Source organism: Anaerolinea thermolimosa (genome assembly GCF_001050195.2).
GTDB lineage: Bacteria > Chloroflexota > Anaerolineae > Anaerolineales > Anaerolineaceae > Anaerolinea > Anaerolinea thermolimosa.
Window position 1 is genome coordinate 2933082 of record NZ_DF967965.1, and the last position, 57671, is coordinate 2990752.

General features: G+C 58.4%; 42 protein-coding genes and 1 other RNA gene (2 of these 43 cut by a window edge). 29 read left to right on the forward strand and 14 right to left on the reverse strand.

The genetic code is table 11. The features are described from left to right. Nucleotides 1-214: the beginning of a L,D-transpeptidase gene (locus ATHL_RS13195; RefSeq protein WP_062194666.1), read on the reverse strand. 953 nt of this gene lie to the left of the window's left edge; only the first 214 of its 1167 coding nucleotides appear in the window; it begins with the start codon at nucleotides 212-214; its stop codon lies beyond the left edge, outside the window. Between the two features lie 219 nt (nucleotides 215-433). On the opposite strand from ATHL_RS13195, the gene ATHL_RS13200 reads away from it, so the two are divergent. Then, nucleotides 434-853: an MCP four helix bundle domain-containing protein gene (locus ATHL_RS13200; protein ID WP_162787714.1), complete on the forward strand. Its 420-nt coding sequence runs from the start codon at nucleotides 434-436 to the stop codon at nucleotides 851-853. A 128-nt stretch (nucleotides 854-981) separates the two neighbouring features. Then, nucleotides 982-3120 (forward strand): HAMP domain-containing methyl-accepting chemotaxis protein, encoded by a 2139-nt coding sequence (locus ATHL_RS13205; protein WP_201797980.1) that lies wholly within the window; start codon nucleotides 982-984, stop codon nucleotides 3118-3120. Nucleotides 3121-3233: 113 nt separating this feature from the next. Here ATHL_RS13205 and ATHL_RS13210 read toward each other — a convergent pair whose 3' ends face one another. From ATHL_RS13210 to rnpB, 5 genes are all read right to left on the reverse strand, one after another. Continuing rightward, entirely contained in the window at nucleotides 3234-5642 is a 2409-nt protein-coding gene (locus ATHL_RS13210) for an HD domain-containing phosphohydrolase (protein ID WP_062194675.1), read from the reverse strand. Between the two features lie 11 nt (nucleotides 5643-5653). After that, nucleotides 5654-6088, reverse strand: a complete 435-nt coding sequence (locus tag ATHL_RS13215) for a response regulator (RefSeq protein WP_062194683.1) — start codon at nucleotides 6086-6088, stop codon at nucleotides 5654-5656. Then, the gene (locus tag ATHL_RS13220) at nucleotides 6085-8400 is read right to left on the reverse strand and encodes a LytS/YhcK type 5TM receptor domain-containing protein (protein WP_062194686.1); all 2316 of its coding nucleotides are present in this window, start codon (nucleotides 8398-8400) and stop codon (nucleotides 6085-6087) included. Before ATHL_RS13220 ends, ATHL_RS13215 begins: the two co-directional genes overlap by 4 nt. Continuing rightward, nucleotides 8397-11105 (reverse strand): PAS domain S-box protein, encoded by a 2709-nt coding sequence (locus ATHL_RS13225; RefSeq protein ID WP_062194689.1) that lies wholly within the window; start codon nucleotides 11103-11105, stop codon nucleotides 8397-8399. The genes ATHL_RS13220 and ATHL_RS13225 overlap by 4 nt, the downstream gene beginning before the upstream one ends. Before the next feature lie 373 nt (nucleotides 11106-11478). Then, nucleotides 11479-11843, reverse strand: an RNA gene (gene rnpB / locus ATHL_RS13230) — RNase P RNA component class A. A 173-nt stretch (nucleotides 11844-12016) separates the two neighbouring features. Here rnpB and ATHL_RS13235 point away from each other — a divergent pair. The 6 genes from ATHL_RS13235 to ATHL_RS13260 all read left to right on the forward strand — a co-directional run bounded on the left by ATHL_RS13235 (nucleotide 12017) and on the right by ATHL_RS13260 (nucleotide 19014). Continuing rightward, on the forward strand, nucleotides 12017-13162 hold the full coding sequence (locus ATHL_RS13235) for an ROK family transcriptional regulator (protein WP_062194692.1): 1146 nt from the start codon (nucleotides 12017-12019) through the stop codon (nucleotides 13160-13162). After that, a complete protein-coding gene (locus ATHL_RS13240; protein WP_174233928.1) occupies nucleotides 13152-14567 on the forward strand; it encodes an ROK family protein in 1416 nt (471 codons plus the stop codon). The genes ATHL_RS13235 and ATHL_RS13240 overlap by 11 nt, the downstream gene beginning before the upstream one ends. Next, a complete protein-coding gene (locus ATHL_RS13245; RefSeq protein WP_062194695.1) occupies nucleotides 14564-15424 on the forward strand; it encodes a PIG-L deacetylase family protein in 861 nt (286 codons plus the stop codon). Before ATHL_RS13240 ends, ATHL_RS13245 begins: the two co-directional genes overlap by 4 nt. A 95-nt stretch (nucleotides 15425-15519) precedes the next feature. Continuing rightward, entirely contained in the window at nucleotides 15520-16923 is a 1404-nt protein-coding gene (locus ATHL_RS13250; protein WP_162787715.1) for an ABC transporter substrate-binding protein, read from the forward strand. Between the two features lie 84 nt (nucleotides 16924-17007). Next, nucleotides 17008-18162, forward strand: a complete 1155-nt coding sequence (locus ATHL_RS13255) for a carbohydrate ABC transporter permease (protein WP_162787716.1) — start codon at nucleotides 17008-17010, stop codon at nucleotides 18160-18162. Nucleotides 18163-18171: 9 nt separating this feature from the next. Continuing rightward, a complete protein-coding gene (locus ATHL_RS13260) occupies nucleotides 18172-19014 on the forward strand; it encodes a carbohydrate ABC transporter permease (protein ID WP_062194703.1) in 843 nt (280 codons plus the stop codon). Nucleotides 19015-19027: 13 nt separating this feature from the next. Here the strand turns inward: ATHL_RS13260 and ATHL_RS13265 are convergent, their stop codons facing one another. Both ATHL_RS13265 and dnaK read right to left on the reverse strand, forming a co-directional pair. Then, a complete protein-coding gene (locus ATHL_RS13265) occupies nucleotides 19028-21103 on the reverse strand; it encodes an SH3 domain-containing protein (RefSeq protein WP_062194705.1) in 2076 nt (691 codons plus the stop codon). Between the two features lie 226 nt (nucleotides 21104-21329). Next, nucleotides 21330-23210, reverse strand: a complete 1881-nt coding sequence (dnaK, locus tag ATHL_RS13270) for a molecular chaperone DnaK (protein ID WP_062194806.1) — start codon at nucleotides 23208-23210, stop codon at nucleotides 21330-21332. 127 nt (nucleotides 23211-23337) lie between these two features. On the opposite strand from dnaK, the gene ATHL_RS13275 reads away from it, so the two are divergent. The 21 genes from ATHL_RS13275 to ATHL_RS13375 all read left to right on the forward strand — a co-directional run bounded on the left by ATHL_RS13275 (nucleotide 23338) and on the right by ATHL_RS13375 (nucleotide 47940). Then, nucleotides 23338-23892 (forward strand): HD domain-containing protein, encoded by a 555-nt coding sequence (locus ATHL_RS13275; protein ID WP_062194708.1) that lies wholly within the window; start codon nucleotides 23338-23340, stop codon nucleotides 23890-23892. Nucleotides 23893-23978: 86 nt separating this feature from the next. Continuing rightward, on the forward strand, nucleotides 23979-24806 hold the full coding sequence (gene larE / locus ATHL_RS13280) for an ATP-dependent sacrificial sulfur transferase LarE (protein WP_062194710.1): 828 nt from the start codon (nucleotides 23979-23981) through the stop codon (nucleotides 24804-24806). Nucleotides 24807-24937: 131 nt separating this feature from the next. After that, complete coding sequence (folD, locus tag ATHL_RS13285; protein WP_062194713.1) at nucleotides 24938-25816, forward strand: bifunctional methylenetetrahydrofolate dehydrogenase/methenyltetrahydrofolate cyclohydrolase FolD; 879 nt, start codon at nucleotides 24938-24940, stop codon at nucleotides 25814-25816. A gap of 214 nt (nucleotides 25817-26030) precedes the next feature. After that, nucleotides 26031-27428, forward strand: a complete 1398-nt coding sequence (locus ATHL_RS13290; RefSeq protein ID WP_062194716.1) for an 8-oxoguanine deaminase — start codon at nucleotides 26031-26033, stop codon at nucleotides 27426-27428. Between the two features lie 33 nt (nucleotides 27429-27461). Continuing rightward, a complete protein-coding gene (gene ade / locus ATHL_RS13295) occupies nucleotides 27462-29246 on the forward strand; it encodes an adenine deaminase (RefSeq protein ID WP_062194720.1) in 1785 nt (594 codons plus the stop codon). Nucleotides 29247-29259: 13 nt separating this feature from the next. Further along, nucleotides 29260-30006: a GntR family transcriptional regulator gene (locus tag ATHL_RS13300; protein WP_062194729.1), complete on the forward strand. Its 747-nt coding sequence runs from the start codon at nucleotides 29260-29262 to the stop codon at nucleotides 30004-30006. Between the two features lie 32 nt (nucleotides 30007-30038). Further along, a complete protein-coding gene (locus ATHL_RS13305; protein WP_062194731.1) occupies nucleotides 30039-31247 on the forward strand; it encodes a YgeY family selenium metabolism-linked hydrolase in 1209 nt (402 codons plus the stop codon). A gap of 69 nt (nucleotides 31248-31316) precedes the next feature. Then, nucleotides 31317-32297, forward strand: a complete 981-nt coding sequence (locus ATHL_RS13310) for an ornithine carbamoyltransferase (protein WP_062194734.1) — start codon at nucleotides 31317-31319, stop codon at nucleotides 32295-32297. A 43-nt stretch (nucleotides 32298-32340) separates the two neighbouring features. Continuing rightward, nucleotides 32341-33294, forward strand: a complete 954-nt coding sequence (gene arcC, locus ATHL_RS13315) for a carbamate kinase (protein WP_062194737.1) — start codon at nucleotides 32341-32343, stop codon at nucleotides 33292-33294. A gap of 316 nt (nucleotides 33295-33610) precedes the next feature. Further along, entirely contained in the window at nucleotides 33611-34846 is a 1236-nt protein-coding gene (locus ATHL_RS13320; RefSeq protein ID WP_062194739.1) for a BMP family ABC transporter substrate-binding protein, read from the forward strand. A 109-nt stretch (nucleotides 34847-34955) separates the two neighbouring features. Then, complete coding sequence (locus tag ATHL_RS13325) at nucleotides 34956-36521, forward strand: ABC transporter ATP-binding protein (protein WP_062194742.1); 1566 nt, start codon at nucleotides 34956-34958, stop codon at nucleotides 36519-36521. Continuing rightward, entirely contained in the window at nucleotides 36511-37647 is a 1137-nt protein-coding gene (locus ATHL_RS13330) for an ABC transporter permease (RefSeq protein WP_062194745.1), read from the forward strand. The genes ATHL_RS13325 and ATHL_RS13330 overlap by 11 nt, the downstream gene beginning before the upstream one ends. A gap of 3 nt (nucleotides 37648-37650) precedes the next feature. Next, nucleotides 37651-38619 carry an ABC transporter permease gene (locus ATHL_RS13335; RefSeq protein ID WP_062194747.1) on the forward strand — a complete coding sequence of 323 codons (969 nt, stop codon included), beginning with the start codon at nucleotides 37651-37653 and terminating at the stop codon, nucleotides 38617-38619. A 43-nt stretch (nucleotides 38620-38662) separates the two neighbouring features. After that, nucleotides 38663-39064, forward strand: a complete 402-nt coding sequence (locus ATHL_RS13340) for a PPOX class F420-dependent oxidoreductase (protein ID WP_062194809.1) — start codon at nucleotides 38663-38665, stop codon at nucleotides 39062-39064. 41 nt (nucleotides 39065-39105) lie between these two features. Beyond that, nucleotides 39106-40359, forward strand: coding sequence for a threonine synthase (thrC, locus tag ATHL_RS13345; protein ID WP_062194756.1), 1254 nt, complete (start codon nucleotides 39106-39108; stop codon nucleotides 40357-40359). Nucleotides 40360-40585: 226 nt separating this feature from the next. Further along, nucleotides 40586-41521, forward strand: coding sequence for a glycosyltransferase family 2 protein (locus tag ATHL_RS13350; protein WP_062194758.1), 936 nt, complete (start codon nucleotides 40586-40588; stop codon nucleotides 41519-41521). Between the two features lie 48 nt (nucleotides 41522-41569). After that, nucleotides 41570-43033: a pyridoxal-phosphate dependent enzyme gene (locus ATHL_RS13355; RefSeq protein ID WP_062194760.1), complete on the forward strand. Its 1464-nt coding sequence runs from the start codon at nucleotides 41570-41572 to the stop codon at nucleotides 43031-43033. A gap of 4 nt (nucleotides 43034-43037) precedes the next feature. After that, complete coding sequence (locus ATHL_RS13360) at nucleotides 43038-43580, forward strand: hypothetical protein (RefSeq protein ID WP_062194762.1); 543 nt, start codon at nucleotides 43038-43040, stop codon at nucleotides 43578-43580. A gap of 194 nt (nucleotides 43581-43774) precedes the next feature. Continuing rightward, nucleotides 43775-45709, forward strand: coding sequence for an APC family permease (locus ATHL_RS13365; RefSeq protein ID WP_062194765.1), 1935 nt, complete (start codon nucleotides 43775-43777; stop codon nucleotides 45707-45709). A gap of 81 nt (nucleotides 45710-45790) precedes the next feature. After that, nucleotides 45791-47251 (forward strand): sensor histidine kinase, encoded by a 1461-nt coding sequence (locus ATHL_RS13370; protein WP_062194767.1) that lies wholly within the window; start codon nucleotides 45791-45793, stop codon nucleotides 47249-47251. Continuing rightward, the gene (locus ATHL_RS13375; RefSeq protein WP_062194770.1) at nucleotides 47248-47940 is read left to right on the forward strand and encodes a response regulator; all 693 of its coding nucleotides are present in this window, start codon (nucleotides 47248-47250) and stop codon (nucleotides 47938-47940) included. Before ATHL_RS13370 ends, ATHL_RS13375 begins: the two co-directional genes overlap by 4 nt. 239 nt (nucleotides 47941-48179) lie before the next feature. Here ATHL_RS13375 and ATHL_RS13380 read toward each other — a convergent pair whose 3' ends face one another. From ATHL_RS13380 to pyrF, 6 genes are all read right to left on the reverse strand, one after another. Beyond that, complete coding sequence (locus ATHL_RS13380; protein WP_062194772.1) at nucleotides 48180-48878, reverse strand: metal-dependent transcriptional regulator; 699 nt, start codon at nucleotides 48876-48878, stop codon at nucleotides 48180-48182. A 119-nt stretch (nucleotides 48879-48997) separates the two neighbouring features. Then, nucleotides 48998-51355, reverse strand: coding sequence for a beta-galactosidase (locus ATHL_RS13385; protein ID WP_062194779.1), 2358 nt, complete (start codon nucleotides 51353-51355; stop codon nucleotides 48998-49000). 16 nt (nucleotides 51356-51371) lie between these two features. Continuing rightward, nucleotides 51372-54629 (reverse strand): carbamoyl-phosphate synthase large subunit, encoded by a 3258-nt coding sequence (gene carB, locus ATHL_RS13390; protein WP_062194783.1) that lies wholly within the window; start codon nucleotides 54627-54629, stop codon nucleotides 51372-51374. After that, nucleotides 54616-55776, reverse strand: a complete 1161-nt coding sequence (carA, locus tag ATHL_RS13395; protein ID WP_062194785.1) for a glutamine-hydrolyzing carbamoyl-phosphate synthase small subunit — start codon at nucleotides 55774-55776, stop codon at nucleotides 54616-54618. Before carA ends, carB begins: the two co-directional genes overlap by 14 nt. Nucleotides 55777-55853: 77 nt before the next feature. Beyond that, the gene (locus ATHL_RS13400; RefSeq protein ID WP_062194788.1) at nucleotides 55854-56906 is read right to left on the reverse strand and encodes a quinone-dependent dihydroorotate dehydrogenase; all 1053 of its coding nucleotides are present in this window, start codon (nucleotides 56904-56906) and stop codon (nucleotides 55854-55856) included. Then, nucleotides 56899-57671, reverse strand: partial view of an orotidine-5'-phosphate decarboxylase gene (gene pyrF, locus ATHL_RS13405; RefSeq protein ID WP_062194790.1) — the 3' portion only. 649 nt of this gene lie beyond the right edge of the window; only the last 773 of its 1422 coding nucleotides appear in the window; the start codon falls outside the window, past its right edge; it ends in the stop codon at nucleotides 56899-56901. The genes ATHL_RS13400 and pyrF overlap by 8 nt, the downstream gene beginning before the upstream one ends.

Sequence of the window (57671 nt, forward strand, 5' to 3'; positions counted from 1 at the left end):
GGTAGGTAAGCCCGACTTTCGCCCATTCATTCAACTGTGCCGCAGGCCCATAGGGAAGGCATCCGTTCACCTGCAACGGATAAGCCTCGGGCAAACACAGCGGCGCCCCGGTGTACGGCTCAGCGCTCTGTGCGTGAACAGGCACTACCGCGGTAAACCACCCCATGACCGCTAAAGCCACAGGTAAAAACCATCGCCAGAATATACGATCCATAGCCTGTATTCTACCAAACTCCGGGGGGAATTTCCGCAGGTTTCTTGAGCGGGTTCCATGGACCTTTCACGGCCTTTTTATGCCTTTTTAACTCTCTTTTTATCGGAGCTTCATGGAACGCCTTCGTCCTCTGCCGGATAATGATACCGGAGATTATCTGTGTATCCTTTCTCCGAGAGAATTTCAGCATTTTATGAAAAAGAAAAGGGGAGCCAGGGAATGAAATGGATCGATAACCTGAAAACAGGCGCTAAATTGCTGGGGGGCTTTGGTGCGCTCATCCTCATGATGGTGGTTATTGCCGGCCTCAGCCTGGTGGGGATGAATAAAATCAACCAGAATGTGCACAACCTCTATTACAACCGCACCCTGCCCATCGCCTACGTGGGAAAAGCCAGCACCGCACTCTACACCCTGCGGGGAGACCTCTTTAAATACATTCTCCTGCCTGAGGAACGAGCGAAAACCAAAGAAGCCATCCAGGCCAGCCAGCAGACCATCCGCGGGCAGATCGACCATTACCGGGCGACGGAGAATATACGATCCATAGCCTGTATTCTACCAAACTCCGGGGGGAATTTCCGCAGGTTTCTTGAGCGGGTTCCATGGACCTTTCACGGCCTTTTTATGCCTTTTTAACTCTCTTTTTATCGGAGCTTCATGGAACGCCTTCGTCCTCTGCCGGATAATGATACCGGAGATTATCTGTGTATCCTTTCTCCGAGAGAATTTCAGCATTTTATGAAAAAGAAAAGGGGAGCCAGGGAATGAAATGGATCGATAACCTGAAAACAGGCGCTAAATTGCTGGGGGGCTTTGGTGCGCTCATCCTCATGATGGTGGTTATTGCCGGCCTCAGCCTGGTGGGGATGAATAAAATCAACCAGAATGTGCACAACCTCTATTACAACCGCACCCTGCCCATCGCCTACGTGGGAAAAGCCAGCACCGCACTCTACACCCTGCGGGGAGACCTCTTTAAATACATTCTCCTGCCTGAGGAACGAGCGAAAACCAAAGAAGCCATCCAGGCCAGCCAGCAGACCATCCGCGGGCAGATCGACCATTACCGGGCGACGGAGTTGACCGGAGAAGAAACCGCCGTACTGGAGGAATTCGACCAGACCTACGCCGCCTACCTGAAAGCGGTAGACGCCGCCCTCGCCAGCGTCGATGCGGGCAACACCTCGCTCGCCATCCTCAGCATCACCGATGGGGGCGAGGTGGCCAATGCCCGCAAAGCCATAGACTCCGCGATGCAAAAGCTGGTTGACCTCAACGAGAACCTCGCCGAACAGGACCGTCTCCAAAGCGCTCAGGTGTTCACGGCCACCCGCAACTTGCTCATCGGCGTGGCCCTGCTTGCTTTAATTGCGGCGGTGGTCTTCACCCTGTTGATCACCCGCAGCATCACCCTCCCGCTGGGGCTGACCGTTGCAGAACTGCGCCTCATCGCCAACGGCGACCTCTTACGCACCTTCAGCGAAGCCGATAAAGACAAAGTGCGCAAGCGCGCAGATGAATTCGGTTCCCTGGGCAAAGCCATGGACGGCCTGGTCGAATACCTGCAGGAAACCAGTGAAGTGGCCAGCGCCATCGCCAGCAATGACCTCACCGTGAAGGTACAGCCGCGAAGCGAGAAAGATGAACTGCGCCTCGCTTTTGCACGCATGGTCGAGTCCTTACGTCAGTCGCTGATCGAGGTGGCTGAGAACGCCAATGGTCTGGGAGCGGCATCCACCCAGCTCGCCACCGCCGCCAACCAGGCCGGTCAGGCCACCGGACAAATCGCCGCCACCATTCAACAGGTATCCAAAGGCATCACCCAGCAAAGTGAATCTGCAAGTCGAACCTCTGCCTCCATTGAACAAATGTCACGCGCCATCGATGGGGTAGCCCGCGGCGCTCAGGAACAGGCGCGCGCCGTGCAGAAAGCCTCGGCCATCACCACCCAGATGCACACCGCCATTCAGCAGGTGGCCCAGAACGCCCAGTCGGTGACCCGGGAAGCCGGTAAAGCCGTAAACGCCGCCCAGAATGGCGCCGGGAAGGTGCGGCTCACGCTGAAGGGCATGGAAGAGATTCGCTCCCGCGTGGGCCTCTCTGCCGAAAAGGTCGCCGAGATGGGCCGGCACTCTGAAAAGATCACCCTGATCGTCGAGACCATCGAAGACATCGCTTCCCAGACCAACCTTCTGGCGCTCAACGCCGCTATCGAGGCCGCCCGTGCCGGTGAGCACGGCAAAGGCTTCGCCGTGGTGGCCGACGAAGTGCGCAAGCTGGCCGAGCGCTCGGGCGCCTCGACCCGTGAGATCGCTGAGCTGGTCAAGGGCATCCAGAAAACTGTCCAGGAGGCCGTGCAGGCCATGCAGGAAGGTACACATGAGGTGGAAAATGGCGTCATTCAGGCCAGTGAAGCCGGTTCAGCCCTGGAGATGATCATTCAATCCATCGAGCAGGTCACCCGCCAGGCTGAGGAGGCCGCCGCTGCTGCCGAACAGATGAACGCCTCGGCCAGTGAACTGGTCGCCGCCATGGATTCCGTCTCGGCCATCGTGGAAGAAAACACCGCCGCTACCGAAGAAATGGCCGCCGGTTCGAGCGAGGTGACCCAGGCCGTCGAGAACATCGCCAGCGTCAGCGAAGAGAACAGCGCGGCTGTGGAGGAAGTCTCGGCCTCGACCGAAGAGATGAGCGCCCAGGTGGAAGAAGTTTCGGCCTCAGCCAGGGCCCTGGAAGAGATGGCGCAGTCTCTGAAGGAGCTGGTGGCGCGCTTCCGGCTCACCGCGGAGAGTGTTGCCCCTTCCATCGCTCAGCCTGGCGTGAGTTTCGGAAGCAACCCAGAGAAATCCAACGGCTCTTCTCGCGCGGGGGTAAAGCGCCTGGCACAGGTATCTCTCGAATAAATCAGCCAAGCCATTTTTCGCCCACGGCCCGCCTGAAAAGAGGCCGGAGAGAGGGTTCTCTCTCCGGCCTTCTGAATTTTCACCCTGGCTATTCTTTTCTGCGCCTTGCACGATTATTCCAGTTCGCCCGTCTGCAGAAGAGAGAAGAACACCTCAACCAGCCGCGGATCAAAGTGTTTTCCGGCCTGCTCGCGGAGGTAATTCAACGCCCGTGGCCGGCTCCAGGCCTTGCGGTAAGGGCGGTCTGAGGTGAGGGCATCGTAAACGTCGGCCAGGGTAAACATACGCGCCGCCAGCGGGATTTCCTCGCCTTTCAATCCGCTCGGGTAACCGCTACCGTCCCATTTTTCATGATGACAGTAGGGGATATCCAGCGCAGGGCGCAGGTATTCAATGGGGTAAAGCATCTCATAAGCCATTTGGGGATGACGCCGCATAACTTCCCATTCTTCTGCGGTCAGCGCATCCACCTTGGAGAGGATAGCATCTGGCACGCCGAGTTTGCCTATGTCATGGAGCAGCGCTCCGCGGCGCACATGCTGAATTTGCTCTTCACTCATCCCCAGCTCCCGCGCCAGGCGTACCGTCAGCTCCGTCACCCGGCGGGTGTGGTTCTCGGTTTCTTTATCGCGCAGATCCATGGCCTGCGACCAGCCGGCGATGGTGTCATCATAGGCTTTCAGCAGATCAGCATTGAGGCGTTGGAGGTCCTGGAAGATCTGAAGGTGCTCCACCACCAGCGCGGCCTGGCCGGCCAGTGTTTCCAGCATACGCAACCAGTCAGCATCGGCATGAAAGCTCTCGCGGTGATACAACTCACACACCCCGATCAACCGTGCACCCGAGACCAGGGGTACTGCCAAGTAATTATTGAACCCCTCGCCAGCCCATACACCCTGCTTGAAGAAATCCGTTCCCCCGCGCAATTCCCGCCCGTGCAAAATTCTTCTCCTCAGCACGGTCTGCATGACCTGCTCACTCTGGAGCGGCAGACACGTGGTTTCGATGACGGGGGTGCGGAACCCGCGCCCGTGGGCGTACTCCAACGCCTGGCTTACCGGGTTGTAACGCAAAATCGCCGCCGCATCGACCCGTAAGGTGCCCACCACCTGATCCAGCAAAATTTCCAGCGTCTGTTGCGGAGAAAGGTGCGCCACCACCGCCGAGTCGATTTTTTGCAGGGCCATTAATTCCGAAACTCGCTGCTGTTCCCGGGCGAAGAGGATGGCGTTTTGAATGCTCAACCCCACCTGATTAACCGCTACACTCAACCATTCCAGGTCTTCAGGCTGATACTCTTCCTCTTTCGGGCTTTGCAACTCCACCAGCCCGATCACCCGATCTTCAGCCATCATGGGCAGGCAGCAAGCCGAGCGCATTTCCTCACCCTGGCTGTTGAGCAGGCCCACCAACCCGTTCTGAATCGAAAGCGGATCGGTAAAAATGAGCGGCTTCCGCGCCTCGATCACCTGCGCACAGATCGACCCCGGCCGATTTTGATCCAGCTCCAGCAGGGGGTAAAGCCGCACATCCAGTTCCACACCCTCCAGCGCGGCGTAAAGGATCTGCAAAGCCCGTGGCTCGTGGTTGATCAGCGCCACGGCGAAGTACGCACAGCCAATCATCGGCTCCAGCGCCCTCAGAGCAGTTCGGGCAATCAGCGCCGGATCGCGCAGAGCCGCCAGCTCTCGTCCCAGCATGGCAAGAGCCTCCTGGCGGCGCAGGTGCCGTTTTCGTTCACTGATGTCTCGCGCCACCCAGATGACGCTCTCGGGGGTCATCGGTGAAACCGATGTTTCAAACCAGATGGAACGCCCCCCGATCTCCAATTCGTATTCGATGATCTCCGTCCTCCGGGTTTCCAGCACCCTCCGAATGGTCTGCAAAAAAGCCCCGGCCTGTTCCGGCGGGAAGAGTTCATCCAGCCGTTTTCCAAGCAGTTCATCCGCAGGCCGGTAAAGCAATTCGGGGTTGGTAGGGGCAATTTTCAGGTATACCCCTTCACGGTCGATCACCAGCACCACATCGCGCATGGAGGCAAAAAGTGCACGCAGCTCAGCTTCTGAAGCCTCCAGCGCCTTCGAAGCTTTCCGGTACTCTTCACGGGTGCGCTTCTGCTCCAGGGCGTTTTTCACCGCCTGCCCAAGGCGATCCAGCCGGTCTTTCAACAGATAATCATAGGCGCCCAGGCGCATGGCCGCCACCGCCGCTTCCTCGCCAATACTGCCCGAAACAAGGATGAACGGACGATCCATTCCACGCTCGCGCATGATCTGTAATGCTTTCAACCCGCTGAATTGTGGCAGAGACCAGTCCGAAAGGATGAGGTCATAGGGCTGTTCAAGCTCTCTGAGATATTCCAGCTCGGTCTCCACCCTCTGCCAGATCAGCCGAAAGCCTTCCTGCTTCAGGCGCAAAGCCATCAGCTCGGCATCGGCGGGGGTGTCTTCAACAATCAATACCCGCAAAAGAGAGTCACCGGCAGGTGAGGGCGATGGAGGAGGGGACAATGGAGAATTCATACCTCATCTTATCACAAAGCAGACCGATTGATCTTCAACCAGTAATGACCTAACTGACGCACTGCATCCGCAAAGCGCTGAAATTCCACCGGCTTGTGGACAAAACTGTTGGCCCCCAGCCGGTAACTGGAAAGAATATCGCTCTCTTCGGTGGAAGAGGTTAAAACGACCACCGGAAGGTAACGCGTGCGCGGATCAGACCGGATGCGCGCAAGCACCTCCAGCCCGCTCAACCCGGGCAGTTTGAGGTCGAGCAGCACCACCCTGGGTAACTCACGCTGAACCAGGCCGGGGCGGGTATCGGTGCCGAAGAGCACCTCCAGCGCCTCCATGCCGTCATGCGCCACCAGTACCTCATCGGCCACCTGGTGCTGCCGCATCACCCTCAACGCCAGCTCTTCATCATCGGGGTTGTCTTCGACCAGAAGGACTTGATAACTGCTCATTCCGACGCTCCCAGCGTAAAATAAAAAGTTGCCCCCACTCCAGGCTCGGCTTCCGGCCAGATACGCCCACCATGACGCTGAATGATACGCTGTACGGTAGCCAGCCCCACCCCCGTACCGGGGAAATCTTGCAGGCTGTGCAAACGTTGAAACGGGGTAAACAACTTACTGGCATAGGCCATGTCAAAACCAATGCCATTGTCCCGAATATAATAAATTTTTTCTCCGCCTTTTTCAACTACCCCCACATTGATCCGGGCTTCCTCTCGCCGCGCAGTGAATTTAAACGCATTGCTGAGGAGGTTCTCCAGGGCAATCTTCATCAGGTTGGGATCGACCTCAACCATCAAATCTGGCATAACTTCAACTGCCACCTGCCTTCCAGGGTGCTGGCTCTGTAATTCATCCGCAATTTCACGCGCCATCTGGCTTAAATCCACCGGTTTGCGCGCCATTTCCCGCCGCGTAACCCGCGAAAGGTTAAGCAGGTCTTCGATCAACTGCCCCATCCGTTGTGAGGCTTCGCGGATGCGCTTCAGGTAATGCCGGGCCTGGTCATCCAGCCTGTCCTGATATTCCTCCAGCAATGCCCCACTGAAACCATCCATGGCGCGCAAAGGGGCGCGTAAATCGTGCGATACCGAATAGGCAAAAGCCTCCAGCTCGCGGTTGGCGGCCTCGTACTGAGCGGTGCGCTCGCGCACCCGCTCTTCCAGCTCCAGGTTCAACTGCCGGATTTTCTCCTCCGTGCGTTTCTGATCTTCCACCACGCTCAGAAGCGCCCGGCGCGAAAGCTCCGATTCGTGGAAGAGCCGTTCCAGTTCAACCTGCGCCTGACGCAATTGATCCAGGGAGTGTTTCCGCTCGGTGATATCAATCGAAAGCGATAAAATGTGCACCACCTCACCCTGGTCGCCCCGGAGAGGAACCGCATGCACACCAAAATCTCGCCCGGCGAGCTTCATCTCAAAGTGCACCGTCTCCCCCTCCAGAACACGGCGATATTGCCGCGCCACGTCTTCTCCAGCTTCCAACCCGGGCACTTCATGAATCTTTCTCCCTGCCAGCATGTCATCCGTAAGGCCAATCTGTGCCATGGCCTCGCCTGCGCTGAAAAGCACCCTTAAATCGCGATCCAGCATGGCCACGAACCCTCCCGGCAGGTTTTCTACAATGGCCTCATAACGTGCCTCGCTTTCGCTCCTCAATGCTTCGGCCTGCCGCCGTTCGGCCGCCTTCCAGATACCGTCCATCAGAAGGGCAAGCTGAATGGCGTCGGTGTCGTCATACTCCTGCTCCTTATTTCCCACACCCACCACCGCCACAATTTTCCCGTTGCTGAACACTGGCGTGCCCAGATACCGCCGGATGGGAATATGCCCCACAGGCAGCCCCCTCCCCGCAGGGAACGCCTCCGCCAGATTGTTCACGATCACCGCTTTGCGCTGCCGCACCACTTCGCCCAGTAAACCGGCCTGGCTCAGGGAAAAGTTTTCCGGCAGTTCCACGATAGAACTCCCAGCGTAGGCGCTCCTGGAAGCCAATCCCTGGGAAAATTGCTGTGTTTCTTCCGCATAGAAAAAGAGGTACCCAACCTGGCTTTCCGTGAGGCGCAGGGCTTCATGAAGCGCAAAATCCAGGAATTCCCGCACCGATTGAACCGGCTGTTGCAGAATCTCCACCAGGCTGTGCATGCGGGCTTCATTGCGTTTTAAATCCACTGCAATCCGCTCCCGGCGCAGGCGGTTGACCATGAGCAATCCCAGCAGAAGGGTACCCAAGGGGTAGATCAGCAGTACCGGCAGGACAATGTTGTCCAGCACATCCAGGGCAACCCGCAGAGGCAGGGTAAAGGCGCACAGGAGCATGACGAGATGAACTACCAGGCCAAAACGATAGAGATCCCACGCGTTGAGCCGATCCAGCGGCTTGTTCAACCACCGCCGCCATAAAATGCCGATTAACCCGCTGGTCAGAATGGTCGTCAGCCCCATCCAGAGAGCCGTGCCCCCCAGCGAAAAGCGGTACACCAGGGCCATAGCCATTGCCATGAGCGTAGGCAGAGTGCCAAAAAACAGCCCCGAAATTCCCAGTAACACGGTTCGGGTATCAAAAATGATCCCCGGAGAAAGCATCCAGGGAGTCATCATCAGGGCAATCGCGGCCCCGCCCAGCACCAGACCCAGGACCACCTGCCACAGCCACCAGCGCCGATACTCCCTGACACCGACGATAAGATCAAACAGGAGCGCCATGGCCAGCAGTAACGATACATTGTGGATCAAGGCAAGGAAAGAAGGGGCTCCATTCATGCGCTCTCATTCCCTTTCGCTTCAGGGTATCTTGGGGGCATTCCGGCAAGGCGGCAAAGCTCATTCACCTCAGCCTTAAGCTCCAGAATTCGCGATTCACGCCCCAGGATAGCAGAGTGCCAGCGCTGTAATTCTTCCAGCTGTTCGGCAACCCGGGCTTCGATGCGCCTGCGCTCGGTGATGTCGTGCACGATGGAGTACAGATACACCCGCCCGCCAAAATGGATCGGCCCGCTGAAGACCTCCACATCGCAGAGCTGACCATCTTTTTTGCGATGCTGGAAGATAAAGTAGTTTCGCTGCTGGCTTCTGGCAAGGGCCATTTCCTGGATAATGGCTTCGTGAGAAAGGATATTGATCTGGGAAACTTTCATCCGTGTCAGCTCATCGACCGTCCAGCCGTAAAAGGCGGCGGCGGCCGGGTTGGCATCCACAATGGCGCCGGTTTCAGGATCGATCAAGAACATCACCGCATGGTTGTTCTGAAAGAGGGCGCGGTAGCGTTCTTCACTCTCCAGCAGGGCCTGTTCGGCCTGCTTACGCTCGGTAATATCCTGAATCACCCCTACCACCCTGACCGGGGCACCCTTTTCATCCCGTTCGAGCCGGGCCATTGAATGCACCACACGCTCGGCGCCATCCGATGCACGGCAGATGCGAAACTGGACATCGTATCCCCGGCGCCCGGTGAGCAGGTCTTCCAGCGCCGCATCCAGGCGCGGGCGATCCTCTGCCAGTGGCACCTGCTGTGCCAGCTCCAGAGGAATGAAAGGAGAAGTGCGCTCCAGCCCGTAGATGCGGAAGGCTTCAGCCGAAGCCCACATGACCCTCTGACCGAGATCAATTTCCCAGTTGCCCACGTGCGCCAGCGCCTGAGCCTGTTCCAGCCGGGCTTCATTCTCGCGCAGCGCTTGCTCGGTGCGTTTCCGTTCGGTGATATCCTCGATGACTGCCAGAAAAATGCGCTCTTCTTCATATTGAAGCAACTGGAGTTGCACCGCAACCGGGTACACACTCCCATCAGCGCGCCGGTGGACAGTTTCAAAATGCAGGGTTTCCTGTTCCCCCCGCAGGAGAGGCTGGATGAACTCGCGGAAACGCTCTTCAGTGAACTCTGGCTTGATCGTTACCGGGGTCATCGTCAGAAGCTCTTCCAGGGAGTATCCCAGGTTCTTGAGCGCCCCTGCGTTGACAAAACGGAATTGCAGGCTCTCGGCGTCAAAGAGGTAGATTTCGTTGAGGCTCTTTGAAATGGCGTAATGCAAAAGTGCCCGCTCTCGCTGAGCGGCACGTTCTTCCGTCTGGTCACGGAAGACCAGTACCACCCCGCTAACCTCTCCCCGCGCCCCCCGAATGGGCGCCCCACTATCGGCAATCGGGCGTTCGGTGCCATCCCTTGTGATCAAAAGGGTGTGGTTGGCAAGCCCAACCACCACTCCCTCGCGCAGCACCCGTTCCACCGGGTTTTCTGCTTCTTTCCGCGTGAATTCCTGAATGATATGAAAAACCTTCGGCAGAGACTTACCCCGTGCTTCTTCTTCTCGCCAGCCGGTGAGAGCCTCGGCCACCGGGTTCATACGCGTCACCCGGCCCTCCCGATCGGTGGTGATGACGGCATCACCGATACTGTAGAGTGTGGCACGGATCTCTTCCTGTACTTCGCGCCGTTCTCGTTCGGCCCGAAGCAGGCGCTCATAAAGCACCCGCTGGCGGTTGCTGAAGACCAACCCCGCCAGCACCGCGATGAGGAACACCCCCAGTACTACGAAGCCCCCCACTGCCAGACCCAGCGAACGGATCCCCTCAAAGGCCTCCGACTGATCCACCTTGGCCACCATCGACCAGGTTCGCCCGGGAACCGGACGAACCACCGCCAGCACCTTCACCCCGCGGTAATCGCGTCCTTCGGTCTCACCGATCTTCCCCAGCACTGTCTGTACAGCAGGAACCTCAGTGCGCGAAACTGGCAACCGCAGGTTCAGGGCAGCCCCGGGGTCGAAACGCAGGGTATTCAGATACACGACCTCATCCCCCTCCCTTCGCACCAGCAGGGTCTCAGCACTCTGGCTGGGAATGGGCCAGGATTGAATCAGCGGATAGAGGTATTCCTCCGGGTTGATCCGTAAAATAAGCACCGCCTCAGGCGCCCCACGCTGGTCGAGCACCGGTGCGGCCAGATCCAGATAGATTTGCCCGGTCTGCGAACTGCGGAAGAAATCTCCCAGAATGGGGGTAGACAAATGGGCCGCCATCACGGCTAACTGCCGGGCTTCGGGCTCCAGCACGCTCCGGGTAGGGTCAAAGGAAAGCAGCACCTGCCCCTCAGGGTCTGTCAGATAAACCCCCTCGTAGTTCTCCAGGTCTACGACCAGTTGCAGACGAGCCTTCAATTGGGATTGCAAAGCGGGGTCGTCCGGGTCCTCCAGCAAACGAGAGACCGCCTGAACAATAAACGGGCTGGCCGAATTCATACGGGCATCGATCAGGCGTTCCCGTATCCAGTAGTTAATCTGCTCGATCTTCAATTGAGCAATGGAGCTTAATTCATCAACTTGATGTTGACGAATAATCATGGTCTGTTGCCGGTAAAACCAGACACCCCCGACCACCAGAGCCAGCGCGAGGAAACCGAAAAACCCGGCCAGAAGCCTGTTCGAGAAATGCCAGGCGCGGGAATCAGGATCAGGCAAACCTAAAAGATTCATTCACCGGTCCTTCGAAGCCTCTCCGATCAAATACGCAGAACCTGGGGAACGGTGAAGTGAAGCTGTGCAGTGAAGTCCCCCGGATAGAAAAGACCCCAAGCCCCGGGTCATTCATTCCTGGAGCTTTCGGCCTGAACTCTCTGTCTTTATTATATTACGGGGCATTTCTACGACCCATTAAAAACGCATAAACAGTACAACCCCTGATACCCTTAAAGACGAACCCTTTATCTCACCCTGGCAACGACTCAGAGAAACCTCCATGGAGTTCCCACCACTTACTTTTAGAGCCCTCTCAAGCACCCGCCGGTCTGGAAGACGCGCTACACCTCAATGGTGTTCTGGCCTCTCTCTCCTTTCTTAACCACTCAAACACCCAGGCCGGTCTATAAGCCGCGTTCTGTCCACTCCCGAAGGAGATGGGCGGTCATCTCTCTGGGCCACCGGTCTCCCGGCGGCTCTAGCGGCCTACCCGGGACCCTTGGACGGGCCGCCCTTACCCCGAAGGGATGGTCCCTGCTTGGCCTTGCTCCGGGTGGGGGTTGCCTGGCCGGCGCATTACTGCGCTCGCCGGTGGTCTCTTACACCACCATTTCACCCTTACCTCATCCGAGGCGGTATGTTTCTGTGGCCCTGTCCGGCACCTTACGGCGCCCCGGGTGTTACCCGGCACCCTGCCCTGTGGAGCGCGGACTTTCCTCGACCCTGTACCAGGGCCGCGACCGCCCGACCGACCTGGGTATTTTCATCATACCACACCTCGCCCAGGAAGAATCCATCTCCTGCCGGGCAGGGAACTTATAAAAAATCCCCGAAAATCCTTACCGGGTAGTTGACTTAATCACTCAATGTCTCTATAATAACTTTGTAAGTTCAATAAACTTACAAACTCGACCCGTACCCACATCACCATGAAAAAAGCCACCCATCAACAAACCAAAGAACACAACCGCAACCTGGTCTTGAAGACCATCTTCGACCACGAGGCCATCAGCCGGGCCGAAATTGCCCGCCTCACCCAGCTTACACGCGCCACCGTTTCTGACCTGGTTAACGAACTCCTCATCGAAGGCCTGGTCGAAGAAGTGGGCCTGGGCTCTTCCATGGGTGGAAAATCGCCCATTCTGCTCAGCCTGCGCCCCGCTTCGCGCTATCTGATTGGTCTCAACCTGGCACAGGATAAATTCATCGGGGCCATCGTTAACCTGCGTGGCGAAATTAAAGAGACCATCGAATACCCCGTTCAGGGTGAAGATGGAGAGCAATCGCTGGAACTGGTGATTCGCCTTCTGGAAAACCTTCTCGCCACCCCCTGGAAGCCCGTGGTGGGCATTGGCGTGGGCACACCGGGGCTCATCAGCACCCGTGATGGAGTCATCCTGCAGGCCGTCAACCTCGCCTGGAAGAACCTTCCCCTCGCCCACTTGATCCGGGAACGTTTCTCACTGCCGGTGAGCGTCCTTAACGACAGCCAGGCTACCGCCATTGGCGAATTTGTCTACGGCGGGCATCTCTCGGAAGGGAACATGGTGGTGGTCAATGTCCGCCACGGGGTGGGCGCCGGTATTCTGATCAACGGACGGCTTTTTCAGGGCGATGGCAGTGGAGCCGGTGAAATTGGCCACGTGGTGGTAGAAGAAAATGGGCTTCTCTGCCGGTGTGGGAAACATGGCTGCCTTGAAACCCTCACCAGCACCAGCGCCGTCGTGCGCCAGGCCGGCCTGCCTGGCCTCGATCAGGTAGAAGCCGCCTTCCGCGCTGGAGACCCCCGCATCGGTAAAATCATTCAAGACGCGGGCACCCATCTTGGCTCAGCACTGGCCTATCTGGTAGGGATTCTTAACATTCACGAGATCGTCCTCACCGGAGAAATGACCCGCTTTGGTGAACCCTGGTTGAATGCCGTCCAACAGGCCATGCAACGTTCCGCGTTCCACCTCCTCGCCCGAAACACCCATCTCCGCATCGGCAGCCTGGATTACCAGGCGTGTATTCTGGGAGCCTCTTCCTTTATGCTCCTGGATGGTTACTCCCTCTTATTCCTGAATGAACGGTAGTGAGATGATTCCTTCCACCCTTCCCACCCCTGTCATACAGCCCCCTCTGGATGGCAACTTCCGTCCTGCGGCGCTGGCCTATCGTGCCTATCAAGATGCCGCCCGCACCTCAGGCACATCCCTGCAACTGGCGCTGGAAAGAGGCCAGGGTGAGGTCTCGCGCTTTGAAATGTTGATCTTCCCTGAAGGCCATCCGCGTGCCGCCGAGAATTACCCTCTGGTAGAACGCACCCTGAAATTCCTGCTCTGGCAGCGCGGCGCTCACACGGTGTGGATCAGCGGCAACGATGCGCTGGCCGCACAGCTGGCAAGAGAATACGGCCCCCGGGGCAGCCGCCGCTTCGACTGGGATTTTCTGGGCCGGCAGGTCTACGAACGCCCCTTCCGCATCCTTCCCTGCGCGCCTCAGGACCTTCCCCCATCCCGGGAATCGCCCCGCCACCTGGGCCGCCACCTGAAAGGTTGCCGTATTGGCTTTGACCTTGGGGCTTCAGATCGCAAGGTGAGCGCGGTGATCGACGGAACCCCCGTGTACAGCGAAGAGGTGATCTGGGAGCCGCGTAAACAGGCCGACCCGACCTACCATTACCGGGAAATTATGGCCGCCATTCAAAGCGCCGCCGCCCACCTGCCCCGGGTAGACGCTATCGGCGGCAGTGCCGCCGGGATTTACATCGAAAACCGCCCCATGGTGGCTTCTCTGTTTCGCAGTGTGCCTGAAGAACGCTTTGATGAGGTACACAACCTCTTTTTACGCATTCAGCAAGAGATGGGGGTGCCACTGGAGATTCTCAACGATGGCGATGTCACTGCGCTGGCCGGATCCATGGCCATCGGCGAAAACAGCGTACTGGGCATAGCCCTGGGTTCCAGCGAGGCGGCGGGCTATGTCAATCCCCAGGGGCTGATCACCGGCTGGTTGAACGAGCTGGCCTTTGCCCCTGTTGACTATGCTCCGCATGCGCCCATCGAAGAATGGTCGGGGGATCGTGGTTGCGGGGCTTCGTACCTCTCACAGCAATGTGTTTTCCGCCTGGCGCCTGCCGCGGGCGTTTCCATTCCTGAAGGTCTCCCCGACGCCGAAAAGCTGGCTCATGTTCAGAGTTTACTCGCCACGGGGCACGAAGGCGCGGTAAACATCTGGCGAAGTATGGGGGTGTACCTGGGATACGCCCTGGCCCATTATGCCCATTTCTACGAGATACGTCACGTGCTCATCCTGGGTCGGTGCACCTCGGGTGAAGGTGGGAACCTTCTCCTGGAAGGATGCAAACAGGTATGGGAAGCTGAATTTCCCGCTTTGCTTGAACGGGTCACCCTGCACCTGCCCGATGAAAAAATCCGCCGTGTGGGCCAATCGGTGGCCGCGGCAAGCCTTCCCGAAATCAGGAGTGAAGAATCATGAGACTGCATCAACCTTCCGCCGAAATATTCATTCCAGACGCCCTGCCCGTAGATGAGGCACTGGCACGTACCACCCATCTGTGTATTGCCGCCCACCAGGATGATGTGGAAATCATGGCCGCCGAACCCATTCTCACCTGTTTTCAAAGCAGGGATCAATGGTTTACTGCCGTAGTCGCCACCGATGGGCGCGGCTCTCCGCGGGATGGAATGTACCGGGATTACACCGATGAAGAAATGCGCCTGGTGCGCTTTAAAGAACAGCGCAAAGCCGCCGTGGTCGGGGAATACGCCGCACTGGTGATGCTCGATTACCCCAGCCGCCAGATCAAAGATGCCGCATTCCCCGGGCCTGTGGAAGACCTTACCCGTCTCATCCAGGCTGCCTCACCGCAGGTGGTTTACACTCATAACCTCGCCGATAAACACGATACCCACGTAGCTGTGGCCCTCCGCGTCATTGAAGCCTTGCGGCAACTTCCTGCTTCGCGCCGCCCTCAAAAAGTCCTCGGCTGCGAAGTGTGGCGCTCCCTCGACTGGTTGATCGACGCTGACAAAGTTCTGCTGGATGTCTCGGCCCACGAGAATTTACAACATGCCCTGCTGGGGGTCTTCGACTCACAGATTGCCGGAGGCAAGCGGTATGACCTGGCCACCATGGGGCGCCGCCGCGCCAATGCCACTTATTTCGAGTCGCACGGGGTGGATGTGACCAGCGGCCTTTCTTACGCCATGGATCTCACCCCTCTCCTGGAAGATTCAGAGATTTCGGCGGCCAAACTGGTACAGGAACATATCCGCCGTTTTGAAGAGGATGTGATGAACCGCCTGAAGCGATGTGGAACGTCCCTTCCATAAGAAAGGAGGTTGAGGAAGATTTTGCTTGTGGAGCATCGGTTGTGTTTGAACCCTTTTCTATTCTCTCTAATTTGAAAGTCCAAGGAGAAGAGACCATGAAAAAGCACGTTTTGTCTTTGCTCTCGATCGTCTTGCTGGTCAGCCTCTTGCTGACCGCCTGTGGCGCACCACAGGCAACCCCCACCGCAGCTCCACCGCAAGCCGAAGCCCCCACCGCCACCACTGCATCTCAGCCCGAAAAGCCCACCGAGGGCCAGCCCGCGCAGGGGGCAGCCCAGTCAGTCACGCTGAAAATCTACCTGCTCGACTACACCCCCGATACCATCGCCTGGCTCAAAAGCGAGATCAATCCCGCTTTTGAGGCCGCTCATCCGGGTGTCAAAGTCGAAATCACCGAGGGGAGCTGGTCTGGCTGGGACACCACCTTCAGCGGTTTCTTCGCCGCTGGCGCTGGCCCTGATATCATCAACCTCGGCTCTGAAATGAACACCCTCTATGGCGAAAGCCTCGCCGATATGGAGCCTTACCTCGGCGAAGCCGCCTGGCCAGAGATTAAAAACTTTGGGCCGGCGCTTGAAAATGCCAAATACCAGGGAAAGCTCCGTGGGTTGCCTATCTTCACCGCTCCGCGTTACGTTTTCTGCCGCACCGACCTGATGGAAGCCTCTGGCTGGACGACGGGCACCCCCAAGAACTTCGCCGAGTGGGTGGACTTCGCCAGGAAAGCCACCAAGATCGATCCTGCGACTAACTCCATCGTTCAGCAGGCACTCGTTCCGGTCGATGCCGCTTCCATGGCCGACTGGCAGTGGTGGTTACTCGTCTTCTACTCTCTGGGCGGTGAACTCTACAAGGCCGATGGCACGCCCAACTTCGACTCTCCAGAAGCCCTTGCCACCACCCGCTTCCTGCTCGATCTGCGGCGCGCCACTTATGGGCCTTACACCGATGCCGTCGGTTCGTTGCCCACCGGTCAGGGTTCGGTCATTGATGTCAACGATGAAACCGGTAAAGACAACGGCGCCGTCTGCCTGGCGCATTCCGGCTGGGCCGCCCCCGCCTTCAACCGCCCCATCTGGTCGAAGATCAGCATTGACCCCTTCTTTGGCGACCCGGACAATTTTCCCAAGAGCAAACCCGTCGTCCTGGCTTTTAACGACTGGCTGGCCGTTCCCGAATACAGCCCCAATAAAGAACTGGCTGCCGAGTGGCTGAAAATGGCCTTCACCAAAGAGGCCAACCACAAGTGGTGCGAAACCATGAACCTGATCCCCGCCCGCAATGACGCCCATTATGGCTTCGTCACCGATACCCCCCAGCTTAAGCGCGAAGCCGAACTCGCGGCGCAGTACGGGGTGGGCTTTGCCGGGATTCTCGAATCAGCCAAGCTCTCCACCATCATGCAGGATGCCCTGGGTAAGCTCATTACAGAGGAGCTGACTCCGGAAGAAGTGGTGGCCAAGATTCAGGAAGAATATTCGGCCGCTTTAGGGAAGTAACACCCTCCCATATTCACCCGGTTGGATGGAAAGGATTTTCCATCCAACCGGGCATTTTCTATCTTTCCGGGAGGTGAAACCCCCATGCCTCAGAACCCCTATCTGAATGTCTTATCAACTGCAGGACTCACCGTTCTGTTCATCATCAGTACCAGCTACGGGCTGGGCGCCCTGGCGAGAATCATCGCTCGCTGGCGGGGGGCCTCCCTCAAACGCCAGCAGGACACCTTTGCCGGTTACCTGTTCGCCGCGCCATGGATTACCGGGTTTTTAATTTTTGTTGTCGCCCCGCTGGCCTCATCCCTGTACTGGAGTTTCACCGACTTTCGCATCGCGGCAAACACCCCACCTCAGTGGGTAGGCCTCAATAACTACCTCCAGCTCATTCTCAAAGATACCAGCTTTCGATCCTCCATCGTCAACACCCTTTTTCTCACCGTCATCGGCCTCCCCCTTCAGATCGCCGCGGCCCTTTTCCTTGCTGTTCTGCTGAACCAGAAAGCCCGCGGAGAGCGCATCTTCCGCATGGCTTTTTACCTGCCTGTCATCCTCGGCTTCAATGCCGCCGTGCTACTCTGCTGGCGGTTAATGTTGAACACCGGCACCGGCATCATTAACCAAATCATCCGTGCTGTTACCCGGGCCGTCCCTCCGCTGGATATCCTCAATCGGGCTTTCATCTTTGTCCAGGAACTCATCAGCGCTTTTTTCCTCGGGGTGGGAAGTGGTAAGTACAACCTCTTTTACAGGATGCTGGAAGCGGGGTTCCCTCCGCCCAACCGTGTCCCGCTCTGGATTCAAAGCCCGCTGTGGACAAAAACCTCGGTCATTTTACTGATGATCTGGGGTTGCGGCACCATGATGATGATCTTCCTCGCCGGTCTGAACAACATTCCCAGAGAGCTCCACGAATCAGCCGAAGTCGATGGCGCCAACGGCTGGCAGCGTTTCTGGAAGATCACCTTCCCGTTGTTGAGCCCCTACCTCTTCTATAACCTCGTGGTGGGGATGATCAGCACCCTGCAAATATTTGAATCCATCTACGTGCTCTACCGCGATAACCAGCCTCTGGTACCCTCCGCCATCTCCATGGTCTATTACCTGTGGCAGGTCAGTTTCCGCCATTTTGAAATCGGCCTCGGGTCGGCCATATCCTGGCTCATCCTGGTACTGATCCTCATCGTCACGCTGATTCAATTCAACCTGCAGAATCGCTGGGTTACCTACGAGCTGTATTAGTGAGGTCACATGCGAACCTGGTCTCGTCTTTTCGGTCGCTCTTTTCTTTACCTGATGCTGGTCGGGATGACCGTGCTCATGAGCTTCCCGCTTTTATGGATGCTCTCTTCCTCCCTGAAGACGCTGGAAGAGACCAACGCGCCCGGCATCATCTGGGTGCCTGCACACCCCACCATGGCCGCCTATGCAGACCTCTTCCAGAACCTTAACTTCATCCGCTCTTATTTCAACACTGTTTTTTACACCGCTCTGGCCTTAACCGGTACCCTGGCTTCGCTGGCTTTTGTAGCCTACGCCTTCAGCCGGATCAACTGGCCGGGGAGAAACCTGGTCTTCCTGTTGATGCTCTCCACGATGATGATCCCCCCGCAGGCGCTCATCGTTCCCCAGTACGTCTTCTTCCATCGGCTCGGCTGGATTGGCACCTTCAATCCACTTATCATCCCCGGGTTCTTCGCCGGTGGAGCGGCCATGGTGTTCCTCCTCCGCCAGTCAATGGCTCAAATTCCCAAAGAGTTAGATGAGGCCGCCTTTGTAGATGGGGCAAGCCACCTGCAAATCTGGTGGCAGGTGGTCATGCCGCTCATGAAAACTCCCCTGGCTACCGTGGCCACCTTCCTCTTTGTGGGTTTCTGGAATAACCTCCTTACCCCTCTCATGTACCTCCAGACGGTTGATCTTTACACCCTGCCAGTTTACGTTTCTACGCTCTACAACATAAACCTCACCGTGCAGCCCTGGCCCACCATCATGGCCGCCGCCGTACTGACCACAGTTCCCCTGATGGTCATTTTCCTGTTCACTCAGCAATACATTCTGGAAAGTGTGGCTGTGACAGGGCTGAAAGGTTAACTCCCCGGGGTTTTTAAAGAGGGGCAGAGCTGAGGAACCATGCTGCAGCCCAGCCGCGGGTGCCATCCGGGGCTTCGCCATACACCCACTGACCCGGTTGCCCGGCCTTAAGGCGGGCGGCGGCAGGGTCTGCTTCGACTACTTTGAACGGCTGAGCGCGGAACACCCCTCCCACCCGCGGGGATTGCAGGCTGGCCTGAGCTCGCAGGTTTAAATCGACAGTGGCAAAGAGCATTAAACCTTCCCCGGGTTGGGGTGGAACCGCAGGCCTGGTTGTTTGCACCAGCCACGCCGCCACATACCCGCTGAACCCCTGCGCCGAACGCACATTGACCCACTCACCAGCCTGACCAATCTTCCGCCGGGCAGTCTCGGCCTCTTCCAGCACCTCCAGTGCATCTCCAGAGGTAAGGACTGTCAGCACATTGGCATCCAGGGCTGGGCGCGCACGCAGGTTGACCGCCCCCGAAGGGTAAACCACCAGCCCGCTGGCCGGCAGCCATTGTCCCGTGCGATGCACCAGCCAGGCCGCCACCCAGCCGCGCAGGCCATTCTCCGTCTGCACCGGCAACCACTCGGCGGGCTTCCCCACCCTGGCAAGCATCAAAACCGATTCTCCCAGGACGCCAAGCGGGTCCGTGGGGCCCAGGGTGGCCAGCACCTCAAAACTCTGAGAAGGGCCCGCGCGCAGATTCACGCTGCTGACCGGGTAGACTACCAGGTCGCCGGGCGGAAGGGACTGGTCGACGTTCTGCACATATCGGGCTGCCACAAAACCAGCCTTACCGCTGGCGGTTTGCACCGCCAGCCACGCCCCCTCCCGCCCGATTTTCCCGCGCACTTCAGGGGCCTCTCCCAGGGTCATCAGCCGTTCACCTGCCGGTAACAGGGCGCGAATCTCTGCTCCCGTGCCAGCAGCAGCTCTCAGGTTGAGCTCCACGGTGGTAAAAACGCTCACACCCGAAGGCGGGGGCAGGTTCTCCAGCGGTTCCACAGGCGGGCTGTCCTGAAGATAGGGCCACGGGTCAACAATCCCGGCAGGGTAACCGGGAGTCTGCTGACCTTCTATTTTGAGGGTTAAATGCAGGTGCGAGCCAAACGAGTTTCCTGTATTATCCGCCAGGCCAATCCGCTCACCCGCCACCACCGTCTGATCGGCTCGCACGAACACCTCAGAAAGGTGAGCATAAATGGTGTGAAACACTACCCCCTGTGCCTCGTGACGGATGCGCACCTGCAGACCGTATGGATGACCCTCAGGATGGCTGGCCTGAGTGACTACCCCACCCGCCGCCGCGTACACGTTGGCGCCACTGAGGGCAAACAGGTCCAGCCCTTCGTGCCCTGCCAGACCAAAGGGACGGTAGCTTTCGGGGTTCTCACCAAAAAACTGGTTCACCCGGTGGCTGTCTACCGGCCAGCGCAGGCTTATGGCCAGGCCGCCGAGCATCGGCCCCGCCCGGCGGGTCAGAACAGGCTGAGGGGGTTGATGATACTCCATCACCAGGAACCCGCGCAGAACCGTCACCCCATCGCCCTGCCGCAGGGTCATCCCCTGAGGCAGGCGCCCCACATTTATCTCAGCTGGCATGTCAGGCCGGGTCGGATCGTACACACGCAACCGGGTAGTATGGGTTTCGCGGTCACTTTCATACCCGCTGGCAACGACAAACCGGTTGCCCTCCACCAAGATCAACGCCAGCACAGTGGGGCGCCCTGCCGCCAGCCTGCGGCGTAATTTTGGCAACTCACGGCGAGATACCCCCTGGTAGAGCTCCCTGTCATCAGCTAATCCCCCGGCCATCAAACGCAACGCAGTCGCAGGCGGAAGCGCCTCCAACTGACGGCTGGCAAAGTACGTCAACGCCGCCTCATCGGGAACGTCAGCACCTGCAGAGGGAACCGCCAGGCCCTGAAAACGATCCAGCGCGGCGTAACACATCCCCAGGCTCAGGTCAGGGGCCAGCTGGTCGAGGTTAAGCTCACCGCCACCCGGAAGGGGATAGCCCACCCCCAGGTGAACCCCATCTGGCGGGGTAAAACGAAACCCATGCTCGATCTCATCAAAAGCTGTCTGTGGAAAAGCCATGTTTCGATCTCTCTAAAAAGGAATCTCGCCAGGCTTCATTATAAGCTATAATCGATCTATTTTATAAATAAATCGCAGAAGATCCGCAGCCTGCTCAAAGCGCCTCAACTGAGAAAATGCCCCTTCACAGGGGGCAATAGAAGGTGGTCTGGGAGACAACCTCTTAAACTAAAAAAGTGGGCTGTCCATCTCTTTATTGGACAGCCCACGCATCGGTCAGTCAGACTCAGGCCTCGCGGAATTGACCCTCGACCACTTCACCTTCGCCACTCCCGTCGGCACCGCCAGAGTAGCCGGTGTGCTCCTCAGCGGTGGTCTGCGCCGCGGGAATTTGCGAGGCCGCCTGGATGAGCGCCTGGGTGCGAGTGCGGATGACCTGAATATCATCCCCGTTCATCACACTGCGCAGGTCGTTAATCTTGCCTTCCAGCTCGCCGCGCAGGGTTCCGGGCACCTTCTCACCCGCTTCTTTGAGCGCTTTTTCCACCTGATAGATGGCGTTATCGGCCTGGTTGCGCACCTCGATCAGTTCCTTGCGGCGCCGGTCGGCCTCTTCATGTTTCTTGGCCTCTTCTACCATGCGCTCCACATCGGCCTTGCTCAGGTTGGTTGAAGCGGTGATGGTCACCCGCTGTTCTTTACCGGTGGCCTTGTCTCGCGCTGAAACATTGAGGATGCCGTTCGCATCGATATCGAAGGTAACTTCGATCTGCGGTATACCGCGCGGCGCTGGCGGGATACCGTCCAGGCGGAAGCGCCCGAGGCTGATGTTATCCGCCGCCATGGTGCGCTCGCCCTGCAGGACGTGGATATCTACGGCCGTCTGGTTGTCCTCGGCGGTCGAGAAGATCTCACTCTTGCGGATCGGGATGGTGCTGTTGCGCGGGATCAGAACCGTCATCACACCACCCAGTGTCTCCACACCCAGCGAGAGCGGAGTCACGTCCAGCAGCAGAACGTCTTTCACTTCACCGCCCAGCACACCCGCCTGGATCGCCGCACCGACCGCCACCACCTCGTCCGGGTTGACGCTCTTGTTCGGCTCTTTTCCTGTGCGCTGGCGGATGAACTCCTGCACCATCGGCATCCGGGTCGAACCGCCTACCAGCACCACCTCGTCAATGTCTCTGGCATCCAGTTTCGCATCTCGCAGAGCCGCCTCAAGGGGCGCGCGCATCCGCTCGACCAGGTCTTGCGTCATCTGCTCAAAGCGGGCGCGGGTCAGGCGTAATTGCAGGTGCTTCGGGCCATTGGCGTCAGCCGTGATGTAAGGCAGGTTGATCTCCGTTTCCATCATGGTAGAAAGCTCGATCTTCGCCTTCTCGGCGGCCTCGCGCAACCGTTGCAAAGCCTGACGGTCTTCGCGCAGGTCAATGCCGGTCTCCTTCTTGAACTCGTCGGCCGCCCAGTTGACAATGCGCTGATCCCAGTCATCGCCGCCCAGGTGGGTGTCACCGTTGGTGGCACGTACCTCAACCACGTTGTCGCCCACTTCAAGAACGCTCACATCGAACGTACCCCCGCCCAGGTCAAAGACGAGGATCTTTTCATTCTTTTTCTTGTCCAGGCCGTAAGCCAGGGCCGCAGCCGTCGGCTCGTTGATGATGCGCAACACTTCCAGACCGGCGATCTTCCCGGCGTCTTTGGTTGCCTGGCGCTGGCTGTCACTGAAGTACGCCGGTACGGTGATCACCGCCTGTTTCACGGGTTCTCCCAGGTAGGCCTCAGCATCTGCTTTGAGCTTGGCCAGGATCATCGCAGAAATTTCCTGCGGGGTATATTCCCGTCCTGTCTGCGGGATTCTAACCCGTGCATCGCCGGCCGGACCTTCTACCACCTCATACGACACCATCTTGCGCTCGGTCTCCACTTCACTAAATCGCCGGCCCATGAAGCGCTTAATCGAATATACTGTATTCTGCGGGTTGATCACCGCCTGGCGTTTGGCCGGTTGCCCTACCAGGCGTTCCCCGGTTTTGGTAAAAGCCACGACCGACGGGCAGAGGCGCGAACCCTCCGCTGTGGTGATGACCACCGGCTCGCCGCCTTCCATGACGGCCACCACGCTGTTGGTCGTCCCTAAATCAATGCCAATAATCTTTCCCATAGTTTTATCACTCCTTGTTCGAGTAGGATCTTTCACTTCGTATCGCATGTAAGCATACCTGCCGAACACAAGAATTTTATTAACATAACGTTGGATGAATATAAAATCTTCCCGGAACGAGGGTACCATGTTATCTGATGAAGCCAGTTCATTTTCCATTGTCATCCAGGCTCTCTCTTACGCCGCCGAGAAGCATCGCCACCAGCGCCGAAAAGGGAGTGACCACGCCCCCTACATCAACCATCTGATTGATGTACTCGACCTGCTCTGGCGCGTGGGCGGTGAACGCGACCCTGCCGTGCTTGCGGCCGGGGTACTTCACGACGTGGTTGAAGACACCGGCACCCCGCCAGCCGAAATCGAAGCCCGCTTCGGCAAGCGCATCCGCGATCTGGTCATGGAAGTAACCGACGATAAAACCCTGCCCCAGGCCGAACGGAAACGCCTTCAGGAAACCCACGCCCCCATGCTCTCCAGAGATGCCCGGGTGATTAAACTGGCCGATAAAATCAGCAACGTACGTGACCTGCACCGCTACCCGCCCGAAGGCTGGCCGCTGGAACGCCGTAACGAATATGAGGCCTGGGCCAAACGGGTGGTGGATGCCCTGCGCGGAGCCAACCCTGCCCTTGAAGCTGAATTTGACCGCGTCCTCGAACAGGGGCATCCATCCGGGGAATGAACCCTTCCTCATTCAGCATATCGGATATAATATGAGTAATAGCATCTATATTGATAGATTTTTTCTACATTCACCTGAAGGGTTCTATGCCTCACGAAAAACTACAACGTCTCCACACTTTACTCCAGGGAATGGGCAGTGTGATCGTCGCCTTTTCTGGCGGGGTCGACAGCACCCTGGTGGCCAAAGTGGCTTATGATGCCCTGGGGGATCGGGCGGTAGCCGTCACGGCGGTATCGGCCAGCCTGGCCGAAAGCGAACGCACCGAGACCATCGAACTGGCGCACTGGATTGGCATTCGCCACGTGCTGGTAGAAAGCCACGAGATTGAAGACGAACGCTACCGCAGCAACACCCCGTTACGGTGCTACTGGTGCAAGCACGAACTGGCCGCCATTCTCACTGCCTACGCCCGTACCCACGGCTACGCCCACATCCTCGATGGGAGCAACCTGGATGATACCCGGGATGTTCGCCCCGGCCGCAAAGCCATGAAGGAAGCCCATTTTCGCTCCCCGCTGATCGAGGCCGGCCTGACCAAGGCCGATGTGCGTGAGGTTTCTCGCCTGCTGGGCCTGCCCAACTGGGATAAACCCGCCATGGCCTGCCTGGCTTCGCGCATTCCCTATGGCACACAGGTCAATCGCGAAAACCTGCGCCAGGTAGAACTGGCCGAGGCCTTCCTGCGTAATCTGGGGGCACGTCAGGTGCGCGTGCGCCATCACGGGAGCCTGGCACGGATTGAGGTTGACCCCGAGGAAATACCCCTGATCCTGAGCCACCGCCTGACCATTTCCGACCATCTCCGGGAGATCGGCTTCACCCATACCGCTCTCGACCTTGCCGGATATCGCCAGGGCAGCCTCAACCAGGCCCTCACTGTGATTCCCTCACCTGCAGAAGCCGCAGCCTGAGCTTCCAGCTCAACGGCTGGCAGGTACCCAAAAATTCCCTGGTACCTGCCAGCTTTTTACCCTCAAAAAGCGGTCGGGAGTATAATTTTTGGGAGCATTCCCTGCTGTATTCTTGATGAAAGGATTCTCCCATGCCTGCAAATATCCTGGATGGTGCCGCTACCGCCGAGAAAATCCGCAATCAGGTTGCTGAAGAAGTTGCCCGACGCGTTGCTGAGGGCAAACCCGCTCCAGGGCTGGCCACCGTTTTGGTAGGAGACAACCCCGCCTCTCAGGTATACGTGCGTTCGAAACACCGGGCCTGCCAGCAGGTGGGTATTCAATCGTTCGCCTACGAGCTCCCTGAAACAGCCTCTCAAAAAGAAGTGGAAGACCTGGTGCGTTCGCTGAACGCCGACCCGCGCGTGCATGGCATTCTGGTGCAGCTCCCCTTGCCTTCCGGCCTGGATGAAGAGCGAGTGCTGGGGGCAATCAGCATTGAAAAAGATGTGGATGGCTTTCATCCGGTGAACATCGGTCGTCTGGCACAAAAAGGGCGGGAGCCCCTTTTCGTACCATGCACTCCCGCCGGGTGTATGGTTCTCCTGCAATCTGTCTTACCCGATCTCAATGGCGTGAATGCAGTGGTGCTGGGGCGTTCAAATATCGTGGGTATGCCGGTTGCCCTGTTACTGGTGCGCGCCAATGCCACGGTGACCATCTGCCACTCGCGAACCCGCAACCTGCCAGAAGTCTGCCGCAACGCCGATGTCCTTGTAGCCGCCGTTGGAAAGCCCGAAATGGTACGCGGTGACTGGGTTAAACCGGGCGCAGTGGTAATCGATGTGGGCATCAACCGCATTGAAGACCCCACCCGCCCCCGCGGGTACCGCCTGGTAGGCGATGTGGCCTTCGACGAAGTCAGCCAGGTGGCCGGGTGGATCACCCCCGTCCCCGGCGGGGTCGGCCCGATGACCATCGCCATGCTGCTCCAGAACACCCTGCGCGCGGCGCGGTTAGCGCGTGGGTGACGAACGTCTCTGGCAAAGATTCAAGAATCATAAGGAGTGCCGCCATTCTGCGGCACTCCCTGTTTATGTTCGCTTGACCGCTCCGGTTTCGGAAAAGGGGAGAAGGCCATCGGATAACCGTTGAGGGAACCGTCTTTGTCTGACAATTGACATTTCTGCCAAACCCCGGTAAACTGAAGATAGAATCGTCTGAGGTCAGACAAATTTCCATATTATGACAACCCTTCTGGTTAAAAACGCTTCCTTGCTTGTCACCATGGACGATCAACGGCGCGAAATCGTCGATGGTGGCTTCTTTGCGCGAAACGGCATCCTTGAACAGGTTGGCCCCACCCATCAACTACCGCCCACTGCCGATCACGTCCTCGATCTCAGTGGGTGCATTGTTTTTCCGGGATTGATCAACACCCACCACCACTTTTATCAGACCCTCACGCGTGCTGTACCTGCCGCTCAGGATGCCAATCTCTTCAACTGGCTGAAAACCCTCTACCCCATCTGGGCGCGCCTCACCCCGGAAGATATCTTCATCTCCACACAAACCGCGCTGGCCGAGCTGGCCCTCTCGGGTTGCACAACCGCATCCGATCATCTCTATCTTTTCCCCAATGGCTGCCGCCTGGATGATGAAATTGCCGCCGCCCGCGAGGTTGGTCTGCGCCTGCATGCCTCGCGCGGCTCGATGAGCCTGGGAGAGAGCCAGGGAGGGCTCCCTCCCGACCGTGTGGTAGACCGTGAAGAGCACATTCTGGCCGATTCACAGCGCCTCATCGAGCAATATCACGATCCCAACCCCGGCTCGATGCTGCAAATCGTCCTGGCGCCATGCTCACCCTTCAGCGTGAGCGGTGAGCTGATGCGCCAGAGCGCCGCACTTGCCCGGGCATACGGCGTGCACCTGCACACCCACCTGGCTGAGACACAGGACGAGGAGGTGTTCTGCGAGGAACACTTTGGCCTGCGGCCGGTGGCCTACATGGAATCGCTCGGCTGGATGGGAAGGGATGTCTGGTTTGCCCATGCCGTTTACGCCAGCCCCGCCGAAGTGCAAAAATTCGCCCTTACGGGTTGCGGCGTGGCGCATTGCCCCACCTCCAATATGCGCCTGGCATCCGGCATTGCGCCGGTCACAGCCTACCTGAAAGCCGGGGTGCATGTGGGCCTGGGGGTGGATGGCTCGGCTTCCAATGACGGCTCACATATGCTGGCCGAAGCCCGTCAGGCCATGCTTCTCCAGCGCCTGGCCGCCAGCCTGAGCGGAGCTTCGCTTTCAGCCACCGATGCCCCGCCTCTGCTCACTGCCCGTCAGGCGCTCGAACTGGCCACCCGCGGGGGTGCCGCCGTACTTGGCCGCCCCGACCTGGGTTCTTTGCAGGCAGGGAAATGCGCCGATTTCGCCGCCATCCGTCTGGAGCGGCTGGCCTATGCCGGTGGCCTTCACGACCCCGTGGCCGCCCTCGTCTTCTGCGCCCCCCAGCAGGTCGATTACCTGGCCGTGGGTGGACGGTTGATCGTAGCAGATGCTCAACTCCTCACCGTTGATGTTCCCCGTCTCATCGAACGCCACAACGCCGCCGCCCGCCGCCTCGTCTCTCCAGAGCAGGCGGGTTGAATGTGAATCCTCGCCACCCTTCAGAAAGGTTACATGCACCCCTTTTACCTGTCTGACACCCGCGAACTTGTTGACTGTGCCATGGGGCGCACCCCGGCTGATCTGGTCATCCGTAACGGGCGCTGGGTATGCGTTCAATCGGGCGAAATCATCCCCCGCAGTGAGGTTGCCATCAAATCGGGCCGCATCGCCGCGGTTGGCGAGGACGTAAGCCAGACCCTTGGCCCGCAGACCCGCATTCTGGACGCCGCAGGGCGCTACCTCGTCCCTGGCCTGCTCGACGCACACATGCATGTTGAATCGGGCATGTTGACGGTGGCCGAATTTGCCCGTGCCGTGATCCCTCATGGCACAACCGGCATGTTCATCGATCCGCATGAGATCGCCAATGTGCTCGGGCTGCGCGGGGTACGCCTGATGGCAGAAGAGGCCGCTCTCCAGCCCATTCACATTTTCGTCCAGGCGCCATCCTGTGTGCCTTCTGCTCCCGGCCTGGAAACGAACGGCGCTCACCTTGGCCCGGAAGAGATCGAAGAAATGCTTTCCTGGCCGGGTGTAATCGGTCTGGGAGAAATGATGAATTACCCCGGCGTCATCGCCGGTGACGAACAGGTGCACGCCAAGCTGGAAGCCACCCGCCGTGCCCGCAAAGTGATCGGCGGGCATTACCCCTCCCCCGACCTGGGTGTCCCGTTTGCCGGTTACGTGGCCGGAGGTGCCATGGACGACCACGAGGGCACCCGGTTGGAGGATGCCATCGCCCGCGTCCGCCTGGGGATGCGCGCTATGCTGCGTTTCGGATCGGCCTGGCAGGATGTGGCTGAACAGGTGCGAGCCATCACCGAGCAAAAGCTCGATCCGCGCAACTTTATCCTCTGCACCGATGACTCGCACTCAGCCACACTGATCGGAGAAGGCCACATCGACCGTGCCGTGCGTCATGCCATCGCTCAGGGAGTCTCCCCCATCACCGCCATTCAAATGGCCACCCTGAACACCGCAGAACACTTTGGCCTCAGCCGGGAAATTGGCCAGATCGCCCCCGGGCGCTTCGCTGACATTCTCATCGTTCCCGATCTGGCCGCCTTTTTCCCTGAAGTGGTCATCGCTCGCGGGCAAATTGTCGCCGAATACGGCCGTCTGCTGGTCGAAACGCCTGCTCTGCCCTATCCTGAATGGTCTCTGCACACGGTGCAGTTACCTCGCCCCCTCTCCGCGGCAGACTTTCGCCTGCCGGCAAGCAGTGGACGGCACACCGCCCATGTCATCGGGATCATCGAAAATCAGGCCCCAACCCGCCATCTGAAAATGATCGTGCACAGCAAAGGCGGCGAGGTTCAAACCGACCTGAACCGCGACCTGGCGAAAGTTGCGCTTGTCGAACGCCACCGCCCATCGGGCAACATCCAGGTGGGGCTGGTACATGGCTTTGGCTTTACCGAGCCCTGCGGCATTGCCTCCACCGTGGCCCACGATAGCCACCAGATGATCGTCATTGGGAGTGACGAAAGCGACATGGCACAGGCCGCCAACCGCCTGGTGCAAACGGGCGGCGGGCAGGTAGTTGTGCGGCGGGGCGAGATCATCGGCGAAGTCAACCTGCCAATTGCCGGGCTGATCTCCAACGAACCGGCCGAGCTGGTGGCCCGCAAGGCAGAGACCGTGCTGCATGGGTTTCGCGCCTGCGGTTGCCGGCTCAATAACCCCAATATGCAAATGAGCCTGCTTGCTCTGGTGGTCATTCCAGAACTACGAATTTCTGATCAGGGGCTGGTGGACGTACAGCGTTTCCAGCCTATCCGTGTCCTCGATCCTTAAGCAAGAGAATGCCATGAATCAACCGCTCCCATCCCTCTCACCCTACCAACGCCTGCAGGTACAGCTTGCCGAGTTGATCGCCGCAACTCCGCCCGGTGAACGCCTGCCTGCCGAACCCGAACTGGCGCGGCAAATGGGCGTCTCGCGCGCCACCCTGCGCGAAGCCATGCGCTCTTTCGAGGGCCAGGGACTGATTCGCCGTCGTCAGGGGAAGGGCACATTCGTTGCCAGACGCACTCCCATCATCGAAAGCGGTCTGGAAGTGCTGGAAAGCATCGAAAGCCTGGCCGGGCGTATCGGCCTGCCGGTGGCTATGGGCGACCTGCACATCGAACTCATCCAGGCCGATGCCATACAGGCCAGTGTTCTGGGCATTGTGCAGGGCACCCCGCTCGTGCGGGTCAGCCGGGTCATCCTGGCTGAGGGCCGCCCCGTGGCTTACCTGGTAGACACCCTCCCCGAAGATGTGCTCACCCCGCAAGACCTGCGTCACGGCTTCACCGGTTCAGTCCTCGATCTCCTCCTCAAGCGCGGCTCGCCCCGCCTCGATCACTCCATCGCCGAGGTTCAGGCGGTGGCCGCCTCCAGCGAAATTGCCCGCTCGCTCGAAATCCAGCGCGGTGACCCACTCCTCCAGTTTACGGCCTGCCTCTACACCTTCGACGGCCGCCCTATCGATTATTCGCTGAGTTACTTCCTGCCCGGTTATTTCCGGTTCCAGATCGTACGCCGGGTGGGTAGAGAAATGGAAAGCCGCTAAACCATACTTTTCTTAACCATTAATGGAGCGCTATGATTCAACCAGAGGTTATTGCAACAATTCAATCGAAAGTTGCCGCTTCGCAGGGGGCTATCATCCAGTTTCTGCGCGAAATCTGTGCCATCCCCAGCACCAACGCGCAAATCGGGCCGGTGGGCGAACGCATCGCCGCCGAAATGCGCGCCCTCGGCTTCGATGAGGTGCGTTTTGATCCCATGGGCAACATCCTCGGGCGTATTGGCCACGGAAAACGGGTGCTCGTGTACGACTCGCACATCGATACCGTTGGCGAAGGCGACCCCGCCGCGTGGGGACACGATCCTTTCGAGGGAAAGCTGGAAAATGGCCGCCTTATCGCTCGCGGCTCGGTGGATGAAAAAGGGAGCACTCCCGGCATGGTCTATGGTCTGGCCATTGCGCGTGACCTCGGCCTCCTGGAAGGGTGGACGGTGTACTACTTCGGCAACATGGAAGAGTGGTGCGATGGCCTTGCCCCCAACATCTTCGTCGAGGTAGACCCCCGTGTGCGCCCCGATGCCGTGGTCATCGGGGAACCCACCAGTCTGAACATCTATCGCGGGCACAAGGGGCGCATCGAGTTAAAAATCACCGCCCACGGTGTGAGCGCCCATGCCGCCAGCAATCACCTCGGCGACAACGCCATCTACAAACTTCTGCCAGTCATTGCCGCCATTCGCGACCTGGAACCCCGGCTGGGTGATCATCCTTTCCTTGGCCACGGCAAAATCACAGTAACCGATATGCACGTGAAAACTGCCAGCATCAACGCCGTGCCCGACCAGGCCACCATCTTCGTTGACCGTCGGCTGACCTTCGGTGAAACCAAAGAACAGGCGGTTGAACAAATCCGTGCGCTCATTCCACCCGAGTCGCGGTCATCCATCACTGTGGAAGAACTTTTCTATGACGAGCCCTCTTACACCGGCTTCGTCTTTCCGGTGGATAAATATTTCCCGGCCTGGGCGCTGGAAGAAGACCATCCCCTGGTGCAGGCCGGGTTGAAGGCCCGCCGGTTGATCGGCCTGCCCGACGCCCCAACCGGCAAGTGGGATTTTTCTACCAATGGAATCTACTGGGCCGGAAAGGCCGGCATTCCATGCATCGGGTTTGGCCCCGGCGATGAATTGCTGGCCCACACCACCGGTGAATGGATCGCTCTGGATGAGGTGGTTAAAGCGACGGAATTCTACGCCCTGTTTCCGGCACTGCTCGGCGACTGATGCGCCTGGCGGTCGGAACAACCTGGCCCGGGATAACAAAAACATTTTCTGCCATGGAGGAACCCTTTTATGCAAACCAATCTACGCGGACGTGACTTTATCGGTGACCTGGACTTCAGCAAAGAAGAGGTGGAAACCGTGCTGGATGTCGCCTGGGACCTCAAGCGCAAACGCGCCCTGGGTGAGCCACACCCCTACCTGCGTGACAAAACCCTTGCCATGCTTTTCTTTTTTACCAGCACCCGCACCCGCGGTTCCTTTGAAGCCGGTATGGCACAACTGGGTGGGCATGCCGCCTTCATTGACTCAGACACCACACAGATCGCTCACGGCGATACTGCTAAAGAAATCGGCGAGATCTTTGGCCGCTATTTCGACGGCATTGCCATCCGTCAGTGCGACTGGCAATTCGGAAATCGCTACATCAATGAAGTGGCGCGTCACTCACGTGTGCCCGTGCTGAACATGCAGTGCGACGTCTACCATCCTTTCCAGTGCCTGGCTGACCTGATGACCATCATGGAAAAGAAAGGGCGCGATCTGCGCCGCAAGAAGGTGGTGGTTTCATGGGCCTACGCGGCTTCGTACAGCAAACCGATTTCAGTGCCACAGTCGCTTATCCTGCAACTCACCCGCTTCGGCTGCGACGTGGTGCTGGCACACCCCCCTGAGTTCAAGCTCATGCCTGAGATCATGGACATGGCTCAAGAAAACGCCCGTAAGTATCACACCGGCTTCGAAGTCGTCCACGATATGGACGAGGCCTTCCGTGATGCAGATGTGGTTTACCCCAAATCGTGGGGGCCGCTGGTGACCACCACCGGAAAAGAAGAAGGCAAAGCCCTTATCGAAAAATACCGCGACTGGATCACCGACCAGCGTCGCATGAATCTGACCAGGGAAGATTCGATTTACATGCATTGCCTGCCCGCCGACCGCAATCTGGAAGTTACCGATGAGGTGATCGACGGCCCGCACTCGGTGGTCTATGATGAAGCCGAAAACCGCCTCCACGTTCAAAAAGCCGTCATGGCACTGACCATGAGCTGAACCAGGCCACCGTGCGCCTGCCTTTTCGCAACCAGGAGAAAACATGCCCGGAAAAAAAACTGCGGTCATCGCTATTGGTGGCAACTCGCTGATTCGAGATCGTGACCACCAGAGAATCGAAGACCAGTACGAAGTGGCCAAAGAAACCACCTACTACATCGCCGACATGATCGAAGCCGGATGGAATGTGGCCATCGGTCACGGGAATGGCCCCCAGGTGGGGTTTATCTTGCGCCAGTCCGAGGTGGCGGCCAGGGTCGAAAACCTGCCCGAAACCCCGCTCGATGTATGCGGCGCTGAAAGTCAGGGGCTTATCGGATACCTGCTTCAGCAAAATCTGCAGAACGAACTGTTCCGCCGGAAAATCCAGCAAAATGTCGCCACGGTGATCACCCAGGTGCTGGTGGATATTAACGACCCGGCCTTTAAAAATCCATCGAAACCGATCGGCGGATTTATGACCGAAGAAGAAGCTCGACGCAGAGCCGCCCAGCTGGGCTGGACAGTGGTCGAGGATGCCGGTCGCGGGTGGCGGCGTGTGGTGGCATCTCCCTTCCCCAAAGAAGTGGTTGAGCTGGATACGATTAAGGCCCTCATCAACGCCGGGGTAATCGTCATTACCGTAGGTGGCGGGGGTATTCCTGTGTACGATAAGGGCAATGGAGATTACGTTGGGGCGCCAGCAGTCATCGATAAGGATTTCGCTTCCAGCCTCCTCGCGCAGGAGATCAACGCCGATCTGTTTATCATCTCTACCGCTGTCGAGAAGGTCGCTCTCAACTTCGGAAAACCCGATCAACAATGGATTGACCGCATGACCGTGGCTCAGGCCAAAGCCTACATGGCCGAAGGTCACTTTGCCAGAGGCTCCATGCTGCCGAAGATTCAGGCCATCCTGAATTATCTGGAACACGGAGGGAAACAGGCCTTCATCACCAACCCCGAAAATATCGGGCGTGCACTGAAGGGCGAAACGGGCACCTGGATCGTGCCCTGACGAAGCCAGTGAACTTAACGGTGAAAAGGGGTTGCCTCCATATCCAGGCAACCCCCAGTTTGGGTTAAAAGAGTACCCGATTGGACGCTTCTCCCGCCTGAAATCGTTGTAAAATTAGGGAAAGCAGTCGCCAAATACAAGCAACACAGCAACCATTCCCGGGCGACATTTTCAATTTCTTGGAGCAAAAGATCTTTATCGCGGCGGCTGACACCCGCCCGAACGAAGGAGGTGAATTCCCCAAACGTTCCCCTTTCATCTTTTCCCTTTTCCAGACATCGATTCAGCACAAACACAATTCAGGAGGAGAACAGTTATGAACAGATCGGTTTGGACACGCAGTCTGGCTCTGGTCGTGATTGCGGCCTTTGTACTCGCCGCTTGCGCAACCCCGGCTGCCACCCAGCAACCCAAGGAAACCCCCACCCCCGAACAGGTGGGCGGGTTCCAGATTCCAGAAGCACAGGCTGGAAAATTCAACGTAGCCATGGTGTTGATTGGCCCTCATGACGATGGCGGGTGGTCTCAGGCCCATTACGAAGGGCTTGAATACATCCAGAAGAACGTTCCCAATGTTCATACAGCGTATATTGAGAACGTGCCAGAAGGCGCTGACTCAGAGCAAGTCTTCCGGGCACTTTCGCGGAAGGGGTTCAATTTGATCTTCGGTACTTCCTTTGGCTTCATGGACGCCATGGAGACCGTTGCTAATGAATTCCCGGATATTGTCTATATCCATATTTCAGGGTACAAATCGAACGAAAAGAACTTTGGCAACCTCTTCGGCGGCATGGAAACCATGAAGTACCTGGCAGGGATGCTGGCCGGTGCACGCGCCAAGATGGACGGCAATACCAAGCTGGGCTACATGGCCACCTTCCCCATCCCCGAAGAACTGCGCCTGGGCAACGCCATTGCCCTCGGCATGCGCAAAACCTGCCCCGAATGCACCATGGACGTGCGCTGGATCAACACCTGGCACGACCCGGTGAAAGAAAAGGAAGCCGCCGCCTCCCTGTTTGATGCCGGGGCTCAGGTCGTCTTCACCGGCGCCGATACCCCCGCTGTGGCCGACGTAGCCACCGAAAAGGGAAAATGGGGGGTGACGTATGACTGGGTTGGCTCGTGCAAAGCTGAACGCTGCCTCACCGCTCCATACTGGAACTGGGGCCCGGTCTATGCCAAGATTACCCAGGGCGTAATCGACAAAACCTACAAGCCCGGCTGGGATTATTTTGATGCCGATTCCGGTGGCCTGGGACTGTATGGCTTCATGGAAGGCCAAACCCCCACCAAGGGCGTCTCCGAATTACCCCCCGAGGTGGTTAACGAAGTTAAAGATCTGGTCGCCAAAGCACTCAAAGGCGAATTCAACCGCTTTAGTGTCTTCACCGGCCCGATCAAAGACAACACCGGAAAAGAAATTGTCCCTGCGGGAGCTCACCTTGAGCAAATTGACCTCGATCAGTTCCCTGAGATGGGATCTGGCTGCAAATATTGCATGAAGTGGTGGGCTGAAGGCATTACCGCCGAACTACCCCAGACCCAATAAAAGCGACCCTGTCTCCGGTTCGTGCGCCCTTTGGTGGGCGCACGAACCACTGCTTTTTCTTTTTAATCCGGTATTCCGACATTCATTTTACAAGAGGAAACTCAACCGCATGGCTCAACCCGATGCCACTCACCCGCCGGAGAACGTCGTTCAGATGCGGAAAATTGTCAAGCGTTTCCCCGGCGTTCTGGCCAACGATCATGTGGATTTCGAGCTGCGCAGGGGAGAAATCCACGCTTTGCTGGGCGAAAACGGCGCCGGCAAAAGCACCCTGATGAATATTCTCGCCGGCCTCTACCGACCGGACTCGGGAAGCATTCTGGTCGAAGGGCGCCCGGTGAACTTTGCCACCCCGCGCGACGCTATCCGCGCCGGGATCGGCATGATTCACCAGCATTTCATGCTGGTGCCTTCTCAGACCGTCACTGAGAATATCCTCCTCGGTCTGGAGGAACCTCGCTTCCGACTGCAGCTGGCGCGCTATGATCAACGGGTGGCCGAACTGGGAGAGCGCTTTGGAATGAAGGTCGACCCCCGGGCCCGCGTCTGGCAGCTTTCGGTTGGAGAACAGCAGCGGGTTGAAATCCTCAAAATGCTTTACCGTGGGGCAGAAATCCTGATCATGGATGAGCCCACAGCCGTCCTTGCTCCCACCGAAGTGGAGGAGTTGTTCTCCATTTTGCGCGCCATGACTCGCGAAGGGAAATCCATCATTTTCATCAGCCACAAACTGCACGAAGTCATGGCGATCTCAGACCGCATCACCGTACTGCGTCGCGGCAGGGTCACCGCCAGCAATCTCAACACGCACGAAGTGACCCGGGCAGAGCTGGCTCGCCTGATGGTGGGGCGCGAGGTCATTTTCAGCCTTGATAAAAAACCCGTCACCCCGGGTGAGGTTGTCCTTAAGGTTGAAGACCTCTGGGCCGAAAATGATAAAGGGCTGCCCGCCCTGCGCGGCGTAAACCTCACTGTGCGCCAGGGAGAAATTGTGGGGCTGGCCGGGGTCGCTGGCAATGGCCAGCGCGAGCTGGCCGAGGTCATTACCGGGCTGCGCAAAGCCACCCGCGGGCGGGTGTTCGTCTCCGGAGAAGATATTACCAACCGCCCCGTCCGCCAGGGCATTCGCCGGGGAGTTTCCCATATTCCCGAAGACCGCACCCACGTGGGCAGCGCCCCCAACCTGAGTGTGACTGATAACGTGATCATGAAAAATTACAACCAGCCACCCATCAGCCGGGGCTGGATTCTCAACGCCGTGGCCGCCAATGGGTACGCCGAGCGCCTGAAGAAGGAATATGATATTATCGTGCCCACCCTTCAGACCCCCGTACGCATGCTCTCTGGCGGCAATTTACAGCGCGTCATCCTGGCCCGTGAGATCTCCAGCCAGCCCACTCTCATGATTGCCATGCAACCCACCCGCGGCCTGGATGTAGGCGCTATCGAAGGAGTACACCGGTTGTTGCTGGCTCAACGCGAGAACGGGGCGGCCATTCTTCTCATCTCAGAAGAACTGGAAGAGTTGATCGACCTCAGCGACCGGGTGGTAGTGATCTACGAAGGAAAGATTATGGGTGAGGTAAGCGATGGAAACGTGGAGGAAATCGGTATGATGATGACTGGAATACCACAGGACGCCATTCGCGCCGGGGAGGCAGACCATGACCGATAATCTTCCCGCCCGGCGCAACCTCCTCAGCCGGATTCCCTTTCAGGTGATTCTGGAACCACGGCTGGAGGAGCCCCCCCGCTGGTATCCCTGGTTCATCACCATTCTGGCAGTTGTCATCGCCCTGTTGATCGGTGCGGTCATTCTTGCCCTGGCCGGGGGCAACCCTTGGGCCACCTATGCCCACATTGGACGCGCCGCTTTCGGCAACCTGGGCGTCCTCTCCGATACCATGGTCAAAGCCATTCCGTTAATGATCGTCGGGCTGGCCTGTTCGCTGGCCTTCCGCATGCGCATCTGGAACATCGGCGCCGAGGGACAATTCTTCATGGGGGCTTTCGGAGCCAGCGCCGTAGTTCTCACCCCCATGCTCCCGGCAGATGCGCCCTCCTGGCTTTTTATTCCCTGCATGCTGATCGCCGGAATGCTCTGTGGCGCTATCTGGGGCTTCATCCCGGGTTTCCTCAAGGCAAAGTTCAACGTCAATGAGATTATTTCCACCCTGATGATGAACTATATTGCCATCTCCTGGAATAACTACTGGATTTTCGCCGTATGGACGGAAGGGGGGTTTCAGATGTCGCGCGTCTTCCCGCGCAATGCATGGCTCCCTCGTCTCACCGATTTTGCCGCAGAAGTTCCGCTCTTTCGCGGTCTCACCACCCATTTTGGCCTTGTTCTGGCACTGGTTGCCGCGGTGATCGTCTGGTTGATCCTGTATCGCAGCCAGTGGGGGTATGAAATCCGTCTGGTTGGCGACAACCCCCGCGCGGCCCATTACGCAGGGATTTCCATCGGGCGCAACATTGTATATGTGATGATGCTCTCCGGGGCCCTGGCTGGCATGGCAGGCATGTCCGAGATTTCGGGGGTGGTGCACCGCCTGCAGGGTGCCATCTCCCCCGGATATGGCTTTACTGGCATCATCGTGGCCTGGCTGGCCAAACTCAACCCTCTGGCGGTGATCCCGGTATCCATCCTGTTCGGGGCGCTGATTCTGGCCGGGCGCGAGATCCAGCCTTCGGGAATTCCCAAAATGATGAACGGCATCATCCTGGTTTGCCTCATCGCCAGCGACTTCCTGTTGCGCTACCGCATTTCCATCACCCGCCGCATGGAGGAGGAGTAAATTATGGACCTGCTCATTGTTCTCCAGGCGGGTGTAGCCACCGGCACCATCTTACTTTTTGCCACCATCGGTGAAATCTTCGCCGAGCGCTCCGGGGTGATGAACCTGGGCGTGGAGGGCATGATGCTCCTCGGCGCAATGAGTGCCTTCAGCATCGCCATCCGTACAGGCAACCCCTGGCTGGGCCTGCTCGTTGCCATGCTCGCCGCCGGGCTGATCAGCCAGATTCACGCCTTCATCGCCATCACCCTGCAGGCCGATCAGGTCGTCAGCGGGCTTTCTTTGAACTTCCTCGCGGTAGGGCTGAGCCTGGTGCTTGGCGAGGGGCTGAGCAAGGCTGGCACCATCACCCTCATCCCTTCCGTCACCCTTCCTCTGCTCAGTCAAATTCCCATCCTCGGGCCGGTATTTTTCACCAACCAGAAATTAATCGTGTACTTTGGTTATCTTTTAATCCCCCTGGCCTGGTATTACATCTATCACACACGTCCCGGCTTGCATCTGCGCGCCGTGGGCGAATTCCCCGCCGCCGCCGACTCGCTGGGAGTAAATGTGTACCGCCTGCGCTATTTCTACGTGTTCGTCGGTGGGGTCCTGGCCGGCCTGGCCGGCGCTACCATCAGCCTGGCCATTTCTCCCGGCTGGTTCAGCGAATTGACCACTGCTGGCCAGGGGTGGATCGCCATCGGGCTGGTCATCTTTGCCCAGTGGGATCCTCTACGGGCGGCTTTCGGTTCCTACATTTTTGGCGCATTGCGGCGGCTGGTGCTGGATATTCAGGGGCCCATGATGCTCTTTGGCTTCCCGAACCCCTTTTATTACAACCCTTACTGGGGATTCTTTCTAGAAATGCTCCCTTACGCCTTCACCATCATCGTGCTCGTGATCGGTTCCCGTGAGGCCATTCGTAAACGCCTGGGTGCTCCCACAGCCCTCGGCATTCCATACATTCGCGGAGAACGTGGACTGTGAGGGAGATTATTCAAAGGTCATCTGCCAAAATGAGGAAATCTACGTGAGCAGCCTTATTCCAGAAACCTTCAGCGATCTCCTTTCACGCGAAAAGAAAGCCTTCGCCTTCCTGGCCCTGGTTAAAACCGATGGGTCACCCCAGGTCACCCCGATCTGGTTCGATTATGACGGCACCTATTTCAACTTCAACACCGCCCGCGGACGGTTGAAAGACCGCCTTCTACACCGCCACCCCAGAGTTGCCTTCGTCATTCAAGACCCCCAAAACCCCTATCGATACATGCAGATCAGCGGGCGAGTCGTCGGCGAGACCGAAGAAGGTGCCGTGGAACAAATTTGCGATCTCTGCGAAAAGTACCACGGCCATCGGAATTACCCCCTCCGCCCCGGAGAGACCCGTGTCACCTATCGGGTCGTGCCCGAGCGGATTCAAACCATGGGGTGAGGGTTCACCCCCACCTCACCGCGAACACATCCTGAGGTACCATGACCTATCCCCCAACGTTCATCGGTTACCGGTGCAGTCTTTGCGGCACTGAATACGCCCCTCTCGATTTCACCTACACCTGCCCGCGCGACGCCGGTAACCTGGACGTGCTTCTTGATTTTGAGGCCATTCGCAGGCAATTCTCACCCTCCAGGCTCACCGCCAGCCGCGATTTTTCCCTCTGGAGATACCTCCCTCTTTTACCGGTCAGCGACCCGGGCGGCGAAGGCACCCCTCTGCACAGCGTCGGCTGGACGCCCCTTTACCGTCCGCCCCTGCTGGCAACCCACCTCGGTCTTTCGCAACTGTGGGTCAAGGATGAATCCGCCAATCCCACCGCTTCTTTCAAAGACCGGGCCAGCGCGCTGGTGGTGGCGCGCGCGCGGCAGAGCGGGGCAAGGGTCATCGTTACCGCATCCACCGGCAACGCCGGGGCCGCGCTGGCAGGAATGGCCGCGGCCATTTCACAGCCGGCGGTTATTTTCGCCCCGCGCAGTGCACCCCCGGCCAAAATAGCTCAGCTCCTCATTTACGGCGCTCAGGTGATGCTCATTGATGGCAATTACGATGCCGCTTTCGACCTGAGCATTCAGGCAGCCCGCGAATTTGGCTGGTATTGCCGCAACACCGGTTATAACCCCTTCACCGCCGAAGGCAAAAAGACCGCCGCGTTTGAAATCTGGGAGCAACTTCTTCTGCCCCAGCGCCTGCATCGCCCACTCTGCCTTTTCGTTCCCGTGGGTGATGGCAACATCATCTCCGGCATTCATAAAGGGTTCAAAGACCTCCTCGCGCTCGGCTGGCTGGAGCAAATGCCCCGCATCTTCGGCGTCCAGGCTGAAGGCTCAGCCGCGGTGGCGCACGCCTTTTTGAGCGGCGGAGAAGCCATCACCCCGGTGCAGGCACATACCATTGCCGACAGCATCTCGGTTAATTTGCCGCGCGATGGTGTGCGTGCAGTGCGCGCAGCCCGTGAGACCGGGGGAAGTTACCTCCTGGTAAGCGACGAAGAAATTCGCCGTGCCATGACCACACTGGGGCAGGCGGGAATTTTTGCCGAACCTGCCGCTGCGGCAGCCTTTGCCGGCCTGGTACGAGCCAGGGAAGAAGGGCAGATCCTCCCGGAAGATCCTGTGCTGGTACTCAATACCGGCTCCGGGCTCAAAGATGTGCGTGCCGCCATGCAGGCGGTGGGAGAGGCCCCCATCCTTTCTCCCTCACTGGAGGATGTCAGACGACTGCTTCGATTATGAATCTTTTTTGATAGTTTCTCAAAGACACCCAAACTATTGGCAAAACGTCCGCCCTCACCCGTGGCTGTTTCCCCACTCTGAAACCAGGAAGAGGTCAGGGGGGAGAGAATTGTCAGACAACATTTTGAATAGTCGTTCATGCCCCTTTCTTCGAGGCCGACCTCTGAGTTATAATCCTTTTTGAATGCGATCCTCCCTCACCGAAATCACGAAAGGTGACCCGAGCATGAAACCTGTTTTCTCCATCATCGCCCCGGTGTTCAATGAGTGCGAAACCCTGCCCGAACTGGTACGCCGGGTGGGCGCAGTCATGGACGGGCTGGGCGAACCCTGGGAATTGTTGCTGGTAGACGATGGCTCGTCCGATGGTTCGACGGAAAAAATCCGCGAGCTGGCCGCTCAGGATGAACGGATTCGACCCGTAATCTTCGCCCGTAATTTCGGGCATCAGATCGCCGTCACCGCCGGCCTGGATTATTCTCGTGGCGATGCAGTGGTGATCATCGATTCCGATCTGCAAGACCCTCCCGAAGTAATCGCCGACCTGGTGGCCAAATGGCGTGAGGGATATGAGGTGGTTTACGCCATCCGTGCCGAACGGGAAGGGGAATCGTGGTTTAAACTTTTCACCGCCTCCCTTTTCTATCGCCTGATTGCCCGCATCACCGATGTAAAGATTCCCCTCGACACGGGAGACTTCCGGTTGATGGATCGCAGGGTGGTGAACGTCTTGAATACCATGCGCGAACGCGATCGCTTCCTGCGCGGCATGTCGGCCTGGGTGGGCTTCCGACAGATTGGTGTTCCTTACAAGCGTGCGCCGCGCTTCGCCGGTTCCACCAAATACCCCTTCCGTAAAATGCTCAAACTGGCACTCAATGCCATCACCGGGTTCTCGTATTTTCCCCTTCAGGTAGCCACATTTGTCGGCTTCATTGCTGCCGGTTTGAGTATTCTCATGATCCCGGTGGTGATCATCATGCGCGCTATCACCTCCACGCAGTTCCTTGGCCAGGCCTCCACGCTGGTGGCGGTGTTATTTCTGGGCGGCGTGCAATTGATCTGCCTGGGAATTCTTGGCGAATACATTGGCCGAATTTACGATGAGGTAAAAGGCCGCCCGCTCTATATTGTGCGCGAAGCCCCTCAGGATAGGGAATAACCTTTTACCCCCGTCCCACCCTCCCATTTCTGACCCAACAGGAGACTCATGGCTACCCTTGACTTAACCGTTTACCCCGAGCGACTGGAACGTGCCGTCCAGCGCGTCCGCGAGCGTGGCATCCGAATTCCCACCTTCGCCGAGATGAAAAACCCCGCCCTCGTTCCGCCAGCCATTCAGGAACAGCTGGAACACACCGGCCTGTGGGACGTTGCACCGGTGAACCTCTTCCGCATCACCTGGAAAAACGAACCCCGTCCCCACGGGGGTAAGTTTGGCAGGGTCAATTACATCGAGTTTCCCTCCATTCTTACCGGCACCCGCGCGCGCATCATCGCACTGGTCGGCAAGTGGTTTCCCACCGGCGCGCACAAAGTGGGGGCGGCTTTCGGCTGTCTGGTACCGCGCCTGGTCACCGGTCAGTTTGATCCCACTACCCAGAAAGCTGTGTGGCCCTCCACCGGCAATTACTGCCGCGGCGGCGCTTACGACTCAGCCCTCCTCGGCTGTCAATCCATCGCCATCCTCCCGGAGGGAATGAGCCAGGAGCGTTTTCAGTGGCTCTCAAAAATCGCCGGAGAGGTCATCGCCACACCGGGGAGCGAATCGAACGTCAAAGAGATCTTCGATAAATGCTGGGAACTGCGCCGTTCCGGGCAGGACTTGATGATCTTCAATCAATTTGAAGAGTTTGGTAACTATCTCTGGCATTATGACGTCACCGGCCATGCGATGGAAGAAGTGCTTCATACAGAACTCGGCCCTCACGATACCTACCGCGGGGTCGCCCTCACCACCGGGTCAGCCGGCACCATTGCCAGCGGTGATTACCTGAAACAGGTGTACCCCACGAGTAAGATCATCGCCAGTGAGGCCCTGCAGTGCCCCACCCTGCTTCAGAACGGTTTCGGTGCTCACCGTATTGAAGGCATCGGCGATAAACACGTCCCCTGGATTCACAACGTGCGCAACACTGACCTCGTCACCGCCATTGATGATCAGGCGGTGGTGCAGATCATGCGCCTCTTCAACGAACCGGAAGGACAAGCCTACCTTCGACGCAAGGGCGTACCCGAAGCCACCCTTTCTCAGCTCAACCTGCTCGGCTTTTCGGGCATTGCCAACCTGCTCTCAGCGATTAAATTTGCCAAATATTATGAGCTGGGCGAGCACGATGTCATCCTCACCGTTTTAACCGACTCCATGGAGTTGTACGGCACTCGCCTGGCCGAATACACAGAACAATACGGCGCCTTCACCACCTGCGATGCCGCCGAGGCCTTCGCCGGTGCACTGCACGGAACCACCACCGACCACATGCTTGAATTGAGTTACGCCGACCGAAAACGCATCCACAACCTGAAATATTACACCTGGGTTGAACAACAGGGAAAAACATACGAGGAAATTCAGGCTCAGTGGTATGACCCCTCCTACTGGACAGACGTCCAGAAGCAGGTCGCCGAGATTGACCGGAAAATTGAGGAGTTTAATCGCCTGGCCGGATGGTAAGGACATGGAGATTGAGCCCGGGGCGCTCGTTCTGGTAGCCTACCTTCCCTCCCCGCGCGATCTGGAGATCGCCCGTGTGCTGGGGTGGTATCGCATCCCCCTGCGAACCGCCCCCAAAGTGGTGTATGTGGATTATCTGGCCTTTTACCAGGCTTCGGCCTTCGGGGAAGAGCACCGCTGGCGCATCGAAACCTTCGCCCCTCTGCGTGGCGTGGAATTGACCACCCGCGCCGAGTTGTTACGTAATGAGCCAAATCACCCCCGCGCCCGAGAGGAATATTACAAACTCCAGCTTGGGCCGTTAGCACATCTGCCGCATCCTATCCAGGCGGGGCGCTGGCGGCGGGTTACCTTTCTCTACACCACCGGCGAGCTGCTCTCGCGCGCCACCACCCTGAACGACCTGGTGGTGCGCACCGAAGAGCGCGACGTGCTCTGGAAAACCCTGCGCGAACGCGCACTCAGTGCCGGCGCCTACCGCGCCGCAGAACTTCCCGAATTTCCCCTCGACCCCGCCATCCTTACCCTTCTCACCGGCATGAAATAACTGCACAGTTCATCAGCCCCGCAAGAGCGTCAGACTTCTGGCGCTCTTTATTTTTTCTTAATCTCTCCGGAATTTTCCCTTACGCCCCCTTAACATCTTTTAGATAGGATTCACTTTCAGACACTGCTGGCGACTGTGGGAACTTCTCCCGCTCTGGCCAGAAAAACTTTATCGCTCTGGAGAATACATTTATTATGAAAGCAGAAATTCACGGTGGTGCCACCATTCTGGAACCCCGGCCCAACTTAACCCCTCCCCGTTCCTGGCGACGCTGGTTAATTGGTAACCCCCTCCCTACTGCCGATGCCCCCCATCAGACTATCGGTAAAGCCGTGGGCCTGGCAGTCTTTGCCTCTGATGCCCTTTCTTCCACGGCTTACGCCACGCAAGAAATTATGGTCATTCTGGCCGCCGCGGGCACCGGCGCTTTCAGTTATGTTTTCCCTATTTCCCTGGCCATTGTGGCCCTTATGCTCATCGTCACCTTTTCCTACGAGCAAACCGTTCATGCCTACCCAAGCGGCGGTGGGGCTTACATTGTTGCTCGCGATAACCTCGGCGAGCTACCCGCACTGGCAGCGGGGGCGGCCCTGCTCACCGACTACGTGCTCACCGTAGCCGTTTCGGTCTCTTCGGGTGTCTCTCAGGTCACGTCGGCTTTCCCTTCGCTATACTCCCAGCGGGTATGGATCGCAGTGGCTCTGGTGGGGCTTATCATGTTGATCAATCTCCGTGGAGTCAAGGAATCAGGGATCACCTTTGCCATTCCAACCTATTTCTTCGTCGTCAGCATGTTCCTGACCGTGGGGATTGGGCTCTTGCGTTATTTCACCGGCAGCCTGGGGATGGTTCCCAACCCGCCCGTGCTGGATCTGGACACCCTCGCCGTGGTCACGCCTTTCCTCATCCTGCATGCCTTTTCAAGCGGAACTTCTGCCCTCACCGGCATCGAAGCTATTTCCAACGGCATTACAGCGTTCAAAGAACCCCGCAGCCGCAATGCAGGCATCACCCTGCTGTGGATGTCGGGCATTCTGGCCACCCTCTTTCTGGGAATTTCTTTCCTGTCCGGGAAGATCGGCGCCATCCCTTCAGAACGAGAGACCATCATCTCTCAGCTGGCGCGCACCGTCTTTGATGGCACCGGCCCGCTTTATCTGGCAGTGATCGCCGGCACCTCCATCATCCTTATCCTGGCGGCCAACACCGCCTTCGCCGACTTTCCCCGCCTGAGCGCCATTCTTGCCAGTGACCGCTTCCTCCCGCGCCAGTTCACCTTCCGCGGCAGCCGCCTGGTCTATTCCAGGGGCATCGTCGCTCTCGCTGGCCTGGCTTCAGGCCTCATCATTCTTTTCCATGCCAGCGTGACCCGCCTCATTCCTCTCTACGCCATCGGGGTCTTCCTTTCCTTCACCCTTTCGCAGGCAGGTATGGCTCACCGCTGGTGGAAATCTGGCCACGTCAGGCCAGGAGGCGAAAAAGTGGAGGCGGGTTCCGTAGTCCATTACGATCCAAAATGGGCTATGAAAATGATCATTAACGGGTTTGGCGCCCTCTGCACCCTGGTAGTCATGTTTGTGTTTGCCGCTACCAAGTTTAAAGACGGGGCGTACATCATCATCGTACTCATTCCGCTGGTGGTGCTCACCTTTTATACCATCCACCGCCACTACCGCCGCCTGGCTGATAAGCTTTCTCTGGAGCACTTCTCCTCTCCACGGCGTATCACCCGCCATCGGGTCATCGTGGCCATCGCCGGGGTACACCGCGGTTCTCTCGAAGCCCTCAACTATGCTCGCTCCCTTTCAGACGATGTTACCGCAATCCATGTCTCCATTGATCCGGCCGAATCGCAAAAGGTGCGCGAGAAGTGGAGCTCGTATGGCGATGGCATTCGTCTGGTGATCCTCGATTCTCCCTATCGTCTGCTGGTCGAACCCATCATGGAATATCTGGACAACATCATCGCCAAACGACAGCCCACCGAAATGATCACCGTGGTTGTGCCTCAATTCGTCACCAATCACTGGTGGGAAAACCTGCTCCACAATCAGTCGGCTTTGTTGCTGCGTTTTGCGCTTCTCTTCAAGCCGGGGGTCGTCATCGTCGAAGTGCCTTACCAGATTTAATTTCGCCCTCTTCTTCTCCCTCTGCCGCTCTCTACGGTTACCCACGCAGAGAGCGGCCTTTTTCTGCATTACAATTAATCCATGAACAGATCATGGATTGGTCTGAGCGTGCTCGGGCGGGTGCTTTCGGCGATGATCGCCGTGGTGCTCTACAGCCTGCTCCTGTATCTCTTGAGAGGATTTTTCAACACCGCCATCATCGCCATCCTCTATCTGGTACCGGTGGTGGTCATGGCCTCTCTGTTTGGCGGGCTGGCCGGCATCAGTGCCTCCATCTTCTCTTTCCTGATCTTTAACTTTTTCTTCCTCCAGCCGATCTACACCTTTCAGGTAGCTCACCCGCAGGACTTCCTGGCCATGTTTGTCCTGCTGGGAGTGGCCATCCTGGTCAGCAACCTGATGGCCCGCTCCCAGCAACGACTCCAGCAGGTGCAGGCGCGAGAGCAGGAATTGCGCCGCCTTTATGAGCTCAGCGCGGCACTGACCGGCCAGATTGATGGCGACCGTATCGCGGAAATCCTCGCTCAAAAAATACATGAGGTGTTCCCCGGCGCCACCATCGAGATCACTGCTGATACTCCCCTGCGCCGGTTTCACGCCATGGTGCCCCCCGGTGCCACCCCCGGCCACGAGGCTCCCTGTACGCGCATTCCCCTCTACGCTTCCAAAGGGCCTCTCGGAGAAATCTGCCTGCACGGCCATTCAGGGGTGTTCACCCTGGAAGAAGACCGCCTGCTCCAAACCTACGCCAGCCAGGGCGCACTGGCGCTGGAGCGCGCCATCCTGGCCGAAATTGAGACGCGCAGCCGGGTTCTGGAAGAAAGCGACCGTCTCAAAACCGCCATCCTCTCTTCGGTCTCACACGAACTGCGCACTCCGCTGGCATCCATCCAGGCCGCGGCTACCAGCCTGTTCGATCCATCCGTAGCCCTGGAGCCTGCCGCCCGGCAGGAATTACAGGAAATCCTTCTTGAAGAAATTGAACATCTCACGCAGCTCGTCGGAAATCTGCTTAACATGTCGCGGCTCGAAGCCGGAGCACTGAAGCTCCAGCGCCAGTGGAATTCGATGGCCGAAATTGTGGATACCGCCCTCCGCCGCCTGCGGCGTTCGGTAGGAGAACGGGTGCTGGAAGTAAACGTTTCAGAAGACCTTCCCCTCGTCTCGGTAGATTCGGTGCTCATGGAGCAGGTGGTGCTCAACCTGGTGCGCAACAGCCTTAAATTTGCTCCGCCCTACACCCCCATCACCATCAGCGCGGTTGTAGAAGGAGAAAGCCTGAAGGTGCAGGTAAAAAACCGCGGGCCGCACATCCCGGAAGAACACCTGGAACACATCTTTGACAAGTTTTACACCATCCCCGGCATGGAAAACCAGCGGGGTACCGGGTTGGGGCTTTCGATCTGCAAAGGTATTGTCGAAGCCCACGGGGGAACCATTCATGCCGAAAACCTCGCCGATGGGGTGGCGTTTTCTTTCACCATTCCTTCTCTGCAACGCATCCCACTGGCAAACTTGCCCGATGATGAGGAGAGCGAATGAGCGGCACCGCGCCCCACATTCTGGTTATCGATGATGAACAGCAAATCCTGCGCGCCCTGCGTACTATTCTGGGACAGCATCAGTACCAGGTAACGACCGCCCGCAATGGAGAAGAAGGGCTGGCCCTGGCGGCGGCTGTTCAACCGGATGTCATCATCCTCGATCTCGGCCTGCCCGACATGAGCGGCATCGAAGTTTGCCAGCGCCTGCGCGAGTGGGCCGACATGCCCATCATCATTCTCTCGGCGCACGATACAGAACCAGAGAAAGTTGCCGCCCTCGATGCCGGTGCCGACGACTACCTCACCAAACCTTTCGGTGTAGAAGAACTTATGGCCCGGGTGCGCGTGGCGTTAAGGCACCGCTCACGCAGTAGTAGCAGTAAGAGCAGCCTGATTACCGCCGGGAACGTCACCATCGATCTTGCTGCCCACCTGGTGACCAAAAACGGCCAGCCGGTAAAACTGACCGCCACCGAATACCGCCTGCTCGCTTACCTGGCGGGTAATGCTGGCAGAGTGCTTACCCATCAGGCCATCCTCAACCACGTCTGGGGATATGCTGAGGACAGCCAGATGGAGTATCTGCGCGTGTACATCCGTCAGCTTCGTCAGAAACTCGAAGACGACCCTCGCAACCCTCAATTAATCCTCACCGAATCGGGCGTGGGCTATCGCCTGATGACCTGAAACCTCTGCGCCTCCTCCCTGCTATCCGGTCAGGCCATACTCTCGCAGGTAAACCTTCCCCGCATCCACCCCGGGAAGCATGCGGGCGATGAAAACATCCTCGCCTTCCGGTAATGCTCTGGCAGCTTTCCTCAGGCGGTCGAGCCAGCGCGCCCCCCTTCCATTCCATCACGGGGACAGATATTGTATGGATGCGTTCGCCCTGACCAACCGCAACGCATAGAGCCCGATCCCGCGTCTCACGCAGACACGGCGCGTTCCACAAAGAGAAAGCGCGCCGCGGGGTACCCCAGCGTCACCTGCTTCTCCCCCAGGCGGATGGTCAGAGTCTGGTTGAAGGGCAGGGTTTCAATCACCTCGGTCTGGCTTCCGGGTAAAATTCCCTGCTCTACCAGGAAGGTCAACAGCTCCGGGCTGTTCTCGGCAAACTCATGAATGCGCCGAACCACAACCTTCTCACCCACCGGCACCTCAGTGAGGGGAACCCACCCGCGAGTCACCTCTTCGGCTCCCGGAAAGGGGTTGCCATGCGGGCAAACCTGAGGGTCTCCCAGGCTTTCGCGCATACGCTCTTCCAGCTCAGGGGAAATGGCGTGTTCAATGTTGTGCGCTTCATCGTGCGTCTTGTGGATGGGAACTTTCAACACCTTCACCAGCAGCCATTCGGTCAACATGTGTCGCCGAATCACTGAAGAAGCCGCCGCCCGACCGGTTTCGGTCAGGTGAACCCCATGCCGCCCTTTCCCCGTCAGCCATTGATCGCGTTCCATCCGCCTGAAAGTCATCGCCACAGTCGCCGGAGCCACATTCAGCATCTCTGCCAGGCGCGCCGCGATAATCTCTCCGTAGTCGCGTTCCATGACGTACATGGTCATCAGGTAATCTTCTACGGTGGGTGTGGGGCGGGGCTGATTTTCAGGCTTCCCTGTATGAGGCATTGTCCTTCCTTCTCCAAATTCAGAGGAGGGTTACTCCAAAAATTAGCCTGCGCTAACCTTAAATCGTAGCGTGGCCTGAAGGAATTGTACCATGCCGGAGAGTTCAGTCAAGCCGTATCTCAGGCCCACACCCCTGCCTGAAACACCTTTTCAACCTCTCCCTGAACCGTAATACTCCGTACTTCGAGCACTTCACTCCGCCCTTCAAAATTAGGACGATGTTCTGGCGCAAGGTAGATGGGGGCATCGGCCCGAAGCGGCAGAAAAACCAGCCGCAATCCATGTTTCAGCACTTCCGGAGCAAAACGGCGCAGACCAATTTCCCAGACCTGCCCGTTATAGAAATGGTCCGCAACCAACCGCCCATTTACATACGCCCGGGCCACATCGCCCACATAATCCACCCGCAAATAAACCTCTCGCCAGCCTTCCAGAGCTTCTTCAGGCAGGGTTACTTCCCAAACTTCTCCCCGATCAAACGCCTCATCTTCCGGAGCCTGCGCCACACCTGCCGGTCCCACAGGAACCGCCCGGGCAGGCGCGGCCAGCCGCACCCGGCGGCAGGCAACCTCCACATTCCGCCAGGACTGCCGCAGAGCAAAGCGCTGAAAACAGCCTTCCATCTCCCCCTGACCTGAGGGGTCAGGTATGGGCGGGAAAACAGCAAAAGTCAGTTCTTCGGGTGTGCGCGCGTGTAAACGCAACTCCTCTCCATCGAAGATCAGCCCTGCCGGTGAGAGGAACAGCCGTTCAGCCCCCCAGATTCTGGCCTTCCAGCAGTGCAGAGCCTGTTCTTCATCCAGCAAGAGAATGCGGGCGCTCTGCCCGTTCTCATCCCGGATCAGAACCCACTCTCCGGGGGGTAACCTGCGCAAACATCCCCCTCTTACAGTTACCTCTGCCCCCGCTGCTGTGCGGGCCTTCACCCCGTCTGAAAAGGCAAACTCGGCCTCAACTCCGCCGCGCCGGGCAAAAACAAAGCAATACCCGTCCTCCATCTTCAACCGGCACACAGGTTGCGCCGTAGCATATTTAAGCTGAATTCCATCCAGATCGAAGTGAAACGGCCAGAACATGGCCGCTCCCTGCCGAATCGTGACCGGCTCTGAAGGCAAGATCAGGTTTTCTTCTTTAAGGCGTAACAGGATTTGCACCCCCGGCTTATCAGGAAGCCCCTCCACCCGCTGATAATTGTTGAAGAAGATCAACCCGCGCCGCCCGTCTGAACGCACCGCCCAGCGCAGAGTCTCGCAGTCATCCAGACTGGAGGGCAGCCTCTCCGGGAAGTTTGCCGGAAGCGGCGCCAGGTCTTCGCCAAAGTCCTGCAAGAAGAGGTGCACCAGACGCAACGCATGATACTGCCCGCGAATCTGTCCGAATTCCCCAAGCGGCGCCTGGAAGTCGTAGGAAAGCACCGGCAAATCATTGGGATAGCCAGTAGCCTGAGACTCCTGCAGGGTGGTGTACTTCCCGGCAGGATTCGTCCCCCCGTGGTACATATAATACCCGGGAAGATTACTGCCGCTGCCCAGTTTTGTGATCAAGGGAGCCGCCACATCATCGGGGGCAATGAACGGTCGGCGGTGATAAGACACCTGCATCCCTCCGCCCAGTTCGCAAGTGAGGTACGGATACCGTTCCAGATACGAAAGGTCACCCACCTCCCGCCGAGGCAGCAGGTCTTCACCAATCAGGTCATCGTTTCGCCCCGGCGAAAACACATACTGTCTTCGGCATTCGCGCGCCCAGTCCTCCACCTGTCGCACCCAGAAGGCATCCGGGTAGCCGCCGAAAAGCGGAATCACCTCATCCTGCGGCACTTCTGCCGGCCCCCAGCCGGTAATGGTATAGAGCGGCACCTCCATCCCGGCTTCCTGCGCCAGCCTTTTCAGTGTGCGGATATGATCCGCGCCATGAATCAGCTCGTTTTCGAGCTGAACACCAATCACCGGGCCCCCATCTTTCCACAGCAGGCCCTCAAGCTGCCTGGCGATCTGTGTGTAAAGTCGCCTCACATAACTCAGGTAGGGTTCAGCGTCCTGCCGCACAGCGCCGCCGCATTTTTTCAGCAACCAGTCCGGGAATCCCCCATTCCGGCATTCCCCGTGTGCCCACGGGCCAATTCTCGGGTAAGCCAGCAGCCCCGCATCGCCACATTCCATCACAAAACGACGCAAATCCCGCTGGCCTGACCAGTCCCATTCACCTTCGGCTTCCTCATGGTGAATCCAGAAGATATAAGTAGCCACAATGCCAATACCACCGGCCTTCATTTTGAGCAATTCGGTCCGCCAACCCTCCTGCGGGTAGCGGGAGAAATGAAACTCTCCCATAACCGGCAACCAGGGCCTGCCGTTTATCGTCAGAAACCGGCTGGTGGCACTGATCTCAATCCCCTGCGGGTTCATCCCTCCCATTTTGAGGTGGCCAGATCGCATGGAAAGATCAGGATGGGTTAAATCGATGGAATGGATCACGGTTGATCTTCCTGACTCAAGAGATAGTTCGGCGTCCTCTGGCATGCGCGTAATGGTCCTGTAAACTGCGGTAGCGCATGGCCTGCTGCTTCAGCGCACGGATCGCCTCAATGGCCGCCGCCGCTGCCGAGAGGGTGGTAAGCAGGGGCACATTCATCTTTGCCGCGGCACTGCGGATGAGCGCCCCCTCACTGTGAGACATCGGCCCGAGGGGGGTATTCAGGATGAGATCAATCTTGCCCTGCTCAATCCAATCGACCACATGCGGTGACCCCTGAGAGACTTTATTGACCGCCGTCACAGGCAGCCCCACCCGCGAAAAATAGGCCGCTGTTCCGGGTGTGGCAAAGAGCTCGAATCCCATGCGGTGTAAATCGCGGGCAATCTTCAGGGCCGCCCCTTTATCGTAATCGTTGACGCTGATCAGCACCCGGCCCGAAAGCGGCAAATTGGTGCCCGCCGCCAGTTGAGATTTGGCAAATGCGTGCCCAAAATGCGCCGCGTGTCCCATGACCTCCCCCGTACTGCGCATCTCCGGCCCCAGTGAGGTCACCAGGCTGGGCAATTTTCTGAAAGGCAACACCGCCTCTTTGACGAAGAATCCATCCACCACCGGTTCTTCACGGATGCCCAGCTCATCCAGCCGCCCACCGGCCATCACCCATGCCGCAATGCGCGCCATGGGCAGCGCAGTAGCCTTGCTGGCAAAGGGCACCGTGCGCGAAGCCCGCGGGTTGACCTCTAAAACATACACCACATCTTCTTTGATCGCATATTGAATATTCAGCAGGCCCTTCACCTGAAGCGCCAACCCCAGCCGCTCGGTATACTCTCGAATAATGTTGAGGTGATACTGGCTGACTTTGTAAGGCGGGAGAATACAGGCCGAGTCCCCTGAATGCACCCCCGCCTCTTCAATGTGTTGCATGATCGCCCCCACCACCACCCGTTCTCCATCGGCCAGTGCATCCACATCGATCTCATAGGCGTCTTCCATGAAGCGATCAATCAACACCGCCTGGTTAGGGGCCACATCCAGAGCTTTTTGCAGAAACCCCTCAAGGGAGGATTCGCTATCCACAATGGCCATCGCCTGCCCTCCCAGCACGTAAGAAGGCCGCACCAGTACCGGGTAACCGATCTCTTGTGCCACCCGCCGCCCTTCCTCAAGGGAATAAGCGATACCATAAGGTGGATGGGGGATGTCCAGCTCGTCCAGCAGAGCGGCAAACGCCTGCCGATCCTCTGCCAGCCGAATGGATGCCGGAGAAGTACCCAGAATGGGCACCCCTGCCGCTTCCAACCCTTCTGCCAGGTTAAGGGGTGTCTGCCCGCCCAGTTGCAAGATCACCCCCAGCGGCTGTTCCCGATCCACAATGTTCAGCACATGTTCCAGCGTCATGGGTTCAAAATATAGCCGATCGGAGGTGTCGTAATCGGTTGATACGGTTTCAGGGTTGCAGTTCATCATGATCACTTCATACCCCCGTTCGGTCAGTGCGAAGGCCGCCTGGCAACAACAGGTATCAAATTCAATCCCCTGCCCAATGCGGTTCGGCCCCCCTCCAAGAATGAGGATCTTGGGGCGCCCTGTTGGTGGAGCTTCGTCTTCCTGTTCATACACACTGTAAAGATAGGGGGTTTGCGCCTCGAACTCTGCCGCACAGGTATCGACCTGTTTATACACCGGGAGCACCCCCAAACTGCGCCGCAGAGAACGAATATCTCTGGCCTGCAGGGGCTTACCCGGCCTTGAAAGCAAGCGCGCCAGATGAGAATCGGCAAAGCCAAGCCTCTTTGCCGCTCGCAGAAGGGAGGCGTCGGGCTCTTCAGGGGGAAGGGCACGCAGGATGCGTTCCATCTCCACCACCTGTTCAAGTTCAGCCAGGAACCAGGGATCGATTTTCGCCGCTCGCGCAACTTCATCGATCGCATTTCCCGCCCGCAGCGCGCGGTACACGCTGAAGAACCGTTGCGCCGTCGGCACTGACACATCCTCCAGCGTGGCGCCCATCTCCATCCAGACCGGCTTTGAGGGCCCACTGCCATCCAGAGCGTCCACACCAATTTCCAGCGATTGCACCGCCTTCTGAAGCGCCTGTACGAAGGTGCTCCCGATGGCCATCGCCTCGCCCACCGATTTCATCTGCGGGCCAAGGGTGGTATCGACGCCGGGGAATTTCTCAAACGACCAGCGGGGGATCTTCACCACCACATAATCCAGCGCCGGTTCAAAAGCGGCCACCGTCTGACCGGTAATATCGTTGATAATTTCATCCAGCGTGAACCCCACCGCCACCAGTGCGGCAATTTTCGCAATCGGGAAGCCCGTTGCTTTCGAGGCCAGCGCCGAGGAACGCGAAACGCGGGGGTTCATTTCAATAACCAGCATCCGCCCGCTGGCCGGATCAACGGCAAACTGCACGTTCGAGCCGCCCGTTTCCACGCCCACCGCATCCATCACCCGGCGCGCCATATCGCGCATTTGCTGGTATTCGCGGTCGGTGAGCGTCTGCGCGGGAGCCACGGTGATGCTGTCGCCGGTGTGCACTCCCATCGGGTCAAGGTTTTCAATGCTGCACACCACCACAAAATTCCCTGCTCCATCGCGCATCACTTCCAGCTCGTATTCTTTCCAGCCGAGCACCGACTCTTCGAGCCAGATCTGCCCGATCGGCGACTCACTCAGCGCCTTACGCACGGCTTCGGGCAGTTCCTCGGGGCATTTTACCCAGCCGGCCCCACTGCCGCCCAGGGCAAAAGAGGCGCGCACCAGCAACGGATAGCCGATTTCCCCGGCCAGTGCCCTGGCTTCCTCAAGAGAACGCGCCGCACCGCCCCGCGGTACCGGCACACCGGCTTCGATCATCGCCTGCCTGAAGCGCTCACGGTCTTCAGCAATACGAATGGCCTTCAAGGAAGCACCGATCAGCTGAACCTGATGCTCGGCCAGCGTCCCATCCTCACTGAGCGCCAGCGCCAGGTTAAGGCCGGTCTGCCCTCCCACCGTAGGCAGGAAGGCATCGGGCTTTTCCTGAGCGATGATTGCACGCAGCGCCTCTGGCACAAGGGGCTCGATGTAGGTAGCATCCGCCAGGTCGGGCTCGGTCATCACTGTGGCAGGGTTCGAGTTAACCAGCAAAATCCGGTAACCCTGCCGGCGCAAGGCTTTGATCGCCTGGGTGCCGGAATAATCAAATTCGGCCGCCTGCCCGATGACAATCGGCCCGGAACCGACAATCAGAATGGTATGGATATCTTCACGCCCGGGCATTTCTGACCTCCTTTTTCCCAGAAGTCTCGGTTACCAGGGTGAAGAACCGATCGAACAGGCCATGGGCATCGTGCGGGCCGGGAGAAGCTTCAGGGTGGAACTGGACGCAAAAAACCGGCCGGTCGCTCAGGGCAAAGCCCTCCAGGGTGCGATCATTCAGGCTGATATGCGTGGCTTCGATCCGGTGAGAGGGCAGGCTCTCTAAATCTACTGCGTAATTGTGGTTTTGAGCGGTGATCAACACCTTCCCCGAAAGGAGGTCTTTCACCGGGTGATTCCCGCTATGGTGGCCAAACTTGAGGCGGCTGGTACGCCCGCCCAGCGCGCGGCCAATAAGTTGCTGGCCAAGGCAAATACCAAATACCGGCAATCCACTCTCCACCAACCCCCCAACCACTTCTACAATCCCCGGCAGCCCTGCCGGGTCACCCGGGCCATTCGAAAGGAATACCCCATCCGGTTGCAGGGCAAGCACCTCGCTCAGCGAGGTATACGCCGGAACCACCGTCACCCGCGCCCCACACCGCGCCAGATGACGCAGAATATTGCGTTTGATGCCAAAATCCATCGCTACCAGGTGTACCCCCGCAGGGTCGCCCTCCCCCACCCAGGGCGTTCCTGCGTCTCCCTTCCATTCATAAGGGGCCTGGCAGGTCACTTCGCCCACCATATCACGGCCATCCAGGCCAGGCCAGGAGCGCGCCATTGCCAACAGCGCTTCAGGCGACGTACCGCAGGTAGAAAGGGCCGCTTTCATCGTACCCTGGTCGCGCAATTTACGTGTGATCGCGCGGGTGTCAATTCCGGCAATACCGGGTACCCCGTGCTCAGCCAGCCAGTCCGGCAGACTGCGTTCGGCTCGCCAGTTCGAAGAAGTTCGGCTCAGCGAATGCACCACCACCGCTTCCACCTGAGGTCGCTCCGATTCTACATCCGCAGCGTTGACCCCGACATTCCCAATATGAGCGGTGGTGAAGAGCACCCCTTGCCCTCGATAAGAGGGATCGGTGATGATCTCCTGATACCCCGTCATACTGGTGTTGAACACCAGCTCGAACACCGCATCTGCCGGCGCACCGAAGGATGCGCCGTAGAACGTTGTGCCGTCTTCCAGCACCAGCGTTGCCGACCATCTTTCCGCTACCATTATCAGATCCTGCCTTCCAAAATCAAGTTAGCCGATGAGTATACCCGAAAAAACTTGTCCAGACAATCCGCCCGGTACTATTCTTTCCCGTTCCCCGGTCTGAGAACCCGCAGGGTATCTCGCACCAGTGCCGGGCCAGCATAGATCAACCCGGTGTATAGCTGCACCAGGGTTGCCCCGGCATCCAGCCGGGCCTGAGCATCTGCCGGGGTCATCACCCCGCCGCTGGCTACTACAACCAGCCGATCGCCCACCAGCCGAACTGCCCTTTCAACCATCGCCAGACTCTTAGCGGCCAGTGGTGTGCCGCTCAGGCCGCCGGTTTCTCCTGCCAGTGCTGAGCGTAACCCCTCACGGTTGATCGTGGTATTGGTCAGGATCACGCCATCCATGCCGCAGCGCATCAGGGCCTCCAGAGCCTCTTCCAGCTCACTTTCGCTCAGGTCTGGCGCCAGTTTGACCAGCAGTGGCACTCGCCGCCCGCTGAGCTGAGCTAGAGATTCGCGCTTCGCCGCCAGGGGGGTTAACAATCCCTCCAGCCAGTCTCGCCCCTGTAACACCCGTAAATTGGGGGTGTTGGGCGAGCTGATATTCACCGCCAGATAGTCGGCCAGCGGGGCAAACCGCTCAAACAGTGCCAGGTACTCTCCAACCGCCTCTTCCAGCGGGGTGGTTTTGTTCTTGCCGATGTTAACCCCCAGAACCAGGCCATCGTTCCGGCCCGGTCGGAGCCTCCGCGCAAGAAACTCTGCCCCACGGCTTGGAAACCCCATCCGGTTGATCACCGCTTCGTCTTCGACCAGCCTGAAGACACGCGGCGGAGGGTTCCCCGGTTGAGGGCGCAGAGTCACTGTGCCCAGTTCAATATGCCCAAACCCCAGGCAGGCTAACCCGCGCCATCCCAGCCCATCTTTGTCATAACCGGCCGCCATTCCCAGAGGATTGCGGAACGTCAATCCGAGGGCATGAACTTGCAGATCATCCCGCCCGGAGGAAAACCAGGCATTCAACAACCAGCGTCCCACAGGGTTCCCGCCCCCCAGTCTCAGCAGGGCAATGGTGAGGGCATGAGCCTGTTCGGGTTGCAGGCGAAATATCCAGGGGCGCATAACCCGGTAAAGTTCACTCATGTTTCAAAAACTCCAGCACATTCTGAACTTCCGTCTGGCCAACCCTGCCGGTGTTGTGCCAGTGATTCAACAGCTCCGTAAGGGTGAACACGGCATGCAGATGCAGACCCGCCTCGGCCAGCGCCTCCGCCGCTCCCGACTGACGGTCGATGAGCACCACCACATCCTGCACGGTCAATCCTGCAGAAGTCAACTTTTCGATGGCCTCAAACTTACTCGCGCCGGTCGTGGCCAGATCATCGATCACCGCCACGGTCTCCCCGGGTTTGAATTCGCCTTCAATCTCTGCCCGCGTGCCGTACGTTTTCACTTCCCTCCGCGGGTAGATCATCGGCCACCCGCTCTGCAGGCTTACTGTCGTGGCAATCGGCAGGGCCGCATAGGGCAGGGCCGCCAGCCGATCAAAACTCAACCCTTCCAGCAGTGCCAGGTAGGCTCGCCCCACCTGGGCCAGCAGGGCCGGGTGAGAAACAAGTTGCCGCAAATCCACATAAATGGGTGAGACCTTTCCCGATTTCAAAGTGAACTGCCCGAAGCGCACACAGCCCGCATCAAGCAGGGCATCGGCCAGCCGGTCATCAAAAGCGGGTCGGGCGCTCCGTGCCGCCGGGGCGGCCGCCACAGAATGGTTGACCTGCCGCATTTGATCCACGAGTTCCATCGCCGCCCTGCGTGGATCTGCCGCACGAGAGATCGCCCGCGAAACCGGCACCAGCATACCCAGCCCGTCGGCGCGCAGGCCGGCCTGCAATGCCGCCCCCAGGT

Coding starts and splice junctions, on each gene's coding strand:
- ATHL_RS13200 (WP_162787714.1), top strand. CDS start 434: ATGAAATGGATCGATAACCTGAAAACAGGCGCTAAATTGCTGGGGGGC.
- ATHL_RS13205 (WP_201797980.1), top strand. CDS start 982: ATGAAATGGATCGATAACCTGAAAACAGGCGCTAAATTGCTGGGGGGC.
- ATHL_RS13210 (WP_062194675.1), bottom strand. CDS start 5,642: ATGAATTCTCCATTGTCCCCTCCTCCATCGCCCTCACCTGCCGGTGAC.
- ATHL_RS13215 (WP_062194683.1), bottom strand. CDS start 6,088: ATGAGCAGTTATCAAGTCCTTCTGGTCGAAGACAACCCCGATGATGAA.
- ATHL_RS13220 (WP_062194686.1), bottom strand. CDS start 8,400: ATGAATGGAGCCCCTTCTTTCCTTGCCTTGATCCACAATGTATCGTTA.
- ATHL_RS13225 (WP_062194689.1), bottom strand. CDS start 11,105: ATGAATCTTTTAGGTTTGCCTGATCCTGATTCCCGCGCCTGGCATTTC.
- ATHL_RS13235 (WP_062194692.1), top strand. CDS start 12,017: ATGAAAAAAGCCACCCATCAACAAACCAAAGAACACAACCGCAACCTG.
- ATHL_RS13240 (WP_174233928.1), top strand. CDS start 13,152: ATGAACGGTAGTGAGATGATTCCTTCCACCCTTCCCACCCCTGTCATA.
- ATHL_RS13245 (WP_062194695.1), top strand. CDS start 14,564: ATGAGACTGCATCAACCTTCCGCCGAAATATTCATTCCAGACGCCCTG.
- ATHL_RS13250 (WP_162787715.1), top strand. CDS start 15,520: ATGAAAAAGCACGTTTTGTCTTTGCTCTCGATCGTCTTGCTGGTCAGC.
- ATHL_RS13255 (WP_162787716.1), top strand. CDS start 17,008: ATGCCTCAGAACCCCTATCTGAATGTCTTATCAACTGCAGGACTCACC.
- ATHL_RS13260 (WP_062194703.1), top strand. CDS start 18,172: ATGCGAACCTGGTCTCGTCTTTTCGGTCGCTCTTTTCTTTACCTGATG.
- ATHL_RS13265 (WP_062194705.1), bottom strand. CDS start 21,103: ATGGCTTTTCCACAGACAGCTTTTGATGAGATCGAGCATGGGTTTCGT.
- dnaK (WP_062194806.1), bottom strand. CDS start 23,210: ATGGGAAAGATTATTGGCATTGATTTAGGGACGACCAACAGCGTGGTG.
- ATHL_RS13275 (WP_062194708.1), top strand. CDS start 23,338: ATGTTATCTGATGAAGCCAGTTCATTTTCCATTGTCATCCAGGCTCTC.
- larE (WP_062194710.1), top strand. CDS start 23,979: ATGCCTCACGAAAAACTACAACGTCTCCACACTTTACTCCAGGGAATG.
- folD (WP_062194713.1), top strand. CDS start 24,938: ATGCCTGCAAATATCCTGGATGGTGCCGCTACCGCCGAGAAAATCCGC.
- ATHL_RS13290 (WP_062194716.1), top strand. CDS start 26,031: ATGACAACCCTTCTGGTTAAAAACGCTTCCTTGCTTGTCACCATGGAC.
- ade (WP_062194720.1), top strand. CDS start 27,462: ATGCACCCCTTTTACCTGTCTGACACCCGCGAACTTGTTGACTGTGCC.
- ATHL_RS13300 (WP_062194729.1), top strand. CDS start 29,260: ATGAATCAACCGCTCCCATCCCTCTCACCCTACCAACGCCTGCAGGTA.
- ATHL_RS13305 (WP_062194731.1), top strand. CDS start 30,039: ATGATTCAACCAGAGGTTATTGCAACAATTCAATCGAAAGTTGCCGCT.
- ATHL_RS13310 (WP_062194734.1), top strand. CDS start 31,317: ATGCAAACCAATCTACGCGGACGTGACTTTATCGGTGACCTGGACTTC.
- arcC (WP_062194737.1), top strand. CDS start 32,341: ATGCCCGGAAAAAAAACTGCGGTCATCGCTATTGGTGGCAACTCGCTG.
- ATHL_RS13320 (WP_062194739.1), top strand. CDS start 33,611: ATGAACAGATCGGTTTGGACACGCAGTCTGGCTCTGGTCGTGATTGCG.
- ATHL_RS13325 (WP_062194742.1), top strand. CDS start 34,956: ATGGCTCAACCCGATGCCACTCACCCGCCGGAGAACGTCGTTCAGATG.
- ATHL_RS13330 (WP_062194745.1), top strand. CDS start 36,511: ATGACCGATAATCTTCCCGCCCGGCGCAACCTCCTCAGCCGGATTCCC.
- ATHL_RS13335 (WP_062194747.1), top strand. CDS start 37,651: ATGGACCTGCTCATTGTTCTCCAGGCGGGTGTAGCCACCGGCACCATC.
- thrC (WP_062194756.1), top strand. CDS start 39,106: ATGACCTATCCCCCAACGTTCATCGGTTACCGGTGCAGTCTTTGCGGC.
- ATHL_RS13350 (WP_062194758.1), top strand. CDS start 40,586: ATGAAACCTGTTTTCTCCATCATCGCCCCGGTGTTCAATGAGTGCGAA.
- ATHL_RS13355 (WP_062194760.1), top strand. CDS start 41,570: ATGGCTACCCTTGACTTAACCGTTTACCCCGAGCGACTGGAACGTGCC.
- ATHL_RS13360 (WP_062194762.1), top strand. CDS start 43,038: ATGGAGATTGAGCCCGGGGCGCTCGTTCTGGTAGCCTACCTTCCCTCC.
- ATHL_RS13365 (WP_062194765.1), top strand. CDS start 43,775: ATGAAAGCAGAAATTCACGGTGGTGCCACCATTCTGGAACCCCGGCCC.
- ATHL_RS13370 (WP_062194767.1), top strand. CDS start 45,791: ATGAACAGATCATGGATTGGTCTGAGCGTGCTCGGGCGGGTGCTTTCG.
- ATHL_RS13375 (WP_062194770.1), top strand. CDS start 47,248: ATGAGCGGCACCGCGCCCCACATTCTGGTTATCGATGATGAACAGCAA.
- ATHL_RS13380 (WP_062194772.1), bottom strand. CDS start 48,878: ATGCCTCATACAGGGAAGCCTGAAAATCAGCCCCGCCCCACACCCACC.
- carB (WP_062194783.1), bottom strand. CDS start 54,629: ATGCCCGGGCGTGAAGATATCCATACCATTCTGATTGTCGGTTCCGGG.
- carA (WP_062194785.1), bottom strand. CDS start 55,776: ATGGTAGCGGAAAGATGGTCGGCAACGCTGGTGCTGGAAGACGGCACA.
- ATHL_RS13400 (WP_062194788.1), bottom strand. CDS start 56,906: ATGAGTGAACTTTACCGGGTTATGCGCCCCTGGATATTTCGCCTGCAA.